Raw genomic sequence first — 43420 nt, 5'->3', positions numbered from 1 at the left:
ATTTCAGGATTTTCAAGAAAATGTAAAACCCAATGAAGAATAACTAAATCAAAAGTTGTATCTCCAACAGACAAGTGAAAAACACTGCTATCAAGCACAACTTGAACCGCATGCGTATAAAGATTAGAAAACAATTTTAAGATAGAGTCTCCACCTCTTCCAATATTCAGCATCGTCTGAAATGGTTTATCGCCAATGATTTCAAGTAAAGAGTTTTCTACACGATGATCTGCCATATAGGATGACCGTAATACATCCCGTTGCAACGCATTTTTTAAGAAATGCTTCTTCCTCGTTTTTTGACGCTGCTTTTTAACATCCTTCAAACGTTTTAAATCATGCGCTAACAACACATCATTCTTTGGTAAAGACGAAAGAATACCCATCACAATGTCTTTACCCCAAAAATCATGACAAAGCTTAAAATAAAGGCTATCCCCCTTCTGATAACGCTCAATCAATCGTGCTTCGTACAATAAACGTAAATATCGTGATATACACGCTTGCGACTGATCAAGAATAAAAATAAAATCAGGAATTGTTAAATCTTCATGATGTAAGAGCCTAAGAACACGTAAATGGCTTACTTCTGCGACCGCTTTCAGCAGCACAATCATTGCATCTAAACTTGCACTTTTTTTCATAATTATCCCCTAAACATTCCTATAAACATTTGTTTGTAGGAAAAAAAGTCAAGCATACAACGCATATTCTCATCTATTTTGCTCTCTCTATTTTATCATACTATGAAAAAAATAGGCTAATGTAAAAAACGAACAGATCTTATCTCCCTGCTTCTCGTTATAATGAGAATACATTGATTTATAATAATAATTCATTTTTAACTTGAATAAAAAACCGGAATACCGTAGATTTTTCTCATTTCAAATCTATTCATGATAAATCAATCCAAATCATTCTCTTACAGCTCATAAACGGAGGGGACAGATGGATAAAAATACCTTTTATGCCCACCTAAAAACAAGAACTGCATACTATTGAGAAAAAATAACATGATAATGCCAGCTTGCATTTTTATTAAGTAAAGATGATAATGCTCAATGACCAAGGCATTTGTAGAAGTAATACTATACGCTCCATCCCCTCCTTTTCATTGCAGTTTTACAAAAAATAACCGGTTATATATCATGAGTAAAATAACCCTATTTAGGTCATAATTTCATAAAGTGTCTCTTACTCTTTTCAATGAATAAAAACTCCCACAGAGTACACACACACTTTATTTATGAAATAACAAACGCAATAAAATACACTATTATTCTAACAAAGTTGCGATAAGATAAAAAATTCTAGCGTGTAAGAGGTTTATAATTTGCATGCTTAGGATTAAGAGATTCCGCCCCAAGACGACGAACTTTATCAGCCTCATATTCAGCAAAATTACCTTCAAACCATTCTACATGACCATCACCTTCAAAGGCTAAAATATGTGTTGCCAATCGATCAAGAAACATACGATCATGCGATATGATAACTGCACAACCAGCGAAATTTTCCAATGCATCTTCCAATGCACCCAATGTTTCAGTATCAAGATCATTTGTCGGTTCATCAAGAAGAAGCACATTCCCCCCCTCTTTTAGAAGTTTCGCCAAATGTACGCGATTGCGCTGCCCTCCTGATAAATTTGCCACCTTCTGCTGCTGATCTGCCCCCTTGAAATTAAATGCCCCGCAATAAGCGCGGCTATTCATCTCATATTTGCCTAATTTAATAATGTCATTTCCACCAGAAATTTCCTCCCAAACAGTTTTATCCCCCACCAAGGAATCACGACTCTGATCCACATAACTCATGTGAACTGTTTCACCGATACGTATCTGACCTGAATCGGGCTTTTCCTGTCCCGTCAACATTTTAAACAAGGTCGACTTTCCCATACCATTGGCCCCAATAACGCCTACAATGCCACCAGCAGGAAGTTTAAAAGAAAGAGAATCAATCAATACACGTTCACCATAAGCTTTAGAGAGATTATCAACCTCAATAACAACTTGTCCTAATCTTTCTCCAATAGGAATAATGATTTGCGCCTCTCCAGGACGGCGCTCACGTGCTGATTGAACCAACTCATCATAAGCCTTAATCCGAGCTTTTGACTTTGCTTGTCGCCCTTTTGGACTAGAAGCAATCCATTCTTGCTCACGTGATAAAGCACGTTGACGCGCTGCCTCTTCACGGCCTTCCTGAGCCAAACGCTTGGCTTTAGCCCCCAAATAAGCAGAATAGTTCCCCTCATAAGGAATACCTCTACCGCGATCTAATTCTAAAATCCAACCCGTTACATTGTCGAGAAAATAACGATCATGGGTTATCAAAAGCACAGCCCCAGGATATTCACGTAGATGCCTCTCAAGCCAAGCCGTCGTTTCAGCATCTAAATGGTTTGTCGGTTCATCCAAAAGTAATAAATCAGGTTTTGACAAAAGCAATTTACAAAGTGCAACACGCCGCTTCTCACCACCCGAAAGTTTTGTTACATCCCCATCGGCTGGCGGACAGCCAAGAGCAGCCATAGCCATTTCCACTTGACTTTCTAAATCCCAAAGATTCTGACTGTCAATAATGTCCTGAAGCTGTGCGCTTTCATCAGCCGTTTCCTCGCTATAATTCATCATCAATTCGTTATAACGCTCAAGAACTTCCTGTTTATCTGCAACACCTTCCATCACATTACCACGTACATCTTTGCTCGCATCAAGCAAAGGTTCTTGTGGTAGATAACCACAGCGTGCTCCTTCAGAAATCCATGCTTCTCCGGTATATTCCTTATCTAGCCCAGCCATAATACGTAAAATAGTTGACTTCCCTGCACCATTCGGCCCTAAAATACCGATCTTCGCATCTGGATAAAAAGACAAATGAATATTTTCTAGAACTTTTTTATTGCCGTAAGACTTGTTAAGCCCAGCCATATGATAGATAAATTGACGTGCCATAAATTTCTCTTTATATTATGCGATATTAAAGATTAGGATTTTGAAAAAACTGCTTTTGCTTTTTGAAACTGTACAGTAAATAGCACTTACGTCGTATCAAAAGCTTTCGCTTTATATTGGTACATTTTTTCTAATCTCACAAGCCCCAGTATGGTCCTGAATGCAAAAAAACATCCCCCTAAAGAGCAAAAAGCAAATCTTTTTAGCTGTACCTGAAACCTGTTATCAAACATTGCCTCTCTTTTCCATACCAGATATAACATTGTATTTTTATCGTATTAAACCGACTTATCAATGTAATATGATACCACAAAGAAAAGCAATTCTCTATGCGCCTTCTTTTCTCGCTTTATGGGCTTTATATTACGCAGTAAAAAATCCTTCTCTTTTTTCATCGATTTTTTGCTACGGAAAGCAATGGACTTCACCCCTTGCCTTGATATGGCTTAAATTACGTTTACAAAACGACCGCCGCCTTATGGGATCTGACGTCCCAAGCCCAATGATCATGAAAGCTTTGCATCAACACGTAGCAACAAATGACTACAGCGCACTTCCCATTGGTACGTGGTTACAATTCGTAAAAAACTATAAAACCAATTGTAAAAACTTATCCATCCCCCTCTTTTGGCTTGATAATTATAAAAATAATATCAATATCCAGCACATCATTTCAAAACTTCAAGACGACATATAGCTTTTTAAAAATACGATAAAAGCTCATCTCGTATAGGAATATATTTATGGAAAAAAAAGCCTTAATCGTCATTGATGTTCAAAATGACTTCTTACTAGGTGGAGCACTTGCCGTACCTCAAGGTGATGCTATTTTACCCGCCGTCAATAATCTCATAAATCATTTTGACCACGTTATCTTAACCCAAGACTGGCATCCCAAAAACCATTGCAGCTTTGCTTCCTGTTATCCTGAAAAAAAGCCCTATGATACAGTCATTCTTGACTATGGTCCTCAAATACTTTGGCCTGATCATTGCATACGAGGAACACAAGGAGCAGAATTCCATCCATCTCTTAGAGTAGAAAAGGCACAACTTATCCTTAGAAAAGGCTATAATCAAAAAATGGATAGCTATTCTGCTTTTCTTGAAAATGATCAAAAAACACCAACAGGTTTACATGTTTATCTCAAAGAACATGGTTTTACCAAGCTCATTATGTGTGGCTTAGCAACTGATTTTTGTGTCGGATTCTCTGCTCTTCACGCCATACAATACGGTTTTAAAGTCAGTGTTTCATTAAATGCTTGTGCTGGTATTGATGTAAACGGATCACTAAACACTATGCTTAAAACTATGAACGAAGCAGGGATAGAACTGTTAATGCTCTCCTAAAATATTCTTTTCTCATCTACCATTATAACATTCTGATTTATAATGAATAAATTTTTTTACCTATTTAAGTAAGGAACGAAAATATCGTAAAATTCTCTCATTTCAACCCTATTTCAACACCATTCTCTTAAAACATCACAAATAGGATTGATGTATGAATAAAAATCTTGCAAAAAAAACAGCCAAAAGGCTTCTTATGAATCATTAAATGCAAGAGCAGTTATGATACTGAAAGCTGGTAAAAAGTATAGCGTAAACTTGCACCTTATATTGAAGTCAAAAAGCCTCTATACGTCAAAAGTTATCCAAAAGATTATACATTATTTCCCTCATGGAGGGGAAATCGTGCAATGATCTCCTCTTTAAAACAAAAACATCAATAAGCAATAACATGGCATTTTTTGCATAAAAGACCTCTTTCTATTCAAAGATATGCGATAAACAAAAGTGTGAAAAAGGAAGAAATCTCCATTACTTAGATACAACATGTTTATCTAATTGACGATGCTTAAAACGAATCGAAGAATATAATGCCATTCCAATAATACAGACTCCCACAAGTCCTGTTAAAACTTCAGGAACCGATATAATCGTTTGCAGATACATAATCACTGCAAGAACTAGAATTGCATAAAAAGCACCATGCTCTAAATAACGATAATGCAATAATGTTCCTGATTCAACCAACATAATTGTCATAGAACGAACGTAAAATGCTCCGATACCAAGACCTATCGCAATAATAAAAAGGTTGTGTGAAAAGGCAAAAGCACCAACCACGCCATCGAAAGAAAAACTAGCATCAAGAACTTCTAAATAAAGAAACGCCCCTACTCCCCCGTGAGCTACTGTTGTTAAAGTCTTTTGAGGAGTATCCAAGAGATGACCGACAACTTCAACACCGATAAAGGTCAAAAGTCCATAAAGTGCTGCTAATAAAAAAGTTATTTTATTTTCTGCGTCAATCTGAGCTGAAACAAATAAGATCAAAATCAAAACAATTGCAATATCAATTCCAACAAGCGCCCCAAACTTTTGAGCAGATCTCTCTATAACATTAAGCCAATGCACTTCTTTTTCAGAATCAAAAAAATATTTTAAGCCAACCATCATAAGGAAAGTTCCTCCAAAAGCAGCAATCCCCATATGCGCATCGGTTAAAACTTCAGCATATCGATGTGGTTCCCATATCGCTAATTTGACTGCCGCAATTGGATTAATCCCAACAGCAACGACAACCACCAATAATGGAAAAACAATTCTCATCCCAAATACAGCTATCAAAATACCCCATATAAGAAAACGACGACGCCACAATGGACTCATTCTACTAAGAACACGCGCATTGATAATAGAATTATCAAAAGATAAAGAAATTTCCAAAATTCCTAAAACAAAGCAAATAAAAAAATATTTAAGAAAACCAGTAATACTTTCCGTTTCAAACCAACCAATAACCCCTCCTAAAAAGACACCAATAATCGTGAAAAAAAAAGCAAACCCAAAATAGCGTAATAGGGACATGATCATTCCTCAAAGTTTATTTTCTACTTCATCTAAGCACACCCAGTACCAATCCAAAGTTTGCATCTCTTTAAAGTTGCATCTATTAATGCAGAGGTGTATAGAATATATATGGTAAAGTTACATGAAAATTCTCTCAAAAAAAGCAAGAGACAAATGTAGCAACAAGGAATTTTGTTTTGAAGTGAATATCAATTGTCAATACAATAAGTGCAAGATTGCTTTCTATCTACACAAATAAAAAAATAACAAGAAATTAAAGCTATAATATTGACATTATATCATAGAATATTAATACATAGTGTGCTTTTATTATTTAATGATTTATACCATGATGATTTACCGAGGGAGATAATTCGTGGCACGTCCTGAAACTGAATCAAAAACCATATTTGGAAAACGTTTACGTTATGTACGTCTTGCTTTAGGCGATCCATCGCGTGAAACCTTAGCTAAAAGTTTTAGCATGACAAAAAATTCCATTGCTTTTTATGAGCGTGGAGAGAGAGAACCCAATCTTAGTGTCTTACAAACATACCGCACGTTATATGGTGTCAATATTAATTGGCTTTTAACTGGACAAGGAAAAATGTTTGACACCGAATATACAAAAGGTGATTTTGACTGGAATTATTTTATTAAAAAAATCGAGGGACTGGAAGAAACACTTGCCGATAGTGATCGTAACGAAAAACTAAATCAAGAAAAAATCGACAGTTCTTATGAAAAATTGCAGCAATATTTGTCAAGACAAGGTTTATCAAATGGTTTTAACTCTAAAACTACAACCTCTCTTATCGATATGAAAGCTAAAATGGCCAATTCTTATACCCTTAGCTTATTCATTGATTTACTCATTCGAAGCGTATCCCAAAAAGAGGTTATAGCTAATCAATAAACGTCTATTTCAAAAGAAAAAGCAAGAAATGATTAAACACCAGTATGGAAAGAAGTATTTTTTTACTTTATCCGTGCTGGTGAAGTTTTATATAATTTATAAACTTTATTTCTGTAACGACAGAAAAATATTTGCGTTGTAAATGAAAGTATAGTGTCTTTAAATTAAAAAAAATAATTTTATAGTATAAAATTCTCATTCATATCTTATTGACAATAAATTTTTTCTTGTTAAAAGAATAATAGCTCTCATAGAAATTATTTTTTAAGGTCAGAAAATTTAAGGGGAATATATTGACGACTTCCTAGAGAGACATACATTAATGTTTACAAGCGGATTAGTTAAATATTTATCCTGAAAATTATCAGCTATTTTATGAGGTGGGAAGCATGTATTTTGAGGTGTTTCAAGGAGTTCACAATCAATGGTACTGGCGTTTAATCTCAGGAGATGCACAAAAAATTGCTTTTTCTAGTAAAGGTTATCCAACAAAACAAGATATCCTAATCAATATTGAGCAAATAAAAGAAATTACACATAAGGCTCTTATTAGAGAACTACAGTCCTAACGTTCTTTACCATTAAAACAAGCGTTTATTTTGTATAATGGTATGGTAGTTACTTTTGTGATAAATGAAAAGTGATTGATTTGCCCTCAATGAGAGGAAGTTTTTGTATTATTTCTGACACTCACAAAGAACATTCATATTCTTACAGATTATATGTTTATTTTCAATCATACTCAAATCTCTATAGCCTTTATCAAAAAGAAAATCTCTTAAGTTTTGTATTTTTCATAAAAAATAAACGCACATGAAGAGAAGATAAATCATCAATGAGAAATATATTTACTCTAAAAGATATTAATATCTTTTACGTTCATATTCCTCTTCTGTATCTGATAATCATAACTGACTTACCCATTTCATCTTCATAAAAAGCAAATATCTCTTTCTTTCTATTATCATGCAATTTTTTATACCTATTAGCTGAAACTATCGTAGCATTTATACCTTACATCTAAAAAGAACGTGCAAAACTGTTTCCAGCAATAATATAAAATTGCTGGATTGTATAGACGCGCTTTTTAATAACTAGCCTACCTATAAACTGGTTTATCATCATAAACTCTTATTTTATGATCAACGACGCTCTGTCTTATAACCTTAAATGTTGTCATAAAATCAGAGTAAACTTGAATATTCTCTTCCAATACAATCTCTCCATCAGCACCATAATTGGCTTCATTAAAGTTTATCTCTCTCGTCATTCCAATCTTCCTAACACATTTCCAAACCCTTTAATGCAAAATATGAATACAATCACTCTTTATCATCTTCAGATTTAAGCATTTTTTTATATTTCTTTTCATTTTTTTCATATTGCTTAATTTGTTTTTTCAGTTTTTCAATTGCTTGGTCGCGTCTTTTAATCACCATACTTTGCTCTCTAATAGCCCTATCTCGTTCTTCAGTCATCTTCATAGAATCTCTTAAAAACTCATGCTTTATTCTTCTAGATTCCTCTTTTAAAATTTTCACTTGACTGCGATAATATAAAGAAAATCGAAATATAACCCCGCTGCACAACAAAACAACAATCATTGCTCCCAATAAAATTTCGTTTACACTCATTTGGATCTCCCTTAATTGTCGCTCAAGTGATGATCTTGACCAATTTGTTTCATCCTCAATCAAAAAAAGAATGCAATAAATTGCATGTTCCAAGTGTGAACAATCACTCTCGGCGTTCTTATTTTCTCCATTAAAGCATTGATAAATGACGCAAACAAATCTCTGAAAGCGGCTAAATCTACACTCACACCAATTATTTGCGACACATTTATTGACACAAAATACAAAAAATAAGGAACGTCAAATAAAACTAACGACGCAATCCAATCATACAAGCCTTGCCCAAATCGTTCCTATCTTCCTTTTTTACGCCATGTGGAATGCGGCTATATATGAAAGTTTTTCATTATTACAAAAATCTTCAGTGTCACAAAGCACAGCATTTCTGTAAAATTTTGCCTTCCCACAAATCTTTACATCACCACAAACTAAAGCATCATTATAAACTCGAGCCTTTCTAAAATCACGAGTATCACCACAAAATTCAATACATTGAGCATTCAAAACTTGATCAAAAAAGACCGCATTAGCATTAGCATAAACATATGCATCTCCACTCATATTCAAATAACGGTAAAGTTCTTATTTTTCATAAACATGCGAACTCTTACGAACAACTAAACAACCATATGTTAATGCATTGTTATCAATAACAATATCATTATAAACACAGACTTCATTATAAACCGCAGCATCATAAAAACACATTCATCCCCATAAGGGCATTGATCGAATGTACAATTCTACCAAACAACCACCTTTGTGGATCAGATTACCTTCCTGTTTAATAAAATATCCAAGATCACTTTTTTGATATTTCCCATTTTTTTACGCATATATACGATATACCATCTGATAGTGATCTAATTTATTACAATAAAGAAGAAATCAGTATTCTTTATCTATGCAATTTACATTTTTTCTACAGCCATTATCCTATCTCTTAAGGCTCTAAAGCTTCGTTATATTCACACACTACCTCAACGCAGAATTTTTTTTACAAATTCTGATGTTGGGGTATATCTTGATTTATAATGCTGCTACGTATACTATCATAGTGAAATCTCATAAACATACGAGTGTGTATCGCCCTTTCTGGTATACACATTTACTTTTTCACAACCGTGGAACTAAGCAACCATTTTTATTGATTCGAATCTGAAAGTGTATGGGGACATTTTGTTATTAGTTAAAAACAACTCTATATGCTTCCTTAGCGAAGAGCTACACATGGATATTTTCACGCTCCTTGTATCATATATTCTGGATTCGCAACGCAATATTAACGCTATAGCGTAAATATGTAAAGGTCTAAAAATGACAAAGACTGAAAAAGATTGGTTCCAACGCTTAGTTGAATTGATAAAAAGTGACGGACGAACAATGATTGAAATAAGCAGAGCTGCAGGCTGTGGACAAAATTACGTCCAACAAATGATAAATGGAGGCAAGAGACCTTCTGTAGATAAACTCATGGCTATTTTGAATACACTGGGAAATGCTAGTGCCATATATGTAATAACTGGTTTCAATATCTCCGATGAAGACTTAAAACTCATAACTTTGATTTCGTCTGGAGATAAAAAGAAGATTGAAGCCTTAAATGTTCTGTTGAATGAGCAGAATCTGTAGCATTTTCTACTTTATCCAATATCGCTTGCTTTTGAGACGTCGATAAAGACTCCCATTTCACAATAATATCAGATAAAGTTGTTTCAAATTTTTTATCATTCTTCATAGTCATACTCCATGTAGTCACACTATATAACGCTAAAGCGTTCAAAATATATCTCATACCTTAGAAAAAAATATTTGCAATAGGCAGTATGGAAGCAATTGTGTACAAACTTATTTTACAAAATCAGATGAAGTTCTATTAGTCATGTACCATAGTGAAACAGAAAGCATCACACGATCCAGACCTTCTTATGAAAATTGGTATAATCTATCAAAAACGCGAATAATGTTACGCAGATCTTGCGATTCGGACCAATAAAAACTAATGTGAAAATATCCCTGAAGACACTCCTGAACTCTATATAAGAGAACACGAAAAAGCTTTTTTGAAAAAAATACATCACAATTTATTCTACATAGCACCATCTATGTTTTTTTAACAATATTGCAAAGCGAGAATATAACAATGTTATAGGAATAAATTCTTATAAACAGAGCCACACTACCTAAAACTCTGTAACACATTTACAGGTAACCTCCCCTCTAAACGCACCTTGTAAATACTAATATAAGTCTCTATCATAAGCAAAAATGATACTATCAAAAAAATAAAACGAATCACCACGCACAATCTTTGTACGTAAATTTTATACAGATTCACAACAAGAGAGAAATTCCCTTATGCAAATGAAGAATTATATTTTAAAAGTATGGCTTTGAAGAAGAAGTATACTTTTCCAAAAAAACACCCTCCCTGCCAATAATTTTTCATAAGAGAAAAAACTCATAATAAAGATAAAACTCTCTATACGATCAATACGAGAAAAATGTTATCAATACAAAAAAGTGCTAGGGTTACCGCAATATTGCCAATTCCTTATCAGAGTAAAATCAAAAAAGACATCTGCTCTTCAATAATAATTCGGATCACATGAAAACTCTATAATTTAAACATTAAGCAAAAAATACACAAAAACAGAAAATGGCATTTTAACAAATTTTCCAATATCATAGAAAACATTTCTTACAGAATAATAAAATGCTTATTACAATAGAATCTGGATGATGCAAAGCGATAGAAACAATCACTCAATTGACTTTTCAAAGAACAATTAATAAAATTCTTTTCAAAAAACACGCCACCGTCACTATGAACAATATTTCTCAAGATATTAAATAGAATTCCTTTCTTGGGAAAAAGAAAATATCAACAAATGTTATCATCGTTGCCCCCATGATACATATGAATGCCCATAGATCACATTCTCTTATACACTAACCTTTCATCACAATGATGCTATTCGAACGTCTAAAAGACATTAACATCACTTAGAAAAAAGCAAATTTACACTAAATGTTTTTTGAGCCATTTGTTCTGAACAGGTACAATCTTTAAAATTGGTTTTATTGAGGTCTATTTATTTGCAGAACAAGTATAAATAAACTTATCCAATGAAGCTTTTAGCCTTCTATTTTATGAAGAACACCATATAGAAAAAGTACAAAACAGTATATGAATTAAGAAAGTAAATAGCGACCCATATCAGTTAATCCAAATGCTAAAAGGTTGCAAATGAGAGAACTTCTTTGATGAGACTAAGAAAACATACCATCATATTAAAGCGACTGAGAGAAAAAACTGCAACAAACAACGACCAAAAGCTTCTAAAACAAACAGGAAAATAAATAAAAAACGAAAAAGGTAGAATCTCAAAACTTTTATATAAGCGATCCATTTTTCTATTGTACATTTCCCTATTGGTGGGCCCGGAGGGACTCGAACCCCCAACCAAGCGGTTATGAGCCGCTGGCTCTAACCAATTGAGCTACAGGCCCTAAATAGGTTGTTTCTCTCTAAACTAAAATGCCCTATGATACAAGAGCTGACAAAGATTATAACCTATCTTTTTCTCTTTTCTATTGGTTTTTTTTTCAGTGCTCTAATTTCTTTACAAAAACTCTTAAAAATGAGAGAATAATTAACTGACAAATATAAAGGTATAGATATGATAGAAAAGAAAATTCAACCACTGAAGAGTTCTCTGGTTAAAACAGTTATATTAGCATTTACACTCTTAGCCACATCGTTGACTGTACGTGCTTATGCTGAAGAAAATAAAATGAAAAATGCAACGATTACAGTGACAGCAATCGGAGAAAGTCAAGCAGCACCGGATATGGCCATTATTAATCTAGCCGTTGTTACCTATGACAAAACTGCCCAAAAGGCATTAGCTTCCAATAATCAATCCATCAATGATATTATAAACGCTTTTAAAAACAATGGCATCCAAGCAAATGATTTGCAAACATCAGGCTTATCCATTTATCAGTCAACCTCTGATAAACACCACGAAAAAAAGAATAATGAAAAACTCTATCATGTTTCAAATTCTTTAACCGTGCGCATTCGTGATCTTACCAATGCTGGTAAAATCTTTGATCAAGCGATGACACTAGGTGTTAATTCAGTTAACGGCATTACTTTTACCAACGCAGATACAAAGCCATTTTATCAAGAAGCACGTAAAAAAGCCATTACTGAAGCCATTGAAAAAGCGCAAACGATAGCGCAAGCAGCCGATTTAAAATTAGGAAAAATTATTGAAATCAATGAAAAGGATGATTACTATCACCCAACACCACGTCTCATGAGTAGAGCAGCAGATGTAAGCTACGCAAATACAAATTTTGCAGGTGGTGAATTAAATTATAACGTGAGCGTCACTGTAGTCTTTGCGATCGATTAAGTCACAAACAAGTTGTATAAAAAATCATATTACTGGCCTTCACGTAGAAGACCAGTAATGTGATAAAGATAATCTTCCTCAGATAATAATTCGTCTTCGTAAATCTCTATTTGTCCGCGTGCAGAAATACGCGCTGTATGTACCGTCTGACAATCCCCTGATACCAATGGATGCCACCAATGAAGATCTTTTCCCTCATAAATTAATCTATAAGCACAACTTTCTGGAAGCCAACGCGCTGTTTTAACTGTCGTAATATCTAGCGATATACAATCTGGTACAATTGATTTACGATGAGCATAATCTCGACACCTGCAGGTTTCCCCATCTAAAAGACGACAAGCAATACTGGTTGCATAAAGGTCACCCGTATCATCGTCCTCAACTTTATGGAGACAACAACAGCCACAGCCATCACAAAGGCTCTCCCACTCAGAAATGGAAATCTCTTCTAATTTTTTTACTTTCCAAAAGGGAAGTTCTCCACTCATAAACTCAGACACACCTTTTTTAATTAAGACGATCTATAAAAAATGAAACGTTTAATTTCTATAATTTTATCTATTTCTGTCTCTTAAAAAGATTCAACTCAATGTATACTTTAAACCATGTTCTTAAAAGCTATCTGAATAAAAAGAGAATATTCAAAAATAGCGCATATAAATGAACATAACCTATTGAAACATCTCTTTGTAAACTTAACGAAGAATAAAATGCGTCACCTAAAATGATAGAAAAATTCCGCAAAGAATATACATTTTTCATCAAAAAGTCCGTATGTTGCAATATAAGTTTATTCCTAACAGATCTCATTTCTTAAAAACGAGCCGCGCTATACGCAAGGTAATGTTTTTATCGTTCATTTCTTGAAAGCCCCCTACTCTCTACTCCATAACCACCCTTTGCCCTATATCTATTCTTTTGAGACAGAGAAGTATAAAGCCCCAAAGCTAAGAGAAACATTAAACATCGAAAACTTTCTAGATTGTTCAAATTCTTCCTATGTTTTTCTCAAGAAAGTATCCAAGTACAACATGAAGCACCTCCCCCCTTCATTAAGAAGAAAGAGGGAGTTATTAAAATGCACACGAATTCTTTTATTTAAGAATCGAGAAAACTGCGCAATTTTCGTGAACGGCTAGGATGTTTCAATTTACGAAGTGCCTTTGCTTCAATTTGACGAATACGCTCTCTTGTAACTGAGAACTGCTGTCCCACTTCTTCCAATGTGTGATCGGTATTCATCCCTATTCCAAAACGCATCCGCAAAACACGTTCTTCTCGTGGTGTTAATGAAGCAAGAACGCGTGTTGTCGTATCTCGCAGATTAGCTTGGATAGCTGCATCAATTGGTAATAAAGCATTCCTATCCTCAATAAAATCACCCAAATGGGAATCATCTTCATCACCAACAGGCGTTTCGAGAGAAATGGGTTCTTTTGCAATTTTAAGAACTTTTCGTACTTTTTCTAACGGCATAGAAAGCTTGCTAGATAATTCTTCTGGTGTTGGTTCTCGTCCAATTTCATGGAGAATCTGACGCGAGGTACGAACAATTTTATTAATTGTTTCAATCATATGAACAGGAATACGAATTGTACGTGCCTGATCAGCAATTGAACGTGTAATAGCTTGACGAATCCACCATGTTGCATAAGTTGAAAATTTGTAGCCGCGCCGATATTCAAACTTATCCACAGCCTTCATCAAACCGATATTGCCCTCTTGAATAAGATCAAGAAACTGCAAACCACGATTGGTGTATTTTTTTGCAATTGAAATGACAAGACGCAAATTAGATTCTACCATCTCTTTTTTTGCAATTGTTGATTCGCGTTCACCTTTCTGCACCTGCATAACAATCCGACGAAATTCACCAATCGAAATAGCCGTTTCTTGCGCAAGATTTTGTATCTCACTTCGCAGTTTTTGGATTTCTTTTGCTTCACGCACCGAAAACTCTTTCCAACCAGGTGTAGGCAAAGCAGCAATATAATTCATCCAATCTGCGTCCAATTCACGCCCTTGGTATTCTTTTAAAAAATCCTCATGGCCAATGCCATAGCTATTGGCAATCCGTTTCAGCTTACCTTCATTATGAATCAATCTCTTATTAATGTCATAAAGCTGTTCAACCAAAGCTTCGATACGATTTTGGTTTAAAGAAAGAGATTTTACTGCTTGAATCAACTCACCCTTTAATTGAATATATTTCTTCTTCTGAGAAGATGTAAGGGCCCCCTCTTTACGCTCTGCCAAACTGCTTTCAACATGCTGATCTTGTAATTTTCGTAATTTTACATAGGTTTGAGCAATAAAATCTAATGTTTCCATAACTTGAGGACAAAGTTCATTTTCCATTGCAGCAAGCGATAAGTTAACATCGTCCTCGTCCTCTTCATCATCGTCTTCAATGTTTCTCTCTCCTGCGCTCTCCCCCATATTACGTATACCAGAAGACATTTTTTCTTCTACGGTCTTATCAACTTCACTTCGCTCAATAACAGGAGCCTGCTTTGCTTCTGGACCAGCATAAGTCGTTTCAAGATCAATAATTTCACGAAGAAGAATACGCTGCTCTTTTAACTCGTCACGCCAGATAATAAGAGCCTGAAAAGTCAAAGGACTCTCACAAAGTCCTGCAATCATTGTCTCACGCCCTGCTTCAATACGCTTAGCAATGGCAATTTCGCCTTCCCGCGAAAGAAGCTCAACAGCTCCCATCTCACGCAAATACATACGCACCGGATCATCCGTACGATCTGTTACTTCGCGTTTATTCGTTGTCGTTGCAATTGCGTGGCTAGAGGCTTCTACTAAATCACCCCCCTCTACCGTAACTTCTTCTTCATAATTTTCAGACTCGACTTCATCCTCATCATCCACAACATTAACCCCCATCTCAGAGAACATCGCCAAGATATCTTCAATTTGTTCGGATGTAACCTCGTCAGAAGGAAGAACTGCATTGAGTTCATCCATTGTTACGTAACCATTTTTTTTGGCAAGTTTAATCATTTTCTTGATGGCATCATCAGAAAAATCAAGAAGAGGACTATCCAAACTCGCTTGGTTTGTTACTTCTGCATTATCTTTCTGTTTAACCTTTGTTGCCATACCATAACTCCACTCGATCACTTCACAGTTTCCATGTAACCATAGTTTCCATGTGACCAGTTTTTTTGTTCTCACTAAAATCTACCAATAGTTACTCATATATACTTCCTGTTAAGAGATTACCATTGGAAAGAATACATTTTGTATACGCCCTGACATCCAGACAAACTTGACATCCAGACAAAAACGCGGGAAAACTCCAGAAGTTTCCCCGACACCTCTCAGCCCTTCTGAGATAATCTCTGCACCCTATCGTAAGAACCAATTTCCCGCTTTTCCTAAAATTTACCCGCTTTTCCTAAAATTTAATTGTCATCTTTATAAAAATGTCACTCCACATAAACTTCCTCATCTAAAATTTAAGTGACTGATTCGCATTAAAAAAGCGAATCATTTTATCGTATCTTGTGTATTCCCGTCTATTTTTTCATCCAACCAACTTCCAAATCCTTCAATTAACGCTTCTGTTGCCTGCATCTGCTCCAGCTCATTTTTTACCTCACGAAGCAGATCAAAAACCTCACTCTTAGGATTTTCTACAAGTTGCTCTTCAATATCCTGTAACCTCTTATGTAGGTGGTGTTCTTGAAGATGCAAGTAGACAGCTTGTTTTAATATAGCACGCGCATCTTCTATAGGGGCTCCACCAGGAATAATACGCATACCAATATTTTGCACAAGATGTTTCATACGCTCTAACAGAGCCTTTTGCCCTCTTTTTTCTAAGAACGCAACCATCGTCTCTTTATCATGAAGCTGTTGGTCCCCAAGAATTTCCAACATAGCTTGGTGAAAAATTATCAATTGAGTATTTTTTAATTCTAACTCAGAAAGAATTTCAAAATTTTCATACCACAACTCAGGATAGTAAGCTAAAGTGAGTAAAATCACTGCTTCACGCAAAGGGATAGATTGCGAAGAATTTCGTACTATTTCAGAATTTGCTAACAGAGAAAAGGTTTGATCTTTAAAGGTCCTATTTGGTGAAGATTGACCATATCGCCCTTCCCCCTTTTGTTTTGAAAAAGAGGGACGAAAAAAATCAAAAAGGCGTTTTTTTACATCTTGCAAATAATAACGACGGACATCTTCATCCTTAATCGTAAAAATTTGTTGTTTTAGTTGTTTTTCTAGCGCTGCTCGTGCCTCTGGAATTTCAAAATGCTTTCCATAGGTAGCACGCCACCATAAAAGCTCACTCAAAGGAATAGCTTTTTGCAAAAAAGAAGAAAAAAGCTGTGCTCCACCAGCACAAACAATTTCATCAGGATCTTTCCCTTGTGGCAACAAAACAAAGCGTACACAAACCCCAGCCTTTAAAAGAGGCAACACACGATCAGCAACACGAAAAGCAGCTTTTAAACCAGCATCATCACCATCAAAACACAAAATAGGTTCCTTCCCCATCTGCCATAAAAGCTCAATTTGCGCTTCCGTTAATGCTGTCCCTAAGGGTGCTACAACTCCTTCAAAACCAGCTTTAGTCAATGCAATGACATCCATATACCCCTCAACAACAAGGAGTGAATGAATTTTTTCATCGCCAACAAAGCGACTATTTTTGCGAGCTGCTGCCGCGTTATAAAGTATATTTCCTTTATGAAACAGCACTGTTTCAGGGCTATTGAGATATTTTGCTCGTGTCTCTTTCTCTAATGCACGCCCTCCGAAAGCCACCACACGTCCACGCAAATCTTCGATAGGAAACATAATGCGATTTCTAAATCGGTCATAAGAATCCGCGCTCTCCTCATGCACTGAGAGAAGCCCACATTCTTCCATTTGCTTTATTGAAATGCCCCGTGCACTCAAAGCTTCTTTCAAAGCTGTACGCCTTACCGGTGCAAAACCAATGCGGAAACGCTCTACAAGCTCTGGTGTAACACCACGTGCATCCAGATAACGACGTGCTTGCGTACCTTCTTTATCGCGTAAATTATATTGAAAAAAATCTGTAGCAATTTTCATCACATCATAAAGGTCAGCTTTTTCCAGTTGACGTTTATGACTTTGTGAATCCAAAATAGGGAGTTTTATTCCCGCAAAATCAGCCAAACGCTCTACACTTTCTGAAAAGTGCAATCCATCAAGCTCACACAAAAAGGTAAAAATATCTCCACTTACACCACAACCAAAACAATAATAGCGCCCTTTATGATCATCACAATGAAAACTTGGCGTTTTTTCACCATGAAATGGACAACAACACCAAAAGTCTCCCCGTGAAGGCTTACTTTTTCGAGGATCAAAATCCACCCGTTGCCCAATCACTGTTGAAATTGGGAGTCTCGTACGCAATTCATTAAGGAAATCGGGCGGAAAACGCATTATCTCTCACAGAGTTTGAAAATTCTTTTTTGCATATTTAACGACTTTAGAGCATAATTCCAATACTTCCTCTTAAGCAGTTGTAAAATTTTAAACCCTCAACTGCATATATTTTTAGAAATGGAGAATAAAAAGTGATCGAATTTATTGCTCAATATCCGTGGTTAGAGGCTATTTCTTGGCTTGTTATTCTTACTATAGCTGCCCTTTTAGTGAACTTTCTAGGACGAAAATTACTTATTCACGGAGCAAAAAAACTCTCTTCTTTTCTCCCCAAAAATACAACGATCGATATTAATAATGCTATTCAATACATAGCGGATATCATTTCAGCTTTTATTCTTTCAATTGGTGTTAATTTTATCTCAACATTGCCCGATGCATTTAGCACTGTCATCAGTAATGTTGCCAACGCCTTCATTATCTTCTTTGTCGTCCTGACAATTTCTTCCTGTCTCAATGTCATTAACATCCTTTACGAACAACGACCAACAGCACGACTAAAACCAATAAAAGGTTATATTCAAATTGCTAAAATTGCACTTTTTGCTGTTGCAACAATTTTAATGGTCGCTACATTGATTGACCGTTCCCCTCTTATTCTCTTCTCCGGTCTTGGTGCAATGGCCGCGGTTCTCATGTTAATTTTTCAAGATACGCTTCTTTCTCTCGTTGCCGGTATTCAAATTTCATCCACTGATATGGTTCGTGTTGGGGATTGGATTGAAATCCCCAATCTCGGTGCCGATGGTGATGTTATTGAAATTGCCTTGCATACTGTTAAAGTTCAAAATTTCGACAACACCATCACCTCAGTTCCTATCCGTAAACTTGTGACCGACCCTTTTAAAAATTGGCGTGGAATGCAAGAATCGGGTGGCAGACGCATCAAACGCTCCCTTTTTATTGATCAATCAAGTATCCATTTTCTCACAAAAGAAGAACAAAAATATCTTTCCCGATTTAATTTATTAGAAAGTTATTTCACGCAAAAAGTAGAAGAAATCGAACAATGGAACGCTCAATTAGATAAAAATCATGATGTCTTAGCCAATACGCGCCGTTTAACCAACATTGGAACTTTTCGTGCTTATGTTTTTGCTTATCTACAACAGCATCTAAACATCAACCCTAATATGACCCTCATGGCACGGCAATTACCTCCTACAGAAAATGGTTTACCCTTAGAAATCTATTGCTTTACGAACACCACCGTTTGGATCGACTATGAACAAATTCAAGGCGATATCTTTGATCACCTTTATTCCATTCTGCCCTGTTTCGGTCTAAAGGTTTTTCAAAATCCAAGCGGTTATGATTTTAATCAAGTATTAAAAGCAAAAGTGAAATAAAAACAATAAACTTCAATTTATTAATTTGAGGCAACCACATTCACAACAACAAAGAAAGAATAAAGTATCATGAATGGTTCATTGGTACTCCTTCATCTTGCCGGCGCTATTTCTTTACTTCTCTGGGCCACACGCATGGTGCGCACAGGAGTTGAACGCGCCTATGGTGACAGACTTAAATATAAAATGTGCCACGTCGTTTCAAAACCATTGTTTGCCGTAAGTTTTGGGCTTTTTACAGCAATGATTTTACAAAGCTCTACAGCAATAACACTCCTCGTTGGCTCTTTCGTTGAATCTGGTTTTGTCTCTGGAGTAGCAGGACTTATGGCTGTACGTGGAGGAGAATTAGGATCAGCAATCGTTGTAAAAATTCTCACCTATGACCTCACTCTTGTTGTACCCTTGTGTCTTTTAATTGGCACTTGTATCTTCATGACAACAGAAAAACGTGAATGGCGTCAAATAGGACGTATTGTCATCGGTATTGGTCTTTTGATTTTATCTTTAGAGATGATAAGTACCGCGACAGAACCTTTACGTGAAAGCGAAATTTTGCCTAGCATCATTCGTTATCTTTCAACCGATCCTATTTCCACTTTTTTGTTGGCTGCTGGCTTAACCTACCTCTTACATTCATCCATTGCAGGAATCATTTTGCTGGTCAATTTTGCCAACTACGATCTTATCCATACGCAACTCTGTGTTGTCATGGTTCTTGGTGTCAACTTTGGCTCTTCTCTTATAGCACCACTTTTAACGCGCAACGCCTCTCCTAATACCCGCCTCGTTCCCTTAGGAAATTTACTCATGCGTGGGGCAGGGTCAATCCTTATACTTATCTTATTTCTCTCCTTTCACCCTCCCATCACATGGCTTGGCAATAACGCCCCTACTCAAGTAATCAACGCCCATATCATTTTTAATGTTTTCATTCTCCTTGCTGGAATACCGCTTTCAAAATGGGTTTTAAAATTAACCACTCAAATTGTTCATATCAGTGCAAAAAAAACGCAAACCGATAAAACGCTCAATTTATCCGATCAAACAGCTCTTGATGACAGTGTTCTTGATCGCCCAACTCTCGCCCTCTCGAATGTCATGCGTGAAGTCATTCATATTTGTGATCTTGTAGACATCATGCTAGAAAAAATTATGGGACTTTATGAAAAGCCTGATCCCAATATTATTCGTGAACTCAACCAACTCAACACCATATTGGACAAAAAACATATCGCCATCAAACTTTATCTTGCACGATTAGCGGGACAAAAATTATCTGACGAAGAAGCTCTTCAAACGCAAGAACTTCTAGGTGCCTGTATAAAATTAGACCAAGCAGGCGATATCATTATTCATAATATGTTGATGCTGGTTAAAAAGAAACAACAAAAAGGTTTACAGTTCAGCAGCGAGGGCTGGAGTGACCTCCTTCGTTTCCACGCCATTGTACTAGCCAACGCGCATATAGCATTTAACGTTCTCGTCTCACGTGATACACACACTGCACACCTATTGGTACAAAAAAAAGATCAACTACGAAACTTAGAAAAAGAGATGAGTTTAAAACATTTTAAACGTCTGCGTGAAGGGGATCTCAAAAATGTAGAATCATCCAGTCTTCATCTCGACACTGTGCGCGACCTCAAACAAATCAACTCTCTTTTGACCTCAATGATCTACCCCATTTTAGAAGAACAGGGACTTCTTCAAAGTTCTCGTCTACGCAACCCTGCTGAAGAACAAGCAGAAAAAACTTAAACTTTTCAAATAACTTGAATAAAACACACATCACATCGATTATTCAATTTTGAATATGGTCAAGATATTGATCTAATCAATAATATCTTATTATTCGACAATTTAAATGAGCTTTCTGCATCGTAAGTTTCTTTCATTTAAAATCTATACATGATGAATTGCTCAAAGTCATCTGCTTGCACATTACAAACAAAGCAGCATGTAGAATAGAATTCTTGAAGAAAGACGTAAAAATGCCTAACCATCTCAGAGCCAAGACTGTTAAACACATAAAGAATAGGTCAAGAGTATGATAGTTCCAACCTAAACCCGCCTTGTAAAAAGGGAACCGCTTCACAGTAGCAGCGAAACAGAAATACTCTATAAGAAATACAAAACCCCACAAAAATGCAACATTTATATCAAGATTGGTAGAGGTTCAACCTATACAGCCATGCTATAACGTGTCAACGAAACAGTTTTCATTTCAAACATCATTGATATCAATTGGCAAGCTCCAAACTTTTAAATATCCATTTTACTTATTACTTTCTTTAATCACAATTGTTTTTTTAATGTAAGAGAGAGCTTAAAAAGCTTATAAATACACTTTATGAGTTCTTAGAACATTTCTACTAATATTTTCTTCTTTTATTCATATTTATCAATTAATTAATTTATTTATAAATTAAAATATGTTGTATATTTATACTTATTAAGTATTATTATGATATAAATGTGAATATTATTTTTATATAAAGGAAAGTAATAAGTAAAATATCTAAAAGAAATATCCTTTCCACTGGTTAAAAAAGGAATAAACCTTGATTTTTACAAAGTTTACTCTAGTTAGAATTTAAATTCAGGCAAAGGAGGGTATCATGGAAAATGCAAACATAGGTTGGATTGCAGCTATTATTATCGGCGGGATTGCAGGTTGGGCTGCACAGTATATTATGAAAAGCCAAACAGGAATATTGTTAAATATTATCTTAGGGATTATTGGCGCTGCGCTAGCAAGCTTTCTTTTTAGTCTTTTAGGTGTAAGTTTTGCTGGTTGGCTTGGCTATCTTATTTCAGGTTTTATAGGAGCCTGTATTCTTATATGGATAGGACAAAAAATTCGATCATAGAGTATTTATTTTTTACACCTTTTGGGATTCAATACAAAACTAGGAAACAACGAGCAGAGTTTAAAATATTCCCCTGTAACTTGTTGTTACCAATTTTGATATGATGGTGAGATGCTTAAGCTGCGATTTTAGGCATACACCATCACCGTATTATAAAACCAAATGCAGTAAAGAACTTTATAACGCACCATTTCATACCTATATAAACTTACGCATATCAGAGGAGAGATATGTTGCGTTATTTTAACAAAATACGAACTGATTTTTGTACCACGTGCGCAAATCCAGCATATCTCACTGTAATAACAATTCATAAGGTTACAAAAATCACTAACGATGATTAAAGATTTTACCGTATAATGCTTAACACCTATACACTCTATCAACAATACCCTTTTTACCGAAAAACTCGAAGCGCTTTTTTACATTCTTAAGAAATAAAGAGAGACGGCAAGAATAAAATGATAAATATTTTTTTCTAATCTATGAAAGAAAATAGTATCTAAAATAAATATAAAAATTAAATTATAATGTGTTTTTTTTAAATTTATTTTTAATAATAAAAATATATAAGTAAAAATTAATAATATTAATGCAAATTTATTATAAAATTAATAAACATTATGTGATGTAATATTTCAAAATTTTAATAATATAATATATTTTAGAGTTTGCAAAAATATATGCATTAATATAAACTTCTTTATTATAAAGAATACGATCTCCTTTACATCTCAATTCAAAAGATTTGAATATCTCTTCACTTTCTAAAGTATAAAATAAAGTTTTGTTCCTCTTAAAATTTCCTCTTTATATCATCTTGCATAGATGAATTTTTAGCTCTTCTTTATATGCGTTACAAACGAATTTTAAAGCACGAAACATTTTTCCCATTGCTCTCATGCGATAAAGAAATTTCCGTAATGCATTGTGAAAGCGCCTTGAACAAAACATAATACTTTATTTTGCTTTTTTAAATGAAAATAATCCTATAATATATACTTCCTGCATATCTTCTTTTAAAGACCTTTGCTTTCGATTTTCCCTTTGATATCTTCCTGTTAAAATCTTGCTGCTTTTATACTCCTTGTATTACAATAGAGCTATCTATTTAACCCAACATAACATATGGAATAAGACTTTAGCTGTGGAGTAAAACGATGTCTGATCTTGAAGATTCCATCTTACCACCTCTAAAGTGGTTCTCTGATCAAAATCCTCCAATACCAGAAAATGTTCGCGATTGGCTCATGGAATCGGGCTCAATGACGCTTCGATTAAAGAAATATTGTACCTGCCTCCAAGTTCAACCACAACGCGAATGTTTTATTACGCGAGATAAATTAACAGAAGAAGCAGAGCATCTCCCCGAAAATGCGCGTTATTGGCTACGCGAAGTCATATTAATGGGAGATAATAAACCTTGGCTCCTTGGACGCACTGTAATTCCACAAGAAACCCTCCTACACAATCAAGCCTTGATGCATTTGGGAACTGTACCTTTAGGACATTATTTATTTAACAATGACAAATTAACCCGCGATTACATTCATATTGGTCAACAAGGTGCGCTATGGGCACGCCGTTCCCGTTTGCGGTTAACGGGTAAGCCATTGTTGCTAACTGAACTATTTTTAACAGATTCACCACTGTATCCCCACAAATAGAGGTTACTCATTTTATTCTGCATAACTTATAGATTTCATATAGCTTATAAGGGATTTAATCAGAGAAAAGAATTTCAAAATTATCTCAAGAACACATTAAAAACAAAGATTTCTTTTCAAAATATCCTTTTATTTCATCAACTCAGCTTAAAAAATCTCTTCCCTAGAAAAAACGTTCTAAAATTCTGATTTTCTTATCATTAAAACCAGCACTTGAATTAAAAAGATACACACCATATTGATAAAACCATCTATATTTAAATTTCTTGCTGAATAATCACTACTCTAAAATACGGTAACTCTTTATCAAACAAATGCTTTGAAACAGCAAAAAAGACAATAATACACTCCCCAAAATTGGAAATCTGTATCAATTAACTTAATCATCCTGTTTAAAAATTTTTAACAGTGCGAATAATAGATTTTTTTAAAAAGTAAAAACTCTATAACCTTTTTGTTTTTTAATGGTCTAACAGCTTTGAAGAACAGAAAAATATAATACTTAAAAGAATGTTTATTGCTCTATAAGAGCCAAAAAAATTTCGTTGATATCAAAAAAATATTTTTTTGATAATAGTATGTATATAAAAAATAAATGATATTTATCAACATCCTACTGACTTACAAAGGCGACGCACAATAAAAAATATTTTCCAATCCCCTTGAATTAACAAGATCTATTGCAATTTCTCACGAAGACTATTGCACACTTTAGAAAAATTCATTTGCCCCGCATACCGTTCCTTAAGCCATGCCATCACCTTACCGATATCGCGTAATTTTTCTGCCTTTGTTTGTGCCAAAGCTTCACAAAGAACCTGTTCTACTTCCATCTCCTTAAGCTGATAGGGAAGAAATTCACGAATAACTTCTATTTCTGCTTGTCCTCTCTCTGCCAATTCCAAGCAACCAGACTCTTTATAGGCTCGCATCAATTCTTCACGCTGTTTAAGCATTTTAGTGAAAACAGACTGTATCTGCTGATCATCCACTTCTAGCTTCCCTTCATCATAATAAAGAATATCACGATCCCTAACTGCAGCATTCATTAAACGAAGTGTAGCAAGACGCGCACTATCTTGCGCTTTCAAAGCAGCCCTAAGAGCCCCATCAATCTGGTTACGCAACATAAATTTATCCAATTTTTGTTCAAGAAGAAGATGCCTTTTAACCAATCTTTATCCATCTTGCAATGGAGAATAAAAAAATAATTAAGGACTCGATCTTCGAAAAGCTAAAACAAGACTTTACCTCTTCATGGAATGTACTTATACTGCCTACTTCAAGCGAAACGTTACCAGAATAATATACACAGCATCTGCTAAAGGTATGATTTTTGTGTAAAGTTGATCATTATACCTTTCAGAGAATAAATTGTGGATACATACTATGATACAAGCGACTTCACCCAGCCACCCTTGGAGTATCAAAAAACCGACAGCCCTCTTAGTCTTAGCAGATGGAACCGTTATTGAAGGCAAAGGAGCAGGTGCTACAGGTATAGCTGAAGCTGAAGTGTGTTTTAACACCGCCATCACAGGCTATGAAGAAATCCTCACAGACCCGTCATACACACAACAAATCGTTAATTTTACTTTTCCTCATATAGGAAATGTAGGGGCAAATAGCGAAGATATTGAAGATCTCTCTCCTCTCAATTGTCATGGTGCTGTTGGCGCTATTTTCAAAGCAGACATTACACATCCCTCAAATTATCGATCCAATGAAAATCTTCATCAATGGCTTAAAACGCGTAAAATTATTGCACTTTGTGGTATTGATACACGTGCACTCACAATTCTTATTCGTGAAAAAGGTGCACAAAATGCTGTCATTGCACACGATGCTAATGGAAACTTTGATATTCCTTCTTTAAAGAAACGTGCGCAAAAATGGCAAGGTCTCGTCAATCTTGACCTTACGAAAGACGTGACATCTCAATCATCAATGCAATGGAATGAAAAACCATGGAGTTGGAATAAAGGATACGGTACAAACAATGTGCACAATCTTCATATCATTGCAATTGACTACGGTATTAAACGTAATATTCTTCGCCTTATGGCAACACAAAAAGCACGCATTACTGTTGTGCCTGCTCACACAACTGCAAAAGAAATTCTGGCAATAAACCCTGATGGCGTTTTTCTTTCTAATGGACCAGGAGACCCCGCAGCTACGGCTCAATATGCCATTCCAACAATCAAAACATTAATTGATCATAATTTACCAATTTTTGGAATATGTCTTGGTCATCAACTTCTCGCTCTTACGGTTGGTGCAAAGACCGTGAAAATGCACCAAGGACATCATGGTGCCAACCACCCAGTTAAAGACCTTAACACTGGAAAAGTTGAGATTGTATCGATGAATCACGGTTTTGCCGTAGATTCTTCCTCTTTACCACAACATGTTCAAGAAACACATATTTCTCTCTTTGATGGTTCAAACTGTGGTATTCGAATCATTGGAAAACCTGTTTTTTCTGTTCAATATCACCCCGAAGCTTCTCCTGGACCACAAGATAGCCACTACCTCTTTCAGCATTTTAGTGATCTCATTATGAATTATAAAAAAATATCTTAAAATAAAAAGCCTCACCTTTTAACTTCTCTCCTTTAAATTATATCATCTTCCTACGCACAATTATATTATTTTTATACCTACAACTTATTGAATAAATATTCTTATTGATCATTCTAAAACTAAAAAGAGCGCTCTGAATAGCTTAAATTTTTCTCATTCCTCTCCTCTTAAGGTCGTATCCATCAAAATCATTGGTTTCTCCCCCCAAGCAAGATAAGTGGGTCGATAAAAACCATTTTTAAAAAGAGTAAAGTGCCTAATATTCAAATAAGCATTTGATTCACAATACAATTTTAAGCATTCTATTGTGCATGAGAAACATAATCCCTCCTAAAGAATAAAAAAATTAAAGTGTGAGACAGTGCAACAAATCTCTACTTTTTAAAAGATATTGCCGTAGATGGTTTTGAAAACTGTAAAGTCGAATAAAAAAGTAATCGCAAAACAGAAAACATCTTTTCAATTTTACAACGTTATATTCTTCCAAAATGAGGTTGTCTTTCGATTCCAGAAATGATGCCAACAAATATAAGCAATATTTTACTTCCAATTTGCCATATAAAATTTGGAATTGTTCATACAATACTGATACATCTAACTCAGATACGTTTTAATCTTTTTTTTTCAATATGCTGCTACATTAGCACTGGATATTAATTTGCAAGCAATAGAAAAAATACGGTCTCCCCTATACAAACAATATCACAAAATAAAAAAATTATTTTCACTAAATGAGAAGGATATATCGATATTCTATACAACACTTTGTGAAACAAATATCACAAAAAACTTTCTGCCTATAAAATGATACATTTTGTTTATCTTGTGCATTCTCTAGCAAAATAGTACGTACCAGCCCCTCTCAACAAATTAACGTACCCGCAAGACAAAAATAACTGTCGCAACAACAAGAAGAAAAAAGCCTCCAACAAAAGGAGCACCAGAAAAATAAAACAGTGCATTTTTATCTGTAAAACATTCAAAAAGAAACACATAAAAAACAGAACCAAATGTTAAACTCAACGAAATAACAGATGTCATCGCTCCTTGCAGTTCTCCTTGTACATTTGTCGGTACCTGCGCTGAAGCAATAGCACGTATAGGTGCATGAACAAGATATTCAAGCATTGTACACATACAAACCATATAAACCATCCACCCCTGCGTCGCGAATGTATAGCCCAGCATAGCAACAGAGGCAAACAAAAGCCCCACTATAACAATATGCCAATCACTCCATCGTTTAGAAAAATAAGGCAAAATGAGAGCGACTACAATAAATTGGCCTATCCCAAAAACACTATAGGAGAGTCCAATAGAAAAAGAACTCCAATCATAGCGTTCTTTTGCAATGAAAGCCCAAATGCTTAACCATACAGATTCCGCAAACCAATAAAGAAAAAAGACCAATAACACCCAAAGAACCATCGGATATTGTTTCAGGTGCCAAAAAGCACCTAAGGGATTTGCCCGCTTAATATCAAAAAAGCGCCTATTCCATAAAGAAAGGGTTTCTGGAAGCATAACCCAAGAAAAAATAAAATTAATGAGTGAAAAACCAACAGCAAAATAAAACGGAATACGCGGACCAAACTGACCTAAAAAACCACCAATAAACGATCCTAAAATAAACCCCAATGCGGATGCAATGCCTAACAAACCAAAATTGCGTGTACGGGTTTTATCATCAGATATATCCGCAAGATAAGCTGTACAAGTTGCAAAACTAGCGCCACTTATCCCTGACAAAAGACGCCCGATAAATAACATAGAATAGCTCCATGCTATAGCACATATGAGATTATCAAGAGCAAAGCAAATAATAGAGAGAAGCAAAATAGGACGACGACCATAACGATCAGAGAGATTGCCAATAACAGGAGCAAACAAAAACTGCATCACTGAATAAGCTGCAAGTAATTTTCCTCTTTCTACAAAAGATGTACTGACCTCTTTTCCAGTTAATTGAGAAAAATATTCAGGCAAAACAGGACAAATGATCGCAATACAAAGAATATCTAACAATAAAGTGATGAACACTAAAACGAGCCCACGCTGAACAAATTTCGGATTGAGCATTTGGTCTGGCATAACATACACACTATTTTACGCATACAATGACTCCCCCGCTCTCTTTTAACTCCCGTTTCCTTTTAAAAGTATTCTATACCGTATACTTTTCACATACAAAATAATAACAAAGTAAAAATTTAAGTAAGAGTCAAGATAAAACTATAAAATTACGTTTTAATTGGTATATATTTAATTGCTATCTCATTGTCAAAGAATAAAAATTTTTTTGCATTATACGAACAAAATATTTGTGCGACAAACTCATGAACAAAATTTCATGAAACACAAAGTATTTCCAATAGTTTTAGAGACATTATGATGAATTTTATCAGACATCGTTTCCCCCTCTCATCCCACCGTTTTCAGGAATCTCAATTCCATCAGATACGTTAGATATACTATAGTAATTGAAACCTTTTAAAAGATAAGCTCTTAAAAAATTTTCTTACCCTCAGAATATGCTATAAGGTTAAAGCAGCATCACCAGAATAGCTTAACAACGTAAAAAGCTCATCATATTTTTAAAAGTATTTATTTGACAATAATTTTGATTAAAAAATAAGTATATTATAGAGAAAGTTCTTTAATTCTATAATCTTAGAAAATATTCATATCGCTTGCAATTTGTGGAACCTTATTTTATCTTTATATTCATTGATACTCTTAATGATTGTATGCTACCATTAAATCTAACGATGATCATGATAAGCATTTAAAAAATAGCACTTTTAGAAATAGTTCGTCATGAATTTTTAATTCAAAAATGGTGTATAAAATGCGAAAAATATCCCTATTAATTCTCATATTAATGTTGGTAACAGGATGTGATGTTCAGGATTCTGATTCACAAGAGAGTATTTTAGAAAATAAAATAAAAACACAACAAACAACCAACGTAAACCTAGATCCCTATACTCTAAATAAATTAAATACTCTTCTCAAAAAACGTTCAGAAACAAATTATCAGGAAAAAGGGGCACTAATTGACTTTCTTTCTGAAGCTTTTTTAGGGACACCTTACCAAGCAAATATGTTACATGGCTCAGAAAATACACCAGAAAAACTGATTATTGACTTTAGAGGCTTAGATTGCTTCACTTATCTGGATTATGTTGAAGCATTGCGCAAATCAACATCCCAAACAGAATTCATAAATAACGTCATAAAAACGCGTTATATTAACGGTAATGTTGATTTTTTAAATCGGAAACATTTTTTTACGGATTGGGCTTATAGAGAATATAAACTCGCCACTGATATTACCGCTGAAATAAGTCCCCATGCGGTAAAAATAGAAAAATATCTCAACAAAAAAGCTGATGGTGAAAGCTATCTACCTGGGTTGCCAGTTGTGAAACGCACGATAACGTATATTCCAAGTAACTTTATTAATGAGGAGGTTATAGGTCGTTTACAGTCTGGTGATTTCATTGGTATTTATACGAAACTTGCTGGATTGGATGTAACACATGTGGGCTTCTTTATCATGACAGATAAAGGGCCAATGTTAAGAAATGCTTCTTCACGAAAAGAAAACGAAAAAGTCGTTGATTCTCCTTTTATGAGTTATGTTGAAAAAACACCAGGAATCATTGTTTTAAGAGCTCTTGAATAACATCATAGCGATATGAAATATCTTCTCTATTCTTAAAATATATACTGTCGTTATTCAGGTAAACATCTAACTTCGTTCAAGCTATACGGATATAATATATTTGTTTACAGTTTTAAGAGAAAAAAGTCGTTTTGATCTAACTTTGTTTATAGGTATGACAAAATCATTTTTGGAGAAATCACGGATTTGTAATCACTTTTACTGGTTGAAAGATTAAAGACAGAAAAGACTCTATTATAGTATCACGCTTTCCTTTCATATTCTCAACCAAGAGTTATCTTTAGATTACCGCTAATCTGATCTTTACGAATATAACGCAAAAAACACAAACGAACGTTTGTAAAAATAAGTAAAAGTAAAGCCAGATATGTTTGGTGTTGTTTCATAAAGTATTTTATAAAAATTCAATCTACCTCTCTAATTTATTGCATATAAATTTTTGACTTTATAGCATTGTTTTCCTTATAAAGTCTTTGCTTTTTGTTATTGTCTATCAATTAAAATAGCCCTGATATAGCAGCATATTATGATTAGGATGCACCAGTAACTGTACGAGTCCTTGTAAAATTTTGATGCCAGATTGGAATGAAAATATGAAGGCATCAATTAAAAACCAGTTTCTATCTTTAGCATCATTCTTTAGTTCAGCTTTACAATTTTCTACAGTAACGACAATAATATCCTTCAAAGAGTAGAGACATGAGCATTATTTTTTTTCATCTTTTAATGAGTCCCCCATCCTTCATGCAATAAAGAACACTCTAAACAGAACACATTGTATCGATAAAACAACACATTTATTAGCAACAATAATGATGATTAATCTATGATCACAAACTTTAAAACCCTATTCATAACTTTTATATAAAATTTATAATTAAATCTCATTAAAACTTATTACGAAGGCTTCACTCCTCTTCGCCCTAAGAAACGAAACATCTACTCCCGACAGTCTGTAAACGATCCGTTTTCTTAAATGGATTTAAGCTGCTAACCATTTCATGAGATTCACTTACAAAAGAATACACCGGCAAGTCCTATTTTGAATATTTACTCCATACTCTAAAAACACTTAATAGATCAAATTTTATATGCCTTATCTCACCACACCTTAAATGACAGTGTTTTAACGAAATAGAATAAATCTTGCCTTAAATACTCTGTTTAACCTTGTATACTTGATTGATGCAAAAATTAAATCAACAAAAGAGCATCATTGTATTTTCGAGAGGTATGAATCACCCCATCATAAAAAAACAGCCCTTATAACATAACAGACAATTTGAAAAAATCTTTTTATATAAAAGGGATCACCGTTGTACCGGGAGGCAATTTTGCCTCATCTTCAGGCTCGACATGAATAGAAATACGCACATTATCAAATTCTTTTTGAAGAACAGCTTCGATTTTATCACAAATTTTATGTGCTTCTCCTACCTGCATTACAGCAGGCACAACCAAATGAAACTCTATAAAAGTAACCCTCCCAGCAACACGCGTCCGTAAATCATGGACCTCAAGCGCACCCGATGCATTTGCAGAAATCAGCTCCCGAATCCGCATGCTTTCATTCAATTCAACGCCAACATCCATTAATCCCTGAACAGCACTTCTAATCACCTTCCAGCCCTGTAAGAGAATATTAACGGCAACGATTATCGCTAAAATTGGATCTAAAGCTCCCCATCCTCCGACAAAACCAGCAATCAAACCAATTAAAATTGCAAGCGACGTAAAAACATCAGTTATAAAATGTACTCCATCAGCTTTAAGAGCCGGTGAGCGATGGAGTTTTCCCTGTCCAATAAGAACCATTCCCCACATACAGTTTATGACAGTTGCAATAAGATGAATAGCAAGCCATATTCCAGGCTTCTGCAACAATTTAACGGTAGAAAGAGCTATCCATGCTTCTCTTAAAATAACAATTGCCGCAATAATAATGAGTACCCCTTCAAGAATTGCGGAAAAATATTCCGCTTTATGATGCCCAAAGGGATGATCATGATCTGCTGGCTTCATACTCACTTTAACAGCCCACCATGCTGCTAATGACGCAAGAATATTAACGATTGATTCCAATGCATCAGAATAAAGTGCAACCGAACCTGTGATGTGATATGCCCAATATTTCAAAGCAAAAACAATACACGCAATAAAAATAGAGTATAAAGTTAAGCTTTGTATATTGATTTTTACATCCATGAACCTCATCCTTTTCTTCACGAAATAGGGAATTAATATTTTCAACCATATCATTATACTTTTGGCATAACGACGATCTTTCCTCAATATTACAGAAGCTTCATCATACAATAAACGCCTCAGCTCACCATTATTATCGTAAAAACTGCTCAGTTACACGAACAGCACCAATAAATAAAGAAGAGAGAAAATAATAGAAAGAAGAGTTTTCCCAAGAGCAATCAAACACATAACCTTCATTATTAATCGTTTTCTGAATAACTTAAAGCCATCTCACTTCTCATAAACGAAAAACTTGTTTTTGCTCAAATCTATCATGATCATGCATTATTTTTCAGTCTTATGATGTGCATTATAACCCATCTATAAGCCATCTTTGCACCTTAGAAAAAATATCTTAGCACTCTACGGTAACTTTACAGGTCAACTGGATTTTAAAATATGATTTACTAAAAAATTTAGATATAAAAAGAATAACAATGATTACCCTCAAAAAAAAGAATCTGGGCATTGGGGACCCAGATTCTTTTCCCTTAGAAATTAAGGGCATACAGAACTTGGGAAATAGCGGGGACCCAAGACACTGCACCCGATACAAGAAAAATATATGATTCCGTATCAGTATTTTTACATTATACCTATGGTTGTATATTGTCAACATAAATTCTACCATAAGTTTTAAAAAATATTTTTTTATCTCTTCTTTTTAAATAAAACAAATTCTAACATCTGGAAATCATAAGAAAAAAGCACTAAAAATCTCGCATGCATTTGAATATCATAACAATCAATGAAACAGATGATCCACGCCTAAAAGCCTATCATAATATCCGTGAAAAAGATCTTGTTGGACGGCAACATCAATTTATTGCTGAAGGCAAAGTAACATTGTCCGCATTACTACATTCGAAAGAGTTTTCTGCCATCTCACTGCTCATCGTAGCAAACCGTCTCTCTGGACTTCTACCGCTTTTAGAAAAAACACAGCCTCTATGTCCCATTTATTGCGTTCCACAAAAAGTTATGGATAATATCACCGGCTTCCATGTTCATCGTGGTGTTCTGGGTATTGGTAAACGCAAAATACTGCCACCCTTACAAAGTTTTTTACAACATCTTCCAGAAAAAGCTTTGATTCTTGTTTTATGTGGTATCTCGAATCACGATAATATGGGATCAATTTTTCGTAATGCAGCAGCCTTTGCCAGTAATGGCATTATTGTCGACAAAACCTCATGCGATCCACTTTATCGCAAATCAATAAGAGTGTCTGCCGGCGCTGCTTTAAAAGTACCCTATACGCAAAACGCTGATATAGATGACATTATAGCTGCTCTAAACGATGAAAACTTTCATCTTTATGCACTCTCCCCTTCTGCCTCACACACTCTCAAGCAAGCCAACAAAACCAAAAGAATGGCACTTATTTTTGGAACAGAAGGCGATGGCTTACCACCCCATATACTACAACAATCAAACACCTTACGTATTCCCATGACTGACGGTTTTGACAGCCTTAATGTTGCCACAGCCTCAGGTATTGCACTTGCTCATTTTACCAACTTTGACCACTAAAGATGATAACACTTCAAGTTATAAAACATACCCAATGTTGTATGTTATCTATCAGTCTCCAATAATATTGCCGTTCCCTAGCCTTTGAAAGCATTGATAAAAAACATTTTTACATTTTCTTTATCATCACTTTCCACACCCTAACCCCGCTTATGACGTGTAAAAGATATAATTTTGATGGATTCAATCATAAAACAAACTTTCAATGAGAAAATCTTCCGGAAGTCTCTCATTCAAGTTTAAGATTAAAAAATATCATTATAAATCAATTTACTATGCTTTATAAAGCTGTTGTTTTTAGTTCTGAGGAAACAGAATCTTTTGTTTCGAGATTACATAAAACGCGCTTCAACATCATTTCAGTATCGGCTGCACGTTCTGAATGTGTTACAAATCCTCCCCCAAGAATACGCGCCTCATGACCATTTCCATCATAAAGAACGCAAGCTTGCCCTGGTGCCACACCATTTTCACATTCCAATAAATCAACGGAAAAAATACCTTCTTTATAATGTAAGCGCGCAAGGTGAGGAGGACGCGTTGAACGCACCTTTACAGCCACCTCAATACCTTGAGAAGGGAAATTATCTAACGACTCATCACCAAGCCAATTCACATCACGTAAAAAAAGCTTATGCGTTTCTAACATTTCACGCGGTCCAACAATAACACGTGCATTTTCCACATCGAGATAAACCACATAAAGCGCTTCACCCGTTGATACCCCAATACCACGACGTTGACCAACCGTATAATTAACAATTCCCGAATGTTTACCTAAAATCTTTCCATCAATATGGACAATAACGCCAGGATTAGCTGCTTCTGGACGCAGTTTTGCGATAACATCTGAATATTTTCCTTGTGGAACAAAACAAATATCCTGACTATCATGCTTATTGGCAACCACAAAGCCCATTTCTGCTGCCATTTCACGAACGCGGGCTTTTGGAAGGTCACCAAGTGGAAAACGCAAATAATCAATCTGTTCTTGTGTCGTTGCAAAGAGAAAATAACTCTGATCACGATCATTATCGAGAGGACGAAAGAGTGCTCGATGCGCTCCGTGGGAACGCGAACGAATATAATGTCCCGTAGCCAAAGCATCTGCTCCCAATTCGCGTGCCGTTGTTAATAAATCAGCAAACTTAACCGTTTGATTACATGCAATACATGGTACTGGGGTCTCTCCATGAGCATAACTTTCTGCAAAAGGATCAATAACAGCTTCGCGAAAGCGCTTTTCATAATCAAGAACATAATGCGGTATTCCTAGTGTTTCTGCAACGCGGCGTGCATCCTCAATATCTTGTCCTGCGCAACACGCCCCCACCCGATGCGTTGCTTCCCCATGATCATAAAGCTGCAACGTAATGCCAATAACATTATACCCTTCCTTTTTCAAAAGACCTGCAACAACCGATGAATCAACCCCCCCCGACATTGCAACAACAATGCGAGAATCCTCAGGTTGTCCTGGTAAATCAAGACTGTTTAAAAACATGTATTCATTCTCTATTTAATGCTCTGTTTAATGGCTAGCCATATGTTGACATTCTGATGCACGCTCTTTAGCACTTTTACACGATTGATTGTCTTTATATTATTTTTTTATCCTTTCCACAACCATAGGCATTACTTTCTTAAAAGCTGCTGCAAACAAAAAAAGAATGATGGAAATAAGGCATAATGGTAATCGTTTAGGAGAAAACCTTTTTTCTCTTTTGAAAAATCCGGTAAAATATTGCAAGAATCTCTTCTACACACTTCAACTTGAGCTTCTTTTTACATACCCAATCACTTTATTAATTTTTTCTTTCAGCGCTTTTAGCTCTTTTTTAAATTTCATGCTCTATAAACGAATCAAGTCCTTGACTAAAGGTAGAGGATACGAATGAGCAACTTGATAAAAACACAAATGAAATATGTTATTGGGCCAGATGGAAGTCCGCTTACAATTGCCGACCTACCGCCGCAAACAACACGGCGCTGGGTGATTCGTCGCAAAGCTGAAGTTGTTGCGGCTGTCAGAGGTGGATTGTTAAGTCTTGACGAAGCGTGCCACCGTTATACTTTGACTGTAGAAGAATTTCTTTCATGGCAAAGTTTAATCGATGAACACGGTTTAGCGGGATTACGAACGACCAAGATTCAACACTACAGGCATTAAGTTGCCATTGATTAATAACATAAAGCAATCTATAAAACAGCCAAACTTGATAAAAGTTTGGCTGTTTTATACTATATCCAAAAGATAAACCTGAAAGAATGGATTTTTCAATAATTGCTTTTATCATCCAGCCATTAAATTAGCCAACCATTGAATTAGATTGAATCAAAATATCCTTATCATCCGCAGCAATCTTCTTTTCTCGTGCTTCCAAAAGCTGTGCACGTTGCAGCTCTGTATTAGCTTCATGGAGAGCAATTTCAGCATTTGTTTTTTGAAGTTCTAAATCACGAATTGAATTGATCAGATTATCACGTCTTTGCCGCGCTGCACGCGCAAAAGCAGAATAAGCAAAATGGTGAACATCATTGTTTCCAGATTTACGTTCTTCATGAGTAATCTGTGCTTCCAACTCTAACACCATTCGTTCAAATTCTGCGATCATCATCTCAAGCTGTGCAATTTCACGGCGCTTTCCACGCACTTGAAACATCCTCAATCGCACCATATTTTCTCGTGGCTTCATACTCACTACTCCTTGATTGCGCCAACTCAAAACTCGCATTCACACCCAATAAATATCTTTTAGTTATATATCTATCCGACAAAAACAGTCTATTAACTTGAAATTATAATAATTTTTGCCTTGCATTAAAGCATCTGAAAATACAATCTGCTTTAAAGAGCAATAACTATTTCTTTAACTTTTCCCCCATTATAAACTGAAGAGGTTTAAAGCTCAGTAAATAAACACTGAAATTGTAAAAAAGTAATTTATAAAGCTCTTTTACAAATTTTTTTAAGTTAAAGTTTATAGAAAAAGCCCTCCTTTTTTATTATGTTAAAAAATATAGGATTTTTCTAAAATAATTTTGTAGCCTCTTTCAAAAATAAAAATATTTTGTTAACCACTATCATGGATAGTGGGGAATTTAGTAGTGATTGTTACGCGTACTACTGAAATGTTCATAAACGCTTTGTTATAAGTGTTTGATTTAATGAATTGTTTTTATAACAGTGGTTTTGCTAACTGATATAAAATAGAAATGCTCCTTATGATTCGTGAAGGAGCAAAGTGAGGGATCTAAAATGCGCGTATTATTAATTGAAGATGATAGAGCAGTTACTCAAAGCATTGAGTTGATGTTAAAGTCGGCTAACTTTAATGTTTATATCACTGATCTGGGTGAAGAAGGTATCGATTTAGGAAAACTCTATGATTATGATATCATTTTGCTTGATCTGAATTTGCCTGACATGTCAGGGTATGATGTCTTGCGGACTCTAAGGTTGGCAAAAATAAAAACTCCTGTCCTAATCCTTTCTGGTATGAATGCCATTGAAGACAAGGTTCGTGGTTTTGGCTTTGGAGCAGACGACTATATGACGAAGCCTTTTCATAAGGATGAGCTCATTGCACGTATCCATGCAGTTGTTCGTCGTTCAAAAGGACATGCACAATCGGTTATTGTTACCGGAGATCTCACCGTTAACCTTGACACAAAAACTGTCGAAGTTGCAGGGCGCCCTGTTCACTTAACCGGTAAAGAATACCAAATGTTAGAGCTTCTCTCTTTACGCAAAGGTACCACCCTTACCAAGGAAATGTTTCTCAATCATCTCTATGGTGGAATGGATGAACCAGAACTAAAGATTATCGATGTTTTTATTTGTAAATTGCGGAAAAAATTGGAAGCAGTCTCTTCCAGTGTAAATTACATTGATACAGTTTGGGGACGTGGTTATGTATTACGTGATCCAGTTGAAGAGAACGTACGAAAAACCGCTTAAGCAGTGAACATGCACATTGTAAAATCTCGGAGTGTAGCGGGCCGAGATTTTTTCCCGAGATCTTTTCTCTGTTAAAAGTAGAGAACTCGCACACTAAAAATCTCATATAGAAAGCGCTTAAAGCTTAAGAAGTAACCACACCCAATTTACACATATAACCTTATCGCTCATAAGTTCAATCGAAGCCACTTTTCCCAACACAGCTTAAGCGCTTCTCTCTTATTCAAAGCTTTTTTACACTTTCTAAAACAATACAACCATCACTTTCATCAATATTTATTTTCATCTCTGTCATCTGAGCAAGTAACATTGTGTAATAAAATTGGATGACATGTGCATCAATAAGCTCTTCTTGAACTTCTCCACGAAATAACGCAAGAAAATGAGGGGGTATACGGAGAGTTCTACCGAAAACCTCAAATCGAAAAGAACGTTTATTTTCTTCTTGCAAAATCATAACAACAATTTCACCACCACGAGAAACTGTTGCGTTTGCAATCAATAATAAATTAAGCAAAAGTTTAACTTCATCTTTTTCTAACAATAAAGAAGAAGCTTGCCATTTTAAAGTTGCTTTTTCTTCTTTCATATATTGTTGAGCAACCTGCTCTGCAGTCCGTGTATCTATTTGTCCTCCACTTGCACCAGCAAAACCAAAAGCCAATCGCGCAAATTGTAGACGTGCAGCAGCACTCGCAACGGATAAACGCACCAATTGTAAAGCATCTTCTTCAGCTCCTCCTTCATCATAAAGCTCCATTGCATTTTGAATAGCCCCCACAGGTGAAATCAAATCATGGCAAATACGACTACAAAGCAAAGCAGCAAGATCCATAGGCTTCAAAGAAATATCTAACGTCATAATGATTGAAAACTCCTAGATTCAAAAAAACAAACTTTATTTTAAAGAAAAACTCTTAACATCTGATGCATAATAGGAAACATTAACAATCATGCTAAAAAATTCAGAAATAAATTCAAGAATTTAAATAACCTTATATCTTATTTTTTATTTGAATAGAATGAAAATTCTAATATTATCTTTTTGTTTATCACTAATAAAAGGAGAAAACTCCATGGCTCTCTCTCTGCTCAAATACTGGTACAAAAATATTATATCTTTAATCTTCCTTTTATTCATCACCATAAACACTACACAAGCTCGACTAAAACCAATAGAGCAAAACGAACCTCATTATTCACTCCAAGAAATTATTGATTCTGGTCATATTTTTTTTGGAAAAACAGCCAGTGGTCTGGCTGTTGCAATTCAAAATATTTTTTCAAAATACGGTTATCCCAATGCCTATATTTTAGGAGAAGAAGCTTCTGGTGCCTTTTTTGCTGGATTAACCTATGGCGAAGGAATGGTTTTTACCAAAAGCTATGGTCAACATAAAGTTTTTTGGCAAGGTCCCTCAGTAGGATGGGATTTTGGCGGCCAAGGCTCCCGTTTAATGATCTTAGTTTACAATCTTAATGGCATAAATAATTTATGGAGACGCTATGGTGGTATTTCAGGTTCGGCCTATTTAATTGCAGGTGTTGGTTTTCATGTCCTAAAATACCACAATACCTTGTTAATCCCAATACGTACAGGAGTCGGCGCACGCCTTGGTATCAATATAGGATATTTAAAATTAACACATAGACCGACATGGAATCCGTTTTAAACGGTTTCTTATTTGAAAAGGGGTATTATGCTTATTCAATCATTTCTTTTTTTTATACTTGGAGTTGCTTTCACTTCCTGGTTACTGGTGCTTTTATCTCCTTTTATTTGGCGTAAAGCCGTTCATTTTGCGTATAAAGATGTTTGTGCGAAAATGCCATTATCACTCGCGGAAATAGAAGCAAATCACGATTTTCTTCGTGCACAACATGCTGTAGAATTAGCAAACAACCAACAAAAGTACGAATTTTTGCAAAAAAAATATGTCCAACAAAAAATACAACTGAGCCAAGTAACAGAACAATTTTATCGGCTATGCCTCCCCACAAAAGATACTCTCACCAAAGAAGCGATAGCAATCAAACAAAATATCGCCACACTATACACTTCCAAAGGAAAGACAAATGATGCGTGAAAAAGTCGCACACTATCAGCAACGCTTACAAAAAATCCAAACTCATGAGCTGGACACGACCGCCAACCACCAATTGCTAGAAGAACTCCGAGAAGAAACAAAAGAACTTGCAGCAACATTGGCAGCTCAAATAGCGCTACAAGAGGGGAATACATCACCCATCAACACATTGATTCAAAAATCCAAAAGCAAAAATGACCTAGCATCACGTATTCGCCAAAAAATAACTTTTCTCTCCAAAAGCCCTGTTAAATAAGTTATCTTTTAAAACACCTTAAATGAAGAGTAAAATCAACAAAGGTTCATTGTAACTTTCATAACCCAAATCCTTTTTACTAAACGTGACTTTTTTGCTAAGCTAAAGGACAAAGTTTCTTAGCCCATACCGTTCTGTTAAAAAATATCTTCTTGTCTAGAAGCTTCACTTTCTAATCATATCACCGCTCTAAAGGACAACATTTCATAGGTCCTAGAAAGGAAATAATACCAAAACATTGGCCACACACTCTAACAAAAAATACCTTCTAAGATGGATCACCAATAAAGCTTTGACCATAATTTTAAGGATAAAAACACGCTCTCAAGAGTGATAAAAATCTCTTATTTTTTTGATAATCATATCCTGATCCGTTTGTGTCAAGTAAGGATGCATTGGTAAACTTAAAACACACTCTCCTAAAGACTCTGAAACAGAAAGGGAATCTTTTACATAAGGGAAGTGTTTATAAGCTGGCTGTTGATGTAAAGGAGTTTTATAATAAATCATTGTAGGGATAGAATTTTTTTGTAAAAAATCTTTTAATTTATCCCGTTCTTTTACCTTAATCGTATATTGTGCATAAGCAGAACGAATATTTTCTCCTATTTCTGGAACTGTAACAATATCTCTTAAGCCATTGGAATAGCGTTGAGCAATTTCTACACGCTTTTCCATTTCATCTTCAAAAATCGCAAACTTTTCTAGTAAAATTGCAGCCTGAATGCTATCTAGGCGCGAATTCATACCAATACGTACATTGTCATATTGCGTTTCACCTTTACCATGAAACAAAATAGAGCGTAAAAGTTCTGCAAAATGATCATCATTGGTCATCATAGCGCCTCCATCACCATAACATCCTAATGGTTTTGCAGGATAAAAACTTGTAGCAGCCACATCACCAAAAGCACCACACATAGTATTATCGCTTCTCCCCCCCATAGATTGAGCAGCATCTTCAATTACAAAAAGATTTTCCTTTGCAGCCACTTGAGCAATTTGCACATAGTCAGCAGAAAGCCCAAATAAATCAACGGCAATAATAGCCTTTGGCTTTAGACGTCCCTCTTTTTTTACCATTTCGATAGCGTGAGAAAGTTTTTCAACATCAATATTGAATGTATCAGGTAAAACATCGACAAAAACAGGTTCAGCCCCCACCAAAGCAACCACTTCAGCCGTTGCTGAAAATGTAAAACTAGGACAAAAAACAGCATCCCCTAGACCAATATTTTTAGCCATAAGAGGCATCTTCAAAGCATCTGTTCCATTAGCACATGCAATCACATGTTTAACGCCAAGATATTCTGCCAATTTCTCTTCAAATTCTGTTACTTTTGGCCCCAAAATATACTTACCACTAGCGACTACATGCGCAATTGCAGAATTAATTTTATCTTCAATACGCGCACGCTGCGCCCCAAGGTCGATGAATTGCATATTAACTCCATTGATCATCACAAGAATGCAAAAGCGCTACCTATCTCTTTTATCTATCATAATTGACATCAGCAGCTGTTAAAATCCGTAAAACAGCAACAGCATCATCACCATTTGTACGAGGTGATTGACGCGTTTCAATACAATGAAGGAAATGCCGTAATTCGCAAGTAAGCGGCAAATCTTCACAAACATCAATGTAATTCAGCTCATCCATGCTAAAAGCCCACTCTTGATTTTCTTTCCAAACGGCAAAATGGTGCATTGCCAATTTACGACTCCACGGTTCCATATCATCAAAAACGAGTATAGCCTTTGTTCCAACAACAGTTAAACGCCTCTCACGATAAGAACTCAAGCGTGAAGTAAAAAGATGACTACGCACACCATTTGGAAAAATCATATGAATATGAGAAAAATCAGAAATCTGATCAACGACAGCAGCCCCCTCACCGCGAATTTCGGAAGGTTCACATCCTGTCAACGCCAAAATCATTGAAAGATCATGAGGGGCAAGATCCCATAAAGCATCACTGTGTGTGTGAAATTTTCCAAAGCCTAATCTATGAGAATAAATATATCGCACATCTCCCACATCTCCGTTTTTCACCAATTCACACATTTTTTCAAAAGCTGGATGAAAACGCAAAATATGGCCCACCATAAAAACTCGCTCATAGGCCTCAGCCTCCTGAACTTGGCGTTTAGCATCAGAAACATTCAAGGCTATTGGTTTTTCCACCAAAACATCTTTACCATTTTTAACAGCACGGAGCACATTTTGCGTATGCAATTGTGGCGGCAACGCTAATACCAGCGCATCAATATCTCGATGAGTAAAAAGATCATCTGGTGTAACAACCTCTACACCATACAGTGTTGCAAAACTAGCAGCACGATCATTATCAATATCAGAAACTGCTGCTAAAGCCCCGAGAGAGTGGAGTGTCCGTATATGATTTTCACCCCAATGACCGCATCCTAAAACCGCTACACGTGGCACCATTTTCATGCCTTACCTTACTTTATCATATGAAAATTACACTTTTACATATCGAGGATAAAATAGAATGACAAGAGAAAAGCTTAAAAACGATGCTTGACATCTTACTATTCTACCCCTTATATCCGCAAAAGATGTAATTATTGACAATTATGATTGCTTATTTTGGCGGAGTAGCTCAGTAGGTTAGAGCAGAGGAATCATAATCCTTGTGTCGGGGGTTCAAATCCCTCCTCCGCTACCATTACTTTTTTATTGTGTTTGTAGTTTGCCAGCAGTGTAGCTGTAGCTTGCCTGTAGCTTGCCTGTAGCTTGTGTAGCTTGCCAGCAGGTTTTGTATATTTTGACACTAGGTTTTGTACCAATTTATTTTTTTCAAAGAGTTTTTAAGGGGTTCTCAAAGGGTTTTCAAAGGCCTTTCAAAGATCATTTAAAGCCTCTTTTTCTTTTCTGCTCAAAATCGCAATTTGAGATGATCAATCAT

37 protein-coding genes and 2 tRNA genes are annotated in these 43420 nt (G+C 35.4%); 19 read left to right on the top strand and 20 right to left on the bottom strand.

Features of this window, described 5'->3' with window-relative positions; all coding sequences use genetic code 11:
• Both ACFIL3_RS05365 and ettA read right to left on the bottom strand, forming a co-directional pair.
• The coding region (locus ACFIL3_RS05365) for an ArsR family transcriptional regulator (RefSeq protein WP_375681905.1) at positions 1-644 on the bottom strand (644 nt) is incomplete at its 3' end.
• Positions 645-1310: 666 nt separating this feature from the next.
• On the bottom strand, positions 1311-2960 hold the full coding sequence (gene ettA / locus ACFIL3_RS05360; protein ID WP_375611983.1) for an energy-dependent translational throttle protein EttA: 1650 nt from the start codon (positions 2958-2960) through the stop codon (positions 1311-1313).
• A 160-nt stretch (positions 2961-3120) separates the two neighbouring features.
• Between ettA and ACFIL3_RS05355 the strand changes: the two genes are divergently transcribed.
• Positions 3121-3657 carry a hypothetical protein gene (locus ACFIL3_RS05355; RefSeq protein ID WP_375611982.1) on the top strand — a complete coding sequence of 179 codons (537 nt, stop codon included), beginning with the start codon at positions 3121-3123 and terminating at the stop codon, positions 3655-3657.
• Positions 3658-3703: 46 nt separating this feature from the next.
• Positions 3704-4312: a bifunctional nicotinamidase/pyrazinamidase gene (gene pncA / locus ACFIL3_RS05350; RefSeq protein ID WP_375628806.1), complete on the top strand. Its 609-nt coding sequence runs from the start codon at positions 3704-3706 to the stop codon at positions 4310-4312.
• A gap of 471 nt (positions 4313-4783) precedes the next feature.
• On the opposite strand, the gene ACFIL3_RS05345 is transcribed toward pncA, so the two are convergent.
• Positions 4784-5836, bottom strand: coding sequence for a DUF475 domain-containing protein (locus tag ACFIL3_RS05345; protein ID WP_375628804.1), 1053 nt, complete (start codon positions 5834-5836; stop codon positions 4784-4786).
• Positions 5837-6194: 358 nt separating this feature from the next.
• Between ACFIL3_RS05345 and ACFIL3_RS05340 the strand changes: the two genes are divergently transcribed.
• Together ACFIL3_RS05340 and ACFIL3_RS05335 are read left to right on the top strand one after the other, a co-directional pair.
• The gene (locus ACFIL3_RS05340; RefSeq protein WP_375628802.1) at positions 6195-6734 is read left to right on the top strand and encodes a helix-turn-helix domain-containing protein; all 540 of its coding nucleotides are present in this window, start codon (positions 6195-6197) and stop codon (positions 6732-6734) included.
• 389 nt (positions 6735-7123) lie between these two features.
• Positions 7124-7303: a DUF1508 domain-containing protein gene (locus tag ACFIL3_RS05335; RefSeq protein WP_142416545.1), complete on the top strand. Its 180-nt coding sequence runs from the start codon at positions 7124-7126 to the stop codon at positions 7301-7303.
• Positions 7304-7833: 530 nt separating this feature from the next.
• On the opposite strand, the gene ACFIL3_RS05330 is transcribed toward ACFIL3_RS05335, so the two are convergent.
• From ACFIL3_RS05330 to ACFIL3_RS05315, 4 genes are all read right to left on the bottom strand, one after another.
• The gene (locus tag ACFIL3_RS05330) at positions 7834-8004 is read right to left on the bottom strand and encodes a hypothetical protein (RefSeq protein WP_375613355.1); all 171 of its coding nucleotides are present in this window, start codon (positions 8002-8004) and stop codon (positions 7834-7836) included.
• Positions 8005-8056: 52 nt separating this feature from the next.
• Positions 8057-8368, bottom strand: a complete 312-nt coding sequence (locus ACFIL3_RS05325; RefSeq protein ID WP_375613354.1) for a hypothetical protein — start codon at positions 8366-8368, stop codon at positions 8057-8059.
• Between the two features lie 306 nt (positions 8369-8674).
• Positions 8675-8935, bottom strand: coding sequence for a hypothetical protein (locus tag ACFIL3_RS05320; protein ID WP_375675635.1), 261 nt, complete (start codon positions 8933-8935; stop codon positions 8675-8677).
• A gap of 15 nt (positions 8936-8950) precedes the next feature.
• Positions 8951-9076, bottom strand: a complete 126-nt coding sequence (locus ACFIL3_RS05315) for a hypothetical protein (protein ID WP_375613352.1) — start codon at positions 9074-9076, stop codon at positions 8951-8953.
• A 609-nt stretch (positions 9077-9685) separates the two neighbouring features.
• On the opposite strand from ACFIL3_RS05315, the gene ACFIL3_RS05310 reads away from it, so the two are divergent.
• Complete coding sequence (locus tag ACFIL3_RS05310; RefSeq protein ID WP_007347852.1) at positions 9686-10000, top strand: helix-turn-helix domain-containing protein; 315 nt, start codon at positions 9686-9688, stop codon at positions 9998-10000.
• Here the strand turns inward: ACFIL3_RS05310 and ACFIL3_RS05305 are convergent.
• Entirely contained in the window at positions 9924-10106 is a 183-nt protein-coding gene (locus tag ACFIL3_RS05305) for a hypothetical protein (protein ID WP_375611974.1), read from the bottom strand. The two genes, ACFIL3_RS05310 and ACFIL3_RS05305, sit on opposite strands and share 77 nt — an antisense overlap.
• A 1698-nt stretch (positions 10107-11804) precedes the next feature.
• Positions 11805-11881: transfer RNA gene (locus ACFIL3_RS05300), tRNA-Ile, on the bottom strand.
• Between the two features lie 170 nt (positions 11882-12051).
• Between ACFIL3_RS05300 and ACFIL3_RS05295 the strand changes: the two genes are divergently transcribed.
• The gene (locus ACFIL3_RS05295) at positions 12052-12795 is read left to right on the top strand and encodes an SIMPL domain-containing protein (protein ID WP_375613351.1); all 744 of its coding nucleotides are present in this window, start codon (positions 12052-12054) and stop codon (positions 12793-12795) included.
• A 29-nt stretch (positions 12796-12824) separates the two neighbouring features.
• On the opposite strand, the gene ACFIL3_RS05290 is transcribed toward ACFIL3_RS05295, so the two are convergent.
• From ACFIL3_RS05290 to dnaG, 3 genes are all read right to left on the bottom strand, one after another.
• On the bottom strand, positions 12825-13286 hold the full coding sequence (locus ACFIL3_RS05290; RefSeq protein ID WP_375646443.1) for a YcgN family cysteine cluster protein: 462 nt from the start codon (positions 13284-13286) through the stop codon (positions 12825-12827).
• A gap of 610 nt (positions 13287-13896) precedes the next feature.
• Positions 13897-15912, bottom strand: coding sequence for an RNA polymerase sigma factor RpoD (gene rpoD / locus ACFIL3_RS05285; protein ID WP_375611971.1), 2016 nt, complete (start codon positions 15910-15912; stop codon positions 13897-13899).
• Positions 15913-16302: 390 nt separating this feature from the next.
• Positions 16303-18240, bottom strand: coding sequence for a DNA primase (gene dnaG, locus ACFIL3_RS05280; RefSeq protein WP_375651033.1), 1938 nt, complete (start codon positions 18238-18240; stop codon positions 16303-16305).
• Between the two features lie 134 nt (positions 18241-18374).
• Here dnaG and ACFIL3_RS05275 point away from each other — a divergent pair, with 134 nt between their 5' ends.
• The 4 genes from ACFIL3_RS05275 to ubiC all read left to right on the top strand — a co-directional run bounded on the left by ACFIL3_RS05275 (position 18375) and on the right by ubiC (position 24132).
• The gene (locus ACFIL3_RS05275) at positions 18375-19592 is read left to right on the top strand and encodes a mechanosensitive ion channel family protein (RefSeq protein WP_375638344.1); all 1218 of its coding nucleotides are present in this window, start codon (positions 18375-18377) and stop codon (positions 19590-19592) included.
• Positions 19593-19661: 69 nt separating this feature from the next.
• Complete coding sequence (locus tag ACFIL3_RS05270) at positions 19662-21353, top strand: Na/Pi cotransporter family protein (protein WP_375681904.1); 1692 nt, start codon at positions 19662-19664, stop codon at positions 21351-21353.
• Between the two features lie 860 nt (positions 21354-22213).
• Positions 22214-22465, top strand: a complete 252-nt coding sequence (locus ACFIL3_RS05265) for a GlsB/YeaQ/YmgE family stress response membrane protein (protein ID WP_375611967.1) — start codon at positions 22214-22216, stop codon at positions 22463-22465.
• Between the two features lie 1160 nt (positions 22466-23625).
• On the top strand, positions 23626-24132 hold the full coding sequence (gene ubiC / locus ACFIL3_RS05260; protein ID WP_375611966.1) for a chorismate lyase: 507 nt from the start codon (positions 23626-23628) through the stop codon (positions 24130-24132).
• A 677-nt stretch (positions 24133-24809) separates the two neighbouring features.
• Here the strand turns inward: ubiC and ACFIL3_RS05255 are convergent.
• Positions 24810-25262, bottom strand: coding sequence for a GatB/YqeY domain-containing protein (locus ACFIL3_RS05255; RefSeq protein WP_375681903.1), 453 nt, complete (start codon positions 25260-25262; stop codon positions 24810-24812).
• A 259-nt stretch (positions 25263-25521) separates the two neighbouring features.
• Between ACFIL3_RS05255 and carA the strand changes: the two genes are divergently transcribed.
• Complete coding sequence (carA, locus tag ACFIL3_RS05250) at positions 25522-26718, top strand: glutamine-hydrolyzing carbamoyl-phosphate synthase small subunit (RefSeq protein ID WP_375628787.1); 1197 nt, start codon at positions 25522-25524, stop codon at positions 26716-26718.
• A gap of 870 nt (positions 26719-27588) precedes the next feature.
• Here carA and ACFIL3_RS05245 read toward each other — a convergent pair.
• Positions 27589-28809: an MFS transporter gene (locus tag ACFIL3_RS05245; protein ID WP_375681902.1), complete on the bottom strand. Its 1221-nt coding sequence runs from the start codon at positions 28807-28809 to the stop codon at positions 27589-27591.
• Positions 28810-29566: 757 nt separating this feature from the next.
• On the opposite strand from ACFIL3_RS05245, the gene ACFIL3_RS05240 reads away from it, so the two are divergent.
• Positions 29567-30406, top strand: coding sequence for a DUF1460 domain-containing protein (locus tag ACFIL3_RS05240; protein WP_375668333.1), 840 nt, complete (start codon positions 29567-29569; stop codon positions 30404-30406).
• 1296 nt (positions 30407-31702) lie between these two features.
• Here ACFIL3_RS05240 and ACFIL3_RS05235 read toward each other — a convergent pair.
• The gene (locus tag ACFIL3_RS05235; protein WP_375668332.1) at positions 31703-32611 is read right to left on the bottom strand and encodes a cation diffusion facilitator family transporter; all 909 of its coding nucleotides are present in this window, start codon (positions 32609-32611) and stop codon (positions 31703-31705) included.
• A gap of 765 nt (positions 32612-33376) precedes the next feature.
• Between ACFIL3_RS05235 and ACFIL3_RS05230 the strand changes: the two genes are divergently transcribed.
• Positions 33377-34186 carry a TrmH family RNA methyltransferase gene (locus tag ACFIL3_RS05230; protein ID WP_375628781.1) on the top strand — a complete coding sequence of 270 codons (810 nt, stop codon included), beginning with the start codon at positions 33377-33379 and terminating at the stop codon, positions 34184-34186.
• 280 nt (positions 34187-34466) lie between these two features.
• Here the strand turns inward: ACFIL3_RS05230 and mnmA are convergent, their stop codons facing one another.
• Entirely contained in the window at positions 34467-35690 is a 1224-nt protein-coding gene (gene mnmA / locus ACFIL3_RS05225; RefSeq protein WP_375628779.1) for a tRNA 2-thiouridine(34) synthase MnmA, read from the bottom strand.
• Between the two features lie 390 nt (positions 35691-36080).
• Between mnmA and ACFIL3_RS05220 the strand changes: the two genes are divergently transcribed.
• On the top strand, positions 36081-36356 hold the full coding sequence (locus tag ACFIL3_RS05220) for a DUF1153 domain-containing protein (protein WP_273790817.1): 276 nt from the start codon (positions 36081-36083) through the stop codon (positions 36354-36356).
• A gap of 139 nt (positions 36357-36495) precedes the next feature.
• Here ACFIL3_RS05220 and ACFIL3_RS05215 read toward each other — a convergent pair whose 3' ends face one another.
• Positions 36496-36882: a flagellar export protein FliJ gene (locus tag ACFIL3_RS05215; RefSeq protein WP_375606932.1), complete on the bottom strand. Its 387-nt coding sequence runs from the start codon at positions 36880-36882 to the stop codon at positions 36496-36498.
• Between the two features lie 563 nt (positions 36883-37445).
• On the opposite strand from ACFIL3_RS05215, the gene ctrA reads away from it, so the two are divergent.
• Positions 37446-38147, top strand: coding sequence for a response regulator transcription factor CtrA (ctrA, locus tag ACFIL3_RS05210; RefSeq protein ID WP_273790819.1), 702 nt, complete (start codon positions 37446-37448; stop codon positions 38145-38147).
• Between the two features lie 223 nt (positions 38148-38370).
• Here ctrA and chpT read toward each other — a convergent pair whose 3' ends face one another.
• Complete coding sequence (chpT, locus tag ACFIL3_RS05205; RefSeq protein WP_375632317.1) at positions 38371-39009, bottom strand: histidine phosphotransferase ChpT; 639 nt, start codon at positions 39007-39009, stop codon at positions 38371-38373.
• 214 nt (positions 39010-39223) lie between these two features.
• Here chpT and ACFIL3_RS05200 point away from each other — a divergent pair, with 214 nt between their 5' ends.
• The 3 genes from ACFIL3_RS05200 to ACFIL3_RS05190 are packed head-to-tail and all read left to right on the top strand — an operon-like array spanning position 39224 to position 40490.
• On the top strand, positions 39224-39820 hold the full coding sequence (locus ACFIL3_RS05200) for a DUF1134 domain-containing protein (RefSeq protein WP_375613340.1): 597 nt from the start codon (positions 39224-39226) through the stop codon (positions 39818-39820).
• Between the two features lie 27 nt (positions 39821-39847).
• Positions 39848-40234 carry a hypothetical protein gene (locus ACFIL3_RS05195; RefSeq protein ID WP_375628774.1) on the top strand — a complete coding sequence of 129 codons (387 nt, stop codon included), beginning with the start codon at positions 39848-39850 and terminating at the stop codon, positions 40232-40234.
• Positions 40224-40490, top strand: a complete 267-nt coding sequence (locus ACFIL3_RS05190) for a hypothetical protein (protein ID WP_375611955.1) — start codon at positions 40224-40226, stop codon at positions 40488-40490. Before ACFIL3_RS05195 ends, ACFIL3_RS05190 begins: the two co-directional genes overlap by 11 nt.
• A 324-nt stretch (positions 40491-40814) precedes the next feature.
• Here the strand turns inward: ACFIL3_RS05190 and ACFIL3_RS05185 are convergent, their stop codons facing one another.
• Positions 40815-41933, bottom strand: a complete 1119-nt coding sequence (locus ACFIL3_RS05185; protein ID WP_375628772.1) for a DegT/DnrJ/EryC1/StrS family aminotransferase — start codon at positions 41931-41933, stop codon at positions 40815-40817.
• A 49-nt stretch (positions 41934-41982) separates the two neighbouring features.
• A complete protein-coding gene (locus tag ACFIL3_RS05180; RefSeq protein WP_375612035.1) occupies positions 41983-42939 on the bottom strand; it encodes a Gfo/Idh/MocA family protein in 957 nt (318 codons plus the stop codon).
• Between the two features lie 164 nt (positions 42940-43103).
• On the opposite strand from ACFIL3_RS05180, the gene ACFIL3_RS05175 reads away from it, so the two are divergent.
• Positions 43104-43180: transfer RNA gene (locus tag ACFIL3_RS05175), tRNA-Met, on the top strand.
• Positions 43181-43420: the final 240 nt, after the last annotated feature.

The sequence above is a fragment of the Bartonella sp. CE47NXGY genome (assembly GCF_042195415.1).
Lineage (GTDB): Bacteria > Pseudomonadota > Alphaproteobacteria > Rhizobiales > Rhizobiaceae > Bartonella.
The sequence above is the reverse complement of the archived record's forward strand: the minus strand, read 5'-3'. Positions and strand labels throughout refer to the sequence as shown.

Coding starts and splice junctions, on each gene's coding strand:
- ACFIL3_RS05295 (WP_375613351.1), top strand. CDS start 12,052: ATGATAGAAAAGAAAATTCAACCACTGAAGAGTTCTCTGGTTAAAACA.
- ACFIL3_RS05220 (WP_273790817.1), top strand. CDS start 36,081: ATGAGCAACTTGATAAAAACACAAATGAAATATGTTATTGGGCCAGAT.
- ACFIL3_RS05305 (WP_375611974.1), bottom strand. CDS start 10,106: ATGAAGAATGATAAAAAATTTGAAACAACTTTATCTGATATTATTGTG.
- ACFIL3_RS05355 (WP_375611982.1), top strand. CDS start 3,121: ATGCAAAAAAACATCCCCCTAAAGAGCAAAAAGCAAATCTTTTTAGCT.
- ACFIL3_RS05310 (WP_007347852.1), top strand. CDS start 9,686: ATGACAAAGACTGAAAAAGATTGGTTCCAACGCTTAGTTGAATTGATA.
- ubiC (WP_375611966.1), top strand. CDS start 23,626: ATGTCTGATCTTGAAGATTCCATCTTACCACCTCTAAAGTGGTTCTCT.
- ACFIL3_RS05215 (WP_375606932.1), bottom strand. CDS start 36,882: ATGAAGCCACGAGAAAATATGGTGCGATTGAGGATGTTTCAAGTGCGT.
- ACFIL3_RS05240 (WP_375668333.1), top strand. CDS start 29,567: ATGCGAAAAATATCCCTATTAATTCTCATATTAATGTTGGTAACAGGA.
- ACFIL3_RS05245 (WP_375681902.1), bottom strand. CDS start 28,809: ATGCCAGACCAAATGCTCAATCCGAAATTTGTTCAGCGTGGGCTCGTT.
- ACFIL3_RS05265 (WP_375611967.1), top strand. CDS start 22,214: ATGGAAAATGCAAACATAGGTTGGATTGCAGCTATTATTATCGGCGGG.
- chpT (WP_375632317.1), bottom strand. CDS start 39,009: ATGACGTTAGATATTTCTTTGAAGCCTATGGATCTTGCTGCTTTGCTT.
- rpoD (WP_375611971.1), bottom strand. CDS start 15,912: ATGGCAACAAAGGTTAAACAGAAAGATAATGCAGAAGTAACAAACCAA.
- ettA (WP_375611983.1), bottom strand. CDS start 2,960: ATGGCACGTCAATTTATCTATCATATGGCTGGGCTTAACAAGTCTTAC.
- ACFIL3_RS05200 (WP_375613340.1), top strand. CDS start 39,224: ATGGCTCTCTCTCTGCTCAAATACTGGTACAAAAATATTATATCTTTA.
- ACFIL3_RS05330 (WP_375613355.1), bottom strand. CDS start 8,004: ATGACGAGAGAGATAAACTTTAATGAAGCCAATTATGGTGCTGATGGA.
- pncA (WP_375628806.1), top strand. CDS start 3,704: ATGGAAAAAAAAGCCTTAATCGTCATTGATGTTCAAAATGACTTCTTA.
- ACFIL3_RS05195 (WP_375628774.1), top strand. CDS start 39,848: ATGCTTATTCAATCATTTCTTTTTTTTATACTTGGAGTTGCTTTCACT.
- ACFIL3_RS05345 (WP_375628804.1), bottom strand. CDS start 5,836: ATGTCCCTATTACGCTATTTTGGGTTTGCTTTTTTTTTCACGATTATT.
- ACFIL3_RS05190 (WP_375611955.1), top strand. CDS start 40,224: ATGATGCGTGAAAAAGTCGCACACTATCAGCAACGCTTACAAAAAATC.
- ACFIL3_RS05230 (WP_375628781.1), top strand. CDS start 33,377: ATGCATTTGAATATCATAACAATCAATGAAACAGATGATCCACGCCTA.
- ACFIL3_RS05335 (WP_142416545.1), top strand. CDS start 7,124: ATGTATTTTGAGGTGTTTCAAGGAGTTCACAATCAATGGTACTGGCGT.
- ACFIL3_RS05185 (WP_375628772.1), bottom strand. CDS start 41,933: ATGCAATTCATCGACCTTGGGGCGCAGCGTGCGCGTATTGAAGATAAA.
- ACFIL3_RS05325 (WP_375613354.1), bottom strand. CDS start 8,368: ATGAGTGTAAACGAAATTTTATTGGGAGCAATGATTGTTGTTTTGTTG.
- ACFIL3_RS05235 (WP_375668332.1), bottom strand. CDS start 32,611: ATGGATGTAAAAATCAATATACAAAGCTTAACTTTATACTCTATTTTT.
- ACFIL3_RS05290 (WP_375646443.1), bottom strand. CDS start 13,286: ATGAGTGGAGAACTTCCCTTTTGGAAAGTAAAAAAATTAGAAGAGATT.
- ACFIL3_RS05255 (WP_375681903.1), bottom strand. CDS start 25,262: ATGTTGCGTAACCAGATTGATGGGGCTCTTAGGGCTGCTTTGAAAGCG.
- dnaG (WP_375651033.1), bottom strand. CDS start 18,240: ATGCGTTTTCCGCCCGATTTCCTTAATGAATTGCGTACGAGACTCCCA.
- ACFIL3_RS05315 (WP_375613352.1), bottom strand. CDS start 9,076: ATGTGTTTTTATGATGCTGCGGTTTATAATGAAGTCTGTGTTTATAAT.
- ctrA (WP_273790819.1), top strand. CDS start 37,446: ATGCGCGTATTATTAATTGAAGATGATAGAGCAGTTACTCAAAGCATT.
- mnmA (WP_375628779.1), bottom strand. CDS start 35,690: ATGTTTTTAAACAGTCTTGATTTACCAGGACAACCTGAGGATTCTCGC.
- carA (WP_375628787.1), top strand. CDS start 25,522: ATGATACAAGCGACTTCACCCAGCCACCCTTGGAGTATCAAAAAACCG.
- ACFIL3_RS05270 (WP_375681904.1), top strand. CDS start 19,662: ATGAATGGTTCATTGGTACTCCTTCATCTTGCCGGCGCTATTTCTTTA.
- ACFIL3_RS05180 (WP_375612035.1), bottom strand. CDS start 42,939: ATGGTGCCACGTGTAGCGGTTTTAGGATGCGGTCATTGGGGTGAAAAT.